The sequence below is a fragment of the Cellulomonas gelida genome (genome assembly GCF_006538725.1).
In the GTDB taxonomy this organism is placed as follows: domain Bacteria; phylum Actinomycetota; class Actinomycetes; order Actinomycetales; family Cellulomonadaceae; genus Cellulomonas; species Cellulomonas gelida.
The window spans coordinates 1-40,952 of record NZ_BJLQ01000031.1 but is presented as its reverse complement, the minus strand read 5'-3'; the positions used below and the strand labels follow the sequence as shown (position 1 = coordinate 40,952).

Annotated in this window: 40 protein-coding genes and 1 pseudogene; 25 read left to right on the top strand and 16 right to left on the bottom strand. The window is 75.0% G+C overall.

The window, feature by feature from the left end:
* Together CGE01nite_RS17020 and CGE01nite_RS12880 are read left to right on the top strand one after the other, a co-directional pair.
* Window positions 1-313: hypothetical protein (locus CGE01nite_RS17020; protein ID WP_255318513.1), on the top strand; the 313-nt coding region annotated here is incomplete at its 5' end.
* Entirely contained in the window at window positions 292-1,230 is a 939-nt protein-coding gene (locus CGE01nite_RS12880) for an energy-coupling factor ABC transporter permease (protein ID WP_048343284.1), read from the top strand. The genes CGE01nite_RS17020 and CGE01nite_RS12880, both read left to right, overlap by 22 nt.
* 28 nt (window positions 1,231-1,258) lie before the next feature.
* On the opposite strand, the gene CGE01nite_RS12875 is transcribed toward CGE01nite_RS12880, so the two are convergent.
* The 5 genes and pseudogenes from CGE01nite_RS12875 to CGE01nite_RS12855 form a co-directional block, all read right to left on the bottom strand.
* On the bottom strand, window positions 1,259-2,209 hold the full coding sequence (locus CGE01nite_RS12875) for an L-lactate dehydrogenase (protein WP_048343285.1): 951 nt from the start codon (window positions 2,207-2,209) through the stop codon (window positions 1,259-1,261).
* A gap of 127 nt (window positions 2,210-2,336) precedes the next feature.
* Window positions 2,337-2,597, bottom strand: a pseudogene (locus CGE01nite_RS12870) (DUF4031 domain-containing protein); the annotation flags it as partial.
* Window positions 2,594-3,430, bottom strand: coding sequence for an HD domain-containing protein (locus tag CGE01nite_RS12865; RefSeq protein WP_229747279.1), 837 nt, complete (start codon window positions 3,428-3,430; stop codon window positions 2,594-2,596). The gene CGE01nite_RS12865 and the pseudogene CGE01nite_RS12870, both read right to left, overlap by 4 nt.
* A gap of 78 nt (window positions 3,431-3,508) precedes the next feature.
* Complete coding sequence (locus tag CGE01nite_RS12860; protein WP_141371309.1) at window positions 3,509-5,305, bottom strand: sensor histidine kinase; 1,797 nt, start codon at window positions 5,303-5,305, stop codon at window positions 3,509-3,511.
* Window positions 5,302-6,030, bottom strand: coding sequence for a response regulator transcription factor (locus CGE01nite_RS12855; protein ID WP_141371308.1), 729 nt, complete (start codon window positions 6,028-6,030; stop codon window positions 5,302-5,304). The genes CGE01nite_RS12860 and CGE01nite_RS12855 overlap by 4 nt, the downstream gene beginning before the upstream one ends.
* A gap of 127 nt (window positions 6,031-6,157) precedes the next feature.
* Here CGE01nite_RS12855 and CGE01nite_RS12850 point away from each other — a divergent pair, with 127 nt between their 5' ends.
* Both CGE01nite_RS12850 and CGE01nite_RS12845 read left to right on the top strand, forming a co-directional pair.
* Window positions 6,158-6,895, top strand: a complete 738-nt coding sequence (locus CGE01nite_RS12850) for a type 1 glutamine amidotransferase (protein WP_229747278.1) — start codon at window positions 6,158-6,160, stop codon at window positions 6,893-6,895.
* Between the two features lie 7 nt (window positions 6,896-6,902).
* Window positions 6,903-7,208 (top strand): hypothetical protein, encoded by a 306-nt coding sequence (locus CGE01nite_RS12845; RefSeq protein WP_141371306.1) that lies wholly within the window; start codon window positions 6,903-6,905, stop codon window positions 7,206-7,208.
* A gap of 43 nt (window positions 7,209-7,251) precedes the next feature.
* On the opposite strand, the gene CGE01nite_RS12840 is transcribed toward CGE01nite_RS12845, so the two are convergent.
* The 3 genes from CGE01nite_RS12840 to CGE01nite_RS12830 all read right to left on the bottom strand — a co-directional run bounded on the left by CGE01nite_RS12840 (window position 7,252) and on the right by CGE01nite_RS12830 (window position 13,023).
* Window positions 7,252-8,457 carry an APC family permease gene (locus CGE01nite_RS12840; protein ID WP_141371312.1) on the bottom strand — a complete coding sequence of 402 codons (1,206 nt, stop codon included), beginning with the start codon at window positions 8,455-8,457 and terminating at the stop codon, window positions 7,252-7,254.
* 361 nt (window positions 8,458-8,818) lie between these two features.
* Window positions 8,819-10,459: a DNA repair helicase XPB gene (locus tag CGE01nite_RS12835; RefSeq protein WP_141371305.1), complete on the bottom strand. Its 1,641-nt coding sequence runs from the start codon at window positions 10,457-10,459 to the stop codon at window positions 8,819-8,821.
* Complete coding sequence (locus CGE01nite_RS12830; protein WP_141371304.1) at window positions 10,456-13,023, bottom strand: helicase-associated domain-containing protein; 2,568 nt, start codon at window positions 13,021-13,023, stop codon at window positions 10,456-10,458. The genes CGE01nite_RS12835 and CGE01nite_RS12830 overlap by 4 nt, the downstream gene beginning before the upstream one ends.
* Before the next feature lie 145 nt (window positions 13,024-13,168).
* Between CGE01nite_RS12830 and CGE01nite_RS12825 the strand changes: the two genes are divergently transcribed.
* Window positions 13,169-14,395 (top strand): M20 metallopeptidase family protein, encoded by a 1,227-nt coding sequence (locus tag CGE01nite_RS12825; protein ID WP_229747277.1) that lies wholly within the window; start codon window positions 13,169-13,171, stop codon window positions 14,393-14,395.
* Between the two features lie 162 nt (window positions 14,396-14,557).
* Here CGE01nite_RS12825 and CGE01nite_RS12820 read toward each other — a convergent pair whose 3' ends face one another.
* Window positions 14,558-14,839: a hypothetical protein gene (locus CGE01nite_RS12820; RefSeq protein WP_141371303.1), complete on the bottom strand. Its 282-nt coding sequence runs from the start codon at window positions 14,837-14,839 to the stop codon at window positions 14,558-14,560.
* A gap of 545 nt (window positions 14,840-15,384) precedes the next feature.
* Here CGE01nite_RS12820 and CGE01nite_RS12815 point away from each other — a divergent pair.
* From CGE01nite_RS12815 to CGE01nite_RS12800, 3 genes are read left to right on the top strand one after another with little or no spacing between them, the layout of a single operon-like run.
* A complete protein-coding gene (locus CGE01nite_RS12815; protein ID WP_048341693.1) occupies window positions 15,385-15,768 on the top strand; it encodes a cold-shock protein in 384 nt (127 codons plus the stop codon).
* A 2-nt stretch (window positions 15,769-15,770) separates the two neighbouring features.
* Entirely contained in the window at window positions 15,771-16,877 is a 1,107-nt protein-coding gene (locus CGE01nite_RS12810; RefSeq protein ID WP_229747276.1) for a DUF3027 domain-containing protein, read from the top strand.
* On the top strand, window positions 16,874-20,227 hold the full coding sequence (locus tag CGE01nite_RS12800) for a sacsin N-terminal ATP-binding-like domain-containing protein (protein ID WP_174773459.1): 3,354 nt from the start codon (window positions 16,874-16,876) through the stop codon (window positions 20,225-20,227). Before CGE01nite_RS12810 ends, CGE01nite_RS12800 begins: the two co-directional genes overlap by 4 nt.
* Here CGE01nite_RS12800 and CGE01nite_RS12795 read toward each other — a convergent pair.
* The 7 genes from CGE01nite_RS12795 to flgN form a co-directional block, all read right to left on the bottom strand.
* Window positions 20,196-20,765 carry an arsenate reductase/protein-tyrosine-phosphatase family protein gene (locus CGE01nite_RS12795; RefSeq protein ID WP_229747275.1) on the bottom strand — a complete coding sequence of 190 codons (570 nt, stop codon included), beginning with the start codon at window positions 20,763-20,765 and terminating at the stop codon, window positions 20,196-20,198. The two genes, CGE01nite_RS12800 and CGE01nite_RS12795, sit on opposite strands and share 32 nt — an antisense overlap.
* 31 nt (window positions 20,766-20,796) lie before the next feature.
* Window positions 20,797-21,006, bottom strand: coding sequence for a DUF2530 domain-containing protein (locus tag CGE01nite_RS12790; RefSeq protein WP_048341695.1), 210 nt, complete (start codon window positions 21,004-21,006; stop codon window positions 20,797-20,799).
* A gap of 9 nt (window positions 21,007-21,015) precedes the next feature.
* The gene (locus CGE01nite_RS12785; RefSeq protein WP_048341696.1) at window positions 21,016-22,203 is read right to left on the bottom strand and encodes an EAL and HDOD domain-containing protein; all 1,188 of its coding nucleotides are present in this window, start codon (window positions 22,201-22,203) and stop codon (window positions 21,016-21,018) included.
* A gap of 115 nt (window positions 22,204-22,318) precedes the next feature.
* Window positions 22,319-22,702: a flagellar assembly protein FliW gene (locus CGE01nite_RS12780; RefSeq protein WP_048341697.1), complete on the bottom strand. Its 384-nt coding sequence runs from the start codon at window positions 22,700-22,702 to the stop codon at window positions 22,319-22,321.
* Entirely contained in the window at window positions 22,699-23,577 is an 879-nt protein-coding gene (gene flgL / locus CGE01nite_RS12775) for a flagellar hook-associated protein FlgL (protein WP_048341698.1), read from the bottom strand. The genes CGE01nite_RS12780 and flgL overlap by 4 nt, the downstream gene beginning before the upstream one ends.
* Window positions 23,578-23,587: 10 nt before the next feature.
* On the bottom strand, window positions 23,588-25,021 hold the full coding sequence (flgK, locus tag CGE01nite_RS12770) for a flagellar hook-associated protein FlgK (protein ID WP_141371301.1): 1,434 nt from the start codon (window positions 25,019-25,021) through the stop codon (window positions 23,588-23,590).
* A gap of 48 nt (window positions 25,022-25,069) precedes the next feature.
* The gene (gene flgN, locus CGE01nite_RS12765; protein WP_048341700.1) at window positions 25,070-25,549 is read right to left on the bottom strand and encodes a flagellar export chaperone FlgN; all 480 of its coding nucleotides are present in this window, start codon (window positions 25,547-25,549) and stop codon (window positions 25,070-25,072) included.
* A gap of 414 nt (window positions 25,550-25,963) precedes the next feature.
* Between flgN and CGE01nite_RS12760 the strand changes: the two genes are divergently transcribed.
* The 17 genes from CGE01nite_RS12760 (at window position 25,964) to CGE01nite_RS12680 (ending at window position 40,545) form a co-directional block, all read left to right on the top strand.
* Window positions 25,964-26,830, top strand: coding sequence for a sigma-70 family RNA polymerase sigma factor (locus CGE01nite_RS12760; RefSeq protein WP_048341701.1), 867 nt, complete (start codon window positions 25,964-25,966; stop codon window positions 26,828-26,830).
* Between the two features lie 120 nt (window positions 26,831-26,950).
* A complete protein-coding gene (locus tag CGE01nite_RS12755) occupies window positions 26,951-28,072 on the top strand; it encodes a flagellin N-terminal helical domain-containing protein (protein WP_141371299.1) in 1,122 nt (373 codons plus the stop codon).
* Window positions 28,073-28,221: 149 nt separating this feature from the next.
* Window positions 28,222-29,604: a flagellar filament capping protein FliD gene (gene fliD, locus CGE01nite_RS12750; RefSeq protein WP_141371298.1), complete on the top strand. Its 1,383-nt coding sequence runs from the start codon at window positions 28,222-28,224 to the stop codon at window positions 29,602-29,604.
* 13 nt (window positions 29,605-29,617) lie between these two features.
* A complete protein-coding gene (gene fliS / locus CGE01nite_RS12745) occupies window positions 29,618-30,046 on the top strand; it encodes a flagellar export chaperone FliS (protein ID WP_048341704.1) in 429 nt (142 codons plus the stop codon).
* A 1-nt stretch (window position 30,047) separates the two neighbouring features.
* On the top strand, window positions 30,048-30,407 hold the full coding sequence (locus CGE01nite_RS12740; RefSeq protein ID WP_141371297.1) for a hypothetical protein: 360 nt from the start codon (window positions 30,048-30,050) through the stop codon (window positions 30,405-30,407).
* Window positions 30,408-30,552: 145 nt separating this feature from the next.
* On the top strand, window positions 30,553-30,900 hold the full coding sequence (gene flgB, locus CGE01nite_RS12735; RefSeq protein WP_229747274.1) for a flagellar basal body rod protein FlgB: 348 nt from the start codon (window positions 30,553-30,555) through the stop codon (window positions 30,898-30,900).
* Window positions 30,900-31,298, top strand: a complete 399-nt coding sequence (locus tag CGE01nite_RS12730) for a flagellar basal body rod protein FlgC (RefSeq protein WP_048341707.1) — start codon at window positions 30,900-30,902, stop codon at window positions 31,296-31,298. Before flgB ends, CGE01nite_RS12730 begins: the two co-directional genes overlap by 1 nt.
* Window positions 31,298-31,621, top strand: coding sequence for a flagellar hook-basal body complex protein FliE (fliE, locus tag CGE01nite_RS12725; RefSeq protein WP_048341708.1), 324 nt, complete (start codon window positions 31,298-31,300; stop codon window positions 31,619-31,621). Before CGE01nite_RS12730 ends, fliE begins: the two co-directional genes overlap by 1 nt.
* Entirely contained in the window at window positions 31,621-33,222 is a 1,602-nt protein-coding gene (fliF, locus tag CGE01nite_RS12720) for a flagellar basal-body MS-ring/collar protein FliF (protein ID WP_048341709.1), read from the top strand. Before fliE ends, fliF begins: the two co-directional genes overlap by 1 nt.
* Window positions 33,222-34,226 carry a flagellar motor switch protein FliG gene (gene fliG, locus CGE01nite_RS12715; protein WP_048341713.1) on the top strand — a complete coding sequence of 335 codons (1,005 nt, stop codon included), beginning with the start codon at window positions 33,222-33,224 and terminating at the stop codon, window positions 34,224-34,226. The genes fliF and fliG overlap by 1 nt, the downstream gene beginning before the upstream one ends.
* A complete protein-coding gene (locus tag CGE01nite_RS12710; RefSeq protein WP_141371295.1) occupies window positions 34,219-34,866 on the top strand; it encodes a FliH/SctL family protein in 648 nt (215 codons plus the stop codon). The genes fliG and CGE01nite_RS12710 overlap by 8 nt, the downstream gene beginning before the upstream one ends.
* A complete protein-coding gene (locus CGE01nite_RS12705) occupies window positions 34,863-36,188 on the top strand; it encodes a FliI/YscN family ATPase (protein ID WP_141371294.1) in 1,326 nt (441 codons plus the stop codon). Before CGE01nite_RS12710 ends, CGE01nite_RS12705 begins: the two co-directional genes overlap by 4 nt.
* Entirely contained in the window at window positions 36,185-36,631 is a 447-nt protein-coding gene (locus CGE01nite_RS12700) for a flagellar export protein FliJ (RefSeq protein ID WP_141371293.1), read from the top strand. The genes CGE01nite_RS12705 and CGE01nite_RS12700 overlap by 4 nt, the downstream gene beginning before the upstream one ends.
* The gene (locus tag CGE01nite_RS12695) at window positions 36,628-37,512 is read left to right on the top strand and encodes a C40 family peptidase (RefSeq protein ID WP_141371292.1); all 885 of its coding nucleotides are present in this window, start codon (window positions 36,628-36,630) and stop codon (window positions 37,510-37,512) included. The genes CGE01nite_RS12700 and CGE01nite_RS12695 overlap by 4 nt, the downstream gene beginning before the upstream one ends.
* Window positions 37,509-38,825, top strand: a complete 1,317-nt coding sequence (locus CGE01nite_RS12690) for a flagellar hook-length control protein FliK (protein WP_141371291.1) — start codon at window positions 37,509-37,511, stop codon at window positions 38,823-38,825. Before CGE01nite_RS12695 ends, CGE01nite_RS12690 begins: the two co-directional genes overlap by 4 nt.
* 24 nt (window positions 38,826-38,849) lie before the next feature.
* The gene (locus CGE01nite_RS12685; protein WP_141371290.1) at window positions 38,850-39,290 is read left to right on the top strand and encodes a flagellar hook assembly protein FlgD; all 441 of its coding nucleotides are present in this window, start codon (window positions 38,850-38,852) and stop codon (window positions 39,288-39,290) included.
* A 76-nt stretch (window positions 39,291-39,366) separates the two neighbouring features.
* Window positions 39,367-40,545, top strand: coding sequence for a flagellar hook protein FlgE (locus CGE01nite_RS12680; RefSeq protein WP_141371289.1), 1,179 nt, complete (start codon window positions 39,367-39,369; stop codon window positions 40,543-40,545).
* Window positions 40,546-40,952 lie beyond the last annotated feature (407 nt).

The window sequence follows — 40,952 nt, the reverse complement described above, 5'->3', positions numbered from 1 at the left end:
GGGCGCCCGCCCGCCCCGAGCCGACGAACGAGCCGACGGACGGCACCACGGGTGGGACGGCGCGGGGCCTGACGAGCGGCGCGGCGTCGTCGTGCTCGACCTGCACGGACCCGGTGCCCTCGCCCGCGCGGTCGGCGCCGCCGCCCACGTCGCCGACGTCGGACCGCTCGTCGGCCGCTGGCGGACCGCCCTGCGCGCCGACGCCGCGGCACCCGAGGGCACCGGCGCCCCCACCGCACCCACCGCCGACGCACCGCCCGGCACCACCGGTATCGACGACAGGAGCACGCCATGCATGTCCCCGACCACGTGATGGACCCCGGCACGAGCCTCGCGACGGCCGTCGTCGCGGGCGCCGCGCTCACCTACGCCGTGCGTCGCGCGCGCGCCGAGGCGACCCGTGAGCGCGTCGCGCTGACCGCGGTCGCGTCCGGCTTCGTCTTCGCCGCGCAGATGGTCAACTACCCGGTCGCGCCCGGCACGAGCGGGCACCTCGTCGGCGCCGCGCTGGCCGCGGCGCTCGTCGGGCCGTGGCTCGGGGCGCTCGCGGTGACCGCGGTGCTCGTGGTGCAGGCCGTGCTCTTCGCCGACGGCGGCGTCACCGCGCTCGGCGTGAACGTGCTGCTCATGGTGGGTGTCGGGACGCTCGTCGGGTGGTCGGTGCAGCGACTCGTCGCGCGGCTCGCGACACGCGTGCCCGACGTCGGACGCGTCGCCCTGGCCGCCGCGGGCGGCGCGCTGGCGTCGGTCCCGGCCGCCGCGCTCGCGTTCGTCGCGCTGTACGCGGTGGGTGGTACGGCCGACGTCGGGCTCGGCGCGGTCTCGGCCGCGATGCTCCCCGTGCACGCGGCGATCGGGCTCGGCGAGGCGGTGATCAGCGGCGTCGCCGTCGCCGGCGTCGCGGTGCTGGCGCCCGGCGTCACGGCCCTGGACCCACGCCCGGCCAGCCCCGCCGCGACCCGTCGCGGGTCGCTCGCGCTCGGCATCGGCTCCGTCGTGACGGCCGGTGGGCTGTCCGCGCTCGCCGTCAGCGCCCCGGACGGTCTGGAGTGGGCGGCCCAGCGTGTCGGCTTCGACCACACCTTCGGCTCCGTGCTCGCGGAGGTCCCGCTGGCCGACTACGGCGCGGTCACAGGGGTCCCGGGCGGCGTCGCGGGCCTCGCAGGGGTCGCCGCGGTCGCGGTTCTCGTCGTCCTCGGCCTGCGCCGATCCTCGACCGCACCGGCCTGACCGAGCGCCGGCCCGTGGCCGCGGCCGGCTAGAGGCCGAGCGCGTGCTGGGTGGCCAGGAGGGTCTGGGCGGAGTGCTGGAGCTGGTCCTCCTCGTCGGGCGTGGTCGACATGTCTGGGACGTACTGCACGCCGCCCCCACCGACGACGCTCGGCACCGACAGGGCGACACCGTGCAGCCGGTGCAGGCCGTCGTGCACGGTGCTGACCGGCAGGACGGCGTGCTGGTCGCCGAGGATCGCCTCGATGATCCGCGCGCACGCCAGGCCGATCGCGAGGTTGGTCGCGCCCTTGCCCTCGATGATCCGGTAGGCGGCGTCCCGCACGTCCTGCGTGATCGCGTCGAGCTCGGCAGGCGTGAAGCGGTGGCCGTCGGGCGCGACCCAGTCGAGCACGGGCGTCGTGCCGATGCGCGCCTGCGACCACAGCGCGAAGCCGGTGTCGCCGTGCTCGCCCACGATGTCGGCGTGCACGCTGCCGGCGGACACCAGCGCGCGGTCGGCGACGAGGCGGCGCAGGCGCGAGGTGTCGAGCACCGTGCCCGACGAGAAGACGCGCGACGCCGGCAGGCCCGTGATCTGCTGCGCGGCGACCGTGAGCACGTCGCACGGGTTGGTGACGATGCAGTAGACCGCGTTCGGCGCGTGCTCGAGCAGGACCGGGAGCAGGCCCTCGAGCAGCCGCACGTTGGTGCCCGCGAGGTCGAGCCGGGTCTGCCCGGGCCGCTGCTTGGCGCCCGCGGTGAGGACGACGAGGTGCGAGTCCGCGACCACCTCCGGGTCCGACCCGCCGACGACGCTGCCGCCCGTGAACCAGGTGCCGTGCGCGAGGTCGAGCACCTCGGCCTCGACCTTCGGCCGGTCGATGTCGTACAGGGCCACGGTGTGCGCCGACCCGCGGATCAGCGCGGCGTACGCGATGCTCACGCCGACGCTCCCCGCGCCGACGACCGTCAACCGGGAGTTCTCGATCCTGGCCACGCGATCACGCTAGCCCCGCACCCGCGAGCGGGCAGGGCGAGGGGCGACCGCCGGCGAAGGGGGCGGGTCGGGCGGGGGCGCGTGGGGCTACGGCATCGACGGGCGTCGTCGGTCTGCGGTCGGGTCAGTGGCGGTCGCGCGCCGGGATGCGCAGCCCGCTCGCGCGCAGCCGGCGGATGAGCTCGCGCGTCCCCACCGGTACGGCACCGGCCGCGACGAGCTCGTCGTACCGCTCCCGGGGCACGTCGTAGTGGTCGCGGTCGAACGCGCGGGGCGGCACGCCCGCCCCCGCGGCGAACGCGTGCAGCTCGGCGAGCGACGCGTCACTGACCAGGTGCCCCCACGTGGTCCCGTGGCGTGGCCACAGCGGCGGGTCGAGGAGGATCACGGCGTCGCCGCGGGACCCTCGCCGACGAACGGCCCCTCGCCGGAGTGCCTGGTCGCACCGGGGGTCGCGTCCGACTGCTGACCCGACTGCCGCGCCGCCTCGCGCTCGAGCTCGACGCGCTCGTCGTGCACCGCGCGCGCGGCCTCGAACGCCGCCTGCTCCTTCTCGAGCCGCTGCAGCTCCGCCTCGACGTTCTGCCGCGCGGGCTCCTCCCACGCCTGGGCGAGCGGCGAGGAGAACAGCGACGGGCGCGCCAGGAGCTTGCGCAGGATCCGGGCGCGCGCACGGACGTAGTCCTCGGCGGGCAGGTGCGCGTACTCGGCGCGCACGTCGTGCAGGTACGCCTTGTAGCGCTGCGGCTCGGTCGCCAGGACCGCGAGGTCCGCGTCGCACAGCACGGCGCAGTCGACGTCGAGCGAGTTCGGCGAGTGCCGGACGAGCGCGACGACGAGGTCGTGCACGCGCCGCGCGTGCGCCTCCGGGACGCCGAGCCCGACGAGCTCGTCGTAGGCGACGCGGGCGCTCGCGGCCTCGTCCTCGCCGCCCTTGTTCGCGTAGGCCTTGCGGTCCGCGGAGTCGAACACCGCGCCGTGGTACCAGGCGGCGAGCCGTACGAGGTCGGGCTCGTGGCTCTCGGAGTCGAGCTCGTCGACCCGGACCAGCACGTCGACCAGGTGCTTGACGTTGTGGAACTCGCGGCCCGGGGAGGACCAGCGCTCCAGGAGCCTGTCGCCCGCGGCACGGATCTGCTCGGGTGCCGCGGTGGCTCCGGCACCGACGACATTGCGGACGAACGCCGGGACGAGCCAGGCAGGCGCTTCGTGGACGCCCATGGACCACCCTCACGACGACGACTGGGAACGGGTCAGCATAGCCCCGCGCGCGGCGTCGAACGGGGCGGCTTCGTCCCGCTACCGCCCGATGTGCGCCCCCGTCGGCGGGGCGCCCGGCGCGTCGCCCGGCGCGTCGCCCGGTGAGTCGCCTGGTGAGTCGTCCGTCGCGGCGCGCTGCGGGTCGGGTGACTCGTGCGTGGAACCGCCCGGTCCCGGCCGCGGTCGTGCCGCCGGGATCTCGACGCGCACGGTCGTGCCGCCACCGGGCGTCGCCGACAGGCGCACGTGGCCGTCGTGCGCGTCGACGATGGCCGCCACGATCGCCATCCCGAGACCCGCGCCGCCCGAGGACCGGCCCCGTGAGGCGTCGACCCGGTAGAACCGCTCGAACACGCGCGCGGCGTGCTCGGGGTCGATGCCCGGGCCGTGGTCGCGCACCTCGATGACGCCCACCGGTCCGCCGGGAGCCCCGTCCCGGGCGTCGGCGTGCGCCAGTCCCACGGCGATCTCGACGGGCGACCCCGCCGGCGTGTGCTGCGCGACGTTCCCGACGAGGTTCGCGACGACCTGCCGCAGCCGCGCCTCGTCGCCGTCGATCGTCGTCGGGCCCGTGACCCCGCCCGGCGTGAGCGGCACGATGCGCGTGCTGCGCGACGGGTCGAGCGCGTGCAGGTCGCTCACCGCGTCGGCTGCGACGACCGTGAGGTCTACCTGCGTGCGCCGCATCGGGCGCTGCTCGTCGAGCCGGGCGAGCGACAGGAGGTCCTCGACGAGCCGGCCCATGCGCGTCGCGGACGACTCGATGCGCCCGAACGTGTCGTCGACCTGGTCCTTCGTCGTCAGCGCACCCATGCGGTACAGCTCGCCGTACCCGCGGATCGCGGCCAACGGCGTGCGCAGCTCGTGCGACGCGTCGGCGACGAACCGGCGCATGCGCGCCTCGGAGGCCGTGCGCACGGCGAACGCCTCCTCGATCTGCGCGAGCATGCCGTTGAGCGCCGCACCGAGCCGCCCGACCTCGGTCGAGACCGGCGCGGGCGGCACGCGCTGCGAGAAGTCGCCTGCCGCGAACGCCGCCGCGGTCTGCTCGATCTGCGTCAGCGGCCGCAGCGAGCGTCGGACGGCCCACCAGCCGACGAGCGCGCCCGCGAGCAGGATCACCGCGCCGGAGGTGACCAGCACGAGCGCCATGAGCTGGATGGTGTCGTCGATGTCGGCGAGCGGGAGGGCGACCATCAGGGCGACCGGCTCGTTGGTGAACGTGTTGGTCGCGGGCAGCGCGACCACGCGCCAGTCGGAGCCCCGGTCGGACGTGACCGTGAACGGCTCGCCGCCCCGCTCCTCGGCCTCGTCGTACGTCATGCGCGGCAGCGAGGGCGTGCCGCGCTTCGCCAGGACGCTCGCGCGCGGCGAGAACAGCGTGTGCACCACGCCCGTCTCGACCGCCGCGCCGTAGTAGTCCGTCGGCGGTCCCTGCGACTCCCACGGCTCGTCCTGCGTGCGGTACGTCGTGACCAGCTGGACGCCCTCGGTCGCGAGCTTGTCGTCGACCTGGTCCACGAGCGTGCGCTGCACGAGCCACGTCGCGGTCACGCCCGCCAGGACGAGCCCGACGAGCAGCAGCACCGTGGAGATGCCGAGCAGCCGCCCGACGAGCGGCACCCCGCTCCACCAGCGCACGGCCTCGCCGACGACGCCGGGCTCGGCCCCGTCGGTCGCGCGCCCGGCCGCGGAGCCGCCAGGCTCGCTCGTCGGTGCGTGCTCGCTCGTCGGCGCGGGTTCGTTCGTCGGTGCCCGCTCGTCGGTCGGGGTCGGCGCGGTCGCCGGACGCCGGGCCGGGGGCGGCGGGACGGGACCGGGGTCGCGGACCGTCACGACGCCGTGCGCAGGAGGTAGCCGACCCCGCGCTTGGTGTGGATGAGCGGCGGGAGCTTCTCGCCGTCCGGGCCGGTCAACGAGTCGACCTTGCGGCGCAGGTAGGAGATGTACGACTCGACGATGTTCGCGTCGCCGCCCCAGTCGTACTGCCACACGTGGTCGAGGATCTGCGTCTTGGACAGCACCCGGCCCGCGTTGAGCATGAGGTAGCGCAGGAGCTTGAACTCGGTGGGGGACAGGTCGATCTCCTGCCCCGCGCGGCGCACCTCGTGCGAGTCGTCGTCGAGCTCGAGGTCGGCGTAGCGCAGCACGTTGGCCTGGTCGTCGTCGCCGGGGCCCGTGCGCCGCAGGATCGCCCGGATCCGCGCGACGACCTCCTCGAGGCTGAACGGCTTGGTCACGTAGTCGTCGCCGCCGACGGTCAGCCCCTGCACCTTGTCGGACGTGTCGTCCCGCGCGGTGAGGAACAGCACGGGCATGTGCTGGCCCTTCTCGCGCAGGCGCCGCGTGACGGTGAACCCGTCCATGTCGGGGAGCATCACGTCGAGCACCAGGAGGTCCGGCTCGAGGTCGCGCGCCATGCGCAGCGCTGCGCCGCCGTCGGCCGCGGCATGCACCTCGAAGCCCGCGAAGCGCAGGCTCGTGGCCAGCAGCTCCCGGATGTTCGGCTCGTCGTCCACGACGAGCAGACGGGCCTCGGCGTCGACCGCATGCGTGCTCATGGTGCCGATCCTGCCCCCGAACCCTGGGTGCTGCCTGGGAACCCGCTGAAGGTTCGGGAGGGTGTCGGGCGCGCCTGTGAGCAGCGGGTTTCGGACGAGCGTCCGGCAGCCGGTACCGTCGGCGGACGTGACTCGAGTGACCGTGGTACAGAGCTCGGCCGATGTGCCCCTGGACCGGTTCGCCGGCTGGTGGAGCGAGGCGGAGCTGACGATCGTGCGCGCCGACCTCGGCGAGGCCGTCCCGGAGCTGCGCGAGGTGGGCGACGGGCTCGTCGTCCTGGGCGGGCACATGAACGCCTACGACGACGAGGCGGCCCCGTGGCTGCCCGCGCTGCGCACGCTGCTCGCGCAGGCCGCGGCGGCCGGCATCCCGACGCTCGGCGTGTGCCTGGGCGCGCAGCTGCTCGCGGTCGCGACCGGCGGGCACGTGCAGGTCGCGGCGCCCCCGGGGCCCGAGGCGGGCCTCGTCGACCTGTGGTGGCGCCCCGAGGCGGCGTCCGACGCGCTCGTCGGGCCGCTCGTCGCCGGGCTGCCGGGTGCGGGAGACCGCAAGGTCAGCGCGCAGCCGACCCTGCACTCCGACGCGGTCGTCGACCTGCCGCCGGGCGCGGTGTGGCTCGCGTCGTCGAACCAGTACCCGTACCAGGCGTTCCGCGTCGGGTCGGCGTGGGGCCTGCAGTTCCACCCCGAGGCCTCGGCGACGACGCTGCGCGACTGGGCGACCTGGGACGGGACGGTCGACACCGAGGCGATCCTCGCCGCCTACGCGGCCCGCGAGGACGAGCTCGTCGCGACCGGTGCCGTGCTGGCCTGCGCGTTCCTCGACGTCGTGCGCGAGGCCGCCGAGGCGAGCGTCTCGGCCTGAGGTCGGCGTGCCCTCGTACCGGGTCCGCGCGAACGTCGGCCTGCTGCGGCCCGGCACGTCGGCGCCCGACCTGCTGCCCGACGCGGTGGCGTTCGCGCGCACGCTCGTGACCGTCGAGGCCTGCGACGTCGAGGTCGTGCGGGGGCGCGCGCGGGTGACCGTGCGCTACCAGGCCGACGACGACCCGTCCGCGCGGCGGGCCGGGTGGGCGATCCTGCACCGCCTCGACGAGCTCGCGGAGATCGACGGCCGCCAGCTCACGCGCCGCTTCGGCAACCGCTGGTACCCGGTCCGCCCGGACCGCGCTCCCTGACGCGGGGGCCGCTGAACCCGCTGCTCCGACGCGGGCCCGGGCGTCAGCCCGCGTGCTCGGTCTGCCGTGCGCGCCGTAGCGCGACCGCGCGCCCGACCACGCCCACGGCGAGTACGACGAGGCCGCCCGTCACGGCCGTGCCCGGGAGGTTCAGGGCGAGCGTCGCGCAGCCGACCGCGCCGAGCACCTGCACGCCGCGCGGCCAGCGCCGCTCGTGCGACGGCTGACGCCACGCGGCGAGGTTCGCGACGAGGTAGTACGTGAGCACGCCGAACGACGAGAAACCGATCGCCGCCCGGACGTCCGCGACCAGCACGAGCGCCACGACGAGCGCGCCGAGCACGAGCTGGGCGCGCGCGGGCACGCCGTGCCGCTCGTCGACGGCCGCGAGCGGGCGCGGCAGGTCGCCCTCGCGGGCCATCGCCATCGCGGTGCGGCCCAGGCCCGCGACCAGCGCCAGCAGCGCGCCGAGCGACGCCGCGGCGGCGGCCAGGCCGACGACGGGTCGCGCCCAGTCCCACCCCGCGGCGGCCACGACGTCCGCCAAGGGAGCCGTCGAGTCCGCGGCACCCTGCGCGCCGAGCGTCGCGAGCACCGCGAGAGCGACCAGCGCGTAGACCGCGACCGCGATCGCCCACGCGGTCGTCACGGCCCGGGGGATCGTGCGCGCGGGGTCGCGGACCTCCTCGCCGAGCGTCGCGACGCGCGCGTACCCCGCGAACGCGAAGAACAGCAGCCCGGCCGACTCGAGCACGCCGCGCACGCTCGTCGTCCCCGTCGTCCCCGTCGTCCCCGTCGTCAGCGGCGGCCACGACGACGCGGAGGCCCCCGCGCTCACGACCACCGCGAGCCCGACGAGCACGAGCCCGAGCAGCGCGGCGGCGACCGTCGCGGTCCGCGTGATCCCGCGGTTCGCGACCAGGACGAGCACGACGACCGCCGCGACCGCGACCGGCCGCCGCCACGCCTGCGGGGCCAGGTACGCCGCGAATGTCATCGCCATGGCCGCGCAGCTCGCGGTCTTGCCGACGACGAATCCCCACCCGGCCGCGAAGCCCCACCAGGGCCCGAGGCGGGCGCGGCCGAACGCGTACGCGCCGCCGGCCACGGGCAGCGCCGCGGCGAGCTGGGCCGTCGACGTCGCGTTGGCCCACGCGACGACGGCCGCGACGAGCAATCCGACGAGCAGGGCCACCCCGGCCGCGCGCGCGGCGGGCGCCCACACCGCGAACACGCCAGCTCCGAGCATCGCGGCCAGCCCGACGACCACCGCCCCCCGCACCCCGAGCACGCGTCGCACCCGGCCAGCGTCCCACGCCGACCCGACCGCTCCCCGCCCCCCACACGACCCCCGGGTGAACACCCGCCCCACATCCCCGCGACCCAGCCCCCGCTCCGGCTCCGCAGCGCCCAAGCCGGAGCGGGCGCTGGGTCGCGGGTGGGGCAGGGCGCGAGGCCGGGGTTGCTCCGGGTTGGCGGGGCTCAGGCCGGAGTAGGCGCTGGGTCGTGGGTGGGTGGGTGCGCGAGGCCCGGGTTGCTCCGGGTTGGCGGGGCTCAGGCCGGAGTAGGCGCTGGGTCGCGGGTGGGTCGGTGCGCGGGGCCGGGGGGTGTCAGGCGACGCCCAGGTCCTCGGCGTCCTTGATCGTGTACGCGTAGCCCTGCTCGGCGAGGAAGCGCTGGCGGTGGGCGGCGAAGTCCTGGTCGACGGTGTCGCGCGCGACGACGGTGTAGAAGTGCGCCGTCCGCCCGCTGGCCTTGGGGCGCATGATGCGGCCGAGCCGCTGCGCCTCCTCCTGGCGCGAGCCGAACGAGCCCGACACCTGGATCGCGACCGACGCCTCGGGCAGGTCGATCGAGAAGTTCGCGACCTTCGACACGACGAGCTTGGAGATCTCCCCGGTGCGGAACGCGTCGAACAGGCGCTGACGCTCCCGCACGGTCGTCTCGCCCGTGATGAGGTCCGCGCCGATGTGCTCGGCGAGCTCGTGCAGCTGGTCCAGGTACTGCCCGATGACGAGCGTCGGCTCGCCCTCGTGCTGCCCGACGAGCTGCTCGACCACGCGGTTCTTGCCCGACGCGGTCGCGGCGAGCCGGTACTTCTCCTCCGGCTCGGCCGTCGCGTACGCCATGCGGTCGGCGTCGGGCAGGGTCAAGCGCACCTCGATGCACTCGGCGGGCGCGATGTACCCCTGCGCCTCGATGTCCTTCCAGGGCGCGTCGAACCGCTTGGGCCCGATGAGCGAGAACACCTCGTCCTCGCGTCCGTCCTCGCGCACGAGCGTCGCCGTCAGGCCGAGGCGGCGGCGCGCCTGCAGGTCCGCGGTCATGCGGAAGATCGGCGCGGGCAGCAGGTGCACCTCGTCGTACAGGACCAGGCCCCAGTCGCGTGCGTCGAGCAGCTCGAGGTGCGAGTAGACGCCCTTCCGCTTGGTCGTGAGCACCTGGTACGTCGCGATCGTGACCGGCCGGATCTCCTTGCGGGCACCCGAGTACTCGCCGATCTCGTCCTCGGTCAGCGACGTGCGGCGCACCAGCTCGTCGCGCCACTGCCGTGCCGAGACGGTGTTGGTGACCAGGATCAGCGTCGTCGTGGAGGACTTGGCCATGGCGCCCGCGCCGACGATCGTCTTGCCCGCACCGCAGGGCAGCACGACCACGCCCGACCCGCCGTGCCAGAACCCCTCGACGGCCTGCTGCTGGTAGGGCCGCATGGCCCAGCCGTCCTCTTCGAGCGCGATCGCGTGCGCCTCGCCGTCCACGTACCCGGCGAGGTCCTCCGCGGGCCAGCCGAGCTTGAGCAGCACCTGCTTGAGGTGGCCGCGCTCGGACGGGTGGACGATCACGTCGGTCGCGTCGATGCGCGCGCCCAGCAGGCCCGCGGTGCGCTTGGACTTCATGACCTCGGCGAGCACCGCCGGGTCGAGCGCGTGCAGCACGAGGCCGTGCACGGGGTCCTGGACGAGCTGCAGCCGCCCGTAACGGGCCATGGTCTCGGCCACGTCGACCAGCAGCGCGTGCGGCACCGGGTAGCGGCTGTACTCGAGCAGCACGTCGACGACCTGCTCGGCGTCGTGCCCCGCGGCGCGCGCGTTCCACAGCCCGAGCGGCGTGAGCCGGTAGGTGTGCACGTGCTCCGGCGCGCGCTCGAGCTCCGCGAACGGGGCGATCGCGCGACGGCACGCGTCCGCCTGGTCGTGGTCGATCTCGAGCAGCAGCGTCTTGTCGCTCTGCACGATGAGCGGTCCGCTCACATGTCCTCCTGGTCCGTGCCCGCGAGGTCGTCGGCGCGCTCGACCGTGCCGATCCGGTGGACGGCGACGGTCAGCTCCGACTCGCGAACGGGGTCGGCGGCCCGCAGCCGGCCGCCCTCCACGCGCAGGGGGCGCAGCAGGCGGCGTTCGGGACGCCCCGTGGGTCCGACGAGCTCGACCCACACGTTCGCGCGCTCGGCGGCGGCCTCGCGCAGGAGTGCCAACGCATCGACGGGGTCGGCTGTTCCGGCAGGGGCTGACGAGCGCGGCGCGCGCGTGTCGTGCGTCGTCGGGCCGGTGCGGAGGTTCGAGTCGTCGGGCGTCCCCGCGTCACTGACCGTGGAGCCGCTGCTCGCGGCGTCGCTCGTCGTGCTGCTCGTCGTGCCGGCGGGTCCGGCGCCCGGGACCGACGCGCCGGTCGCCGGGGTCGTGCCCGCGTCCGACGTGCCGCGCTCGTCCGACGAGCGCAGCCGGCGCACGAGCGCGAGCGTGTCGACGGTGCGCGACGCGACGGGCGTGAACGCGCGCCGCGAGCCGCGACGCCGCGCTCGTCGGACCGTGCGCTCGAGGTGCAGCACCTGACCGTCGGGCGTCTCGGCGACCGGCGCGAGGCCGTGCGCGCGCAGCGCTTCGACCACCTCGTGCGTGGAGGCCTGCGCGGCCAGCACCGTCGGCGCGAGCTGCAGCAGGCCCAGGTCCGCCAGGCGCGGGTCGTCCGCGAGGCCCGCGAGCAGCGCCGGGTCGTCCGCTCGCAGGTACGACGAGGCGGCGCCCGCGCGCAGGCGTCCGTGGCGGCGCGCGGCGTCCCGCACCAGGTACTCCAGGCCCTGCGGCACCGAGCCGCGCGCGAACGCGGCGAGCCGGTCCAGGAGCTCGTCGGCCGTGAGCCCGTCGTCGAGCGCGCGGCGCACCGAGTCGGGCGTGAACCGCACGGTGATCGCGCCTCCGCGCGACTCGACCGCCGCGGCACGCTCGATCAGCGCCTCGAGCGCGGGCGACGGGCGTCCGGGCACGATGCCCGTCAGGTCGCCCTGCAGCAGCAGGTCGCCGACCTCGGGCGCGAGCCCGGTCGCGAACGCCTCCGCGGCCGAGGCGGCATCGGGAGCGCCCGGTGCGGTTCCGGGAGCGCCCGGACCGGCATCGGGAGCGCCCGGTGTGGACCCAGGGGCGGAGCCCGGCGCGGGCGGCAGCAGGGCCCGGCCCGCCTCGCTCAGCGCGCCCGCGCCGAGGACGCCCACGCGGGCCGCCTCGGTCAGCACCGACTGCACGGCCGCGAGCGGCGGCACCGAGCGCGGGGTCGCCCAGCCGAGCGCGTCGAGCACGTCCTGCGCGCTCGGCGCCGTGCCCGGCACGCGGGCGAGCACGCGCAGCACCGCGGCGCGCAGGCGCGGCGCCCACGGGCGCGACAGCTCGGGGTCGAGCGCGGCGATCAAGTTCCCGCGCTCGTCGCGCGAGCCGACGAGCCAGGGCGTGCGGGCGGTGACGAGCCACGCCGAGGCCAACGCGACCCAGCGTGCGGGTAGGTCGAGCGCCGTCCAGGCGTCGACGTCGGCCGTCGGGACGAACGCCGCGGGCTCGTCGTCGTCCTGCGCGAGCAGCCCCGCCGCGAACGCGAGCTCGACGACGAACGCGGCCTCACCCTCCTCGACCTCGAGCAGCTGCGCGGCGCGCCGCAGCTCGCGCACCGCCAGGCCGCCGGACCGCAGTACCCCGGGCGGTTCGTGCTCCCACTCGCGCAGCAGGCGTGCGACGAGCCGCACGCACCGCTCGCCCGCGCTCGCGGACTCCGCGGCGACCGTCTCGGGACGCCGGCTCGGGGCGTCCGAGAGGTCCGGCGGCGTCGCGACCGCGCGGTGCGTGCGCCAGCCGCGCAGCTCGAGGGCGACTGACGCGGGCAGCAGCACGTGCCGGCCGCTGCCGCGCACCAGCAGCCCGCGCGCGACGAGCAGCGCGACCGCGTCGCCGGCGGTCGTGCCCGGCGCGGGGGCCAGACCGACCGGCGGACCCCAGGCGAGCGCGTCGAGCACCGCGCGCGCGGGTGCGCCGAGCGGTTCGTCGTCGTCCGGGAGCGCGCTCGTGAGGCTGGTGGTCGGACTCGTCGGGGTGCCCGCCGGGCCGCTGCGCGCGGCGGGGCCGCTGACCTCGACCGCGAGACCCGCAGGGTGCGCGTCGAGCAGGTCCGCCAGGCCGGGGGCCACGCGCAGCACCGCGTCGGCGCTCAGGCTCTCGGTCCGCTCGTCGTCCGGGCCCTGGTCGGCGTACAGCAGCGCGAGCGTCAGGGCGTCGTCGACCGCGCGTGCGACCTCGGCATCGCGCCGGCCCGCGATCGCGTCCTGCAGCGCGGCGCTCGTCGCACCGTCGAGCACGACCGCGGCCTCGAGCACCTGCAGGACGACGGCGTCCACGGACGCGAGCGCGCGCTCCAGGCTCGCGCGACCCGTGGCGCGCACCGCGAGCGACGTGAGGTTCCCCGGCGACGGCGAGGCCAGGTCCGGGCGGCGTGCGAGCAGCGCACCGAGGCGCTCGTCGGACGACGACCGCAAGAACCCGGTGAACGTGGACATCCGCTCCACGATACGTGGCCTCGCGGGGGCGGGGGTCCCGGGCGCGGGCCGTGGCCCCGACGCGCGGGCTCGTCAGCCGGCGGCGCCGGCCGCGGGAGCGGCGCGCGGACGACGACGCCCGCGGCCGATAGCGTCAGGGCAGGACGTGTCGGACGTGGAGGGTGACGTGGGCGAGCTGACGGGGCTGTACGACGAGGCGCGGGCGCTGCTGCCGGAGCTGGCGGCGCTGCGGCACGAGCTGCACAAGGTGCCCGAGCTCGCGCTCGACCTGCCCAAGACGCAGGCCCTCGTGCTCGAGGCGCTGTCCGGCCTGGGCCTGGAGGTCACGGTCGGCGCAGAGCTGAGCTCGGTGGTCGCGGTGCTGCGCGGCGCCCGGCCCGGCCCCGCGGTGCTGCTGCGCGGCGACATGGACGCGCTGCCCGTGACCGAGGAGACCGGCGAGCCGTTCACGTCCGAGCACCCCGGCCTGATGCACGCGTGCGGCCACGACATGCACGTCGCCGGGCTCGTCGGCGCAGCCCGCCTGCTCGCCGCGCGGCGCGAGGAGATCGCCGGCGCGGTCGTGTTCATGTTCCAGCCCGGCGAGGAGGGCGACGGTGGCGCGGAGATCATGATCCGCGAGGGCGTGCTCGACGCCGCCGGTGAGCGTGTGGTCGGCGCCTACGGCGTGCACGTGTCGTCGGGCCTGCTGCCCGGCGGGGTCGTCGGCGGTCGACCGGGGACGCTCATGGCCGCGCCCGACTCCGTCACCGTCACGGTGCGAGGTGCCGGCGGGCACGGTTCCGCACCGCACCGCGCGCTCGACCCGGTGCCGGTCGCCGCGGAGATCGTGCTGGCGCTGCAGGCGATGGTCACGCGGCGGTTCGACGTGTTCGACCCGATCGTCGTGACGGTCGGGTCCATCCACGCGGGCACCGCGAACAACATCATCCCGGCCACCGCGACGCTCGAGATCACCGTCCGCACGTTCTCGGAGGCGACCTGGCTCGCCGCGCCCGAGCGGCTGCGCGAGGTGTGCGAGCACGTCGCCGCGGCGCACGGACTGACCGCCGACGTCGACTACCAGCGCGGCTACCCGGTCACCCGCAACGACCCGGCCGAGCTCGAGCGCACCGCACGGCTCACGCGCGAGCTGCTCGGCGACGACGCGTGGTTCGAGATGCCGCAACCGCTCGCGGGCGGCGAGGACTTCTCCTACGTGCTGCAGGAGGTGCCCGGCGCGTTCGCGTTCGTCAGCGCGCTGACGCCCGGCGCGGACCCCGCGACCGCGCCGTACAACCACTCGCCGTACGCCCGGTTCGACGACTCCGCGCTCGCCACGAGCGCCTCGCTCCTGGCCGCGCTCGCGCTGGACCGCCTCGCCGAGGGCTGACCGGGACGGCATGCTCCCCGCTCGTCATCGCACCTCATTCGTCAGGTGACGGTAGGTGCCGACGACCGCCGGCACGGCCAGCCAGATCAGCGCCGACGTGACGACGGCCGCCGCCGGTGTCGACGCGGGCGCTCCCGTCACGATCGACGACCATCCCGGCGTTCACCTCGTCACCATCACCACGACGGCCGCGGCTGCCCCGAGCAGCGCCACCGCGCCCCAACGGGCTGAGCGCTCGCGCAGCGCTGCGACGAGACCGCTCACCAGCGCCAGGAGCGCGACGACTCGCACCGCCTGGCTCGCGCCGTTCGTCCGTCCGAGGGGTACCGCGACGGCCGCGGCCACCCCGAGCAGCACCCACCCCGCGCCCGCGAGGGCACGCGAGTACCCCTCGGTGTCCTCTGGCGCTTCCTGCGTGTCCTGTTCTCGGTTCAGCTGGCTCACTGCTCCTCAACTCGTGCGGTACGGAGGGCCGAGGCGCCGGCCCTTGCTCGTACGCCCGGTACGTCCGCCTCGAGCACCGCGGGGCCGATCCCGTTCGGTCCGACCGTCCCCGGGCTCGTCGGACCGGGGTGCGAGGGTGCGCTCACCGCGGCTGAACCGGTCGCTGTTGCCGCAGCGCAGCCGGTCCGCTGCGGGGGCGCGATGGGTGCGTCCCCGCAGCCGGGACGGCCGCCGCCGGTGGTGTTCCCGCGACTCCCTGCCCTGGCGAGGAACCTTGGCCATAACGGGTGTTGTGCGTCAACCGTCACAAGACGGACCTGTGGACAGCCGTGTCCCTCTGGGCCGGGTCGCTCGCCGCGTCCCAGTCGCTCGGGCGGAAGGCGCCCGTGAACGACGCCGGCGCTCCCGGCGCGTCCGTGTACCTGTCCTCATGGCGGCTCGCCGTCAGCGGACCACGAGCGGCGTGCGCCGCTGTTCGCGCGAAGGGACGTGCCCGGCCCGGTAGCCTTGCTCCGACGTAGCTCTTCTCACGACAGGGGTCCGCCGTGCCTACCGGCAAGGTCAAGTGGTTCGACACCGAGCGCGGGTTCGGGTTCATCGCCGCCGACGACGGCGGCGAGGTGTTCCTGCACGCCTCGGCGCTGCCCGCGGGCGTCACGGCCCCCAAGCCCGGCGCCAAGGTGGACTTCGGCGTGGCCGACGGCAAGCGCGGACCGCAGGCGCTGTCCGTCAAGCTGCTCGACCCGATCCCGTCGGTCGCCAAGGCGCAGCGCCGCAAGCCCGACGAGATGGTCGTGCTCGTCGAGGACCTGATCAAGGTCCTGGACCGGGTCGGCGGCGACCTGCGCCGCGGCCGCTACCCCGACGCCGCGCGAGGCAAGGCCTACGCGGCCGCGCTGCGCGCCGTCGCCGACGAGCTCGAGGGCTGATCATGGCCACTGCCACCCGCATCAAGGACGCCGTGCTGGGCTCGGCCGTCGACCTCGCCCGTGAGGTCGCGATCGAGATCGCGGTCGACCCGTCCGACGTGGGTGAGCACCTCGGCGTCGTCGTCGAGGGTGAGCGCCTGGTCTCGCACCGGTTCGCGTGCCTGTCCCGCGGCTACCGCGGCTGGGAGTGGACCGTCACCGTCGCGCGCGTGCCGCGCGGCCGCACCGCGACGGTCTGCGAGGCCGAGCTCCTGCCCGGCCCCGACGCGATCCTCGGCCAGGCGTGGGTGCCGTGGTCGGAGCGGCTGCGCCCCGGCGACATCGGCCCGGGCGACGTGCTCCCGTTCCGCGCGGACGACCCGCGCCTCGAGCCGGGCTGGACGCGCACGGGCGACCCCGAGCTCGACGAGGTCGCGATCGACGAGCTCGCCCTCGCCCGCGTGCGCGTGCTCGCGCCCCAGGGACGTGACGAGGCCGCCGAGCGCTGGTACCGGGGGTCGCGCGGCCCGACGAGCCCCGGCTCGCTGGCCTCCGCGGGTGCCTGCTGGTCGTGCGGGTTCCTGGTGCCGCTGCAGGGTGCGCTCGGCACCGTCTTCGGCGTGTGCGCGAACGAGTGGTCGCCCGACGACGGTCGCGTCGTCTCCCTCGACCACGGCTGCGGCGCGCACTCCGAGACGGACGTCGACCCCGCCCCGAGCGACTGGCCCAAGCCCGACCCGCTCATCGACGAGCTCCGCGTCGAGCTGGTCGACCTGGCTCCTGCGGCCGACGAGCCCGCTGCGGTGGAGCCCACCTCCGACGAGGCTGCGTCCGACGAGGTCGCCGTGGTCGAAGAGCTCGCCGTGGTCGAGCCCACCCCCGACGAGGCCGCCGGGGTCGAGTCCGGCTTCAGCGAGCTCGCGCTCGCCGGGTCCCCGACCGACGAGCCTGCGGTCGTCGAGCCCGCGGCCGATGAGGCCCCGCTCGACGAGGCCCCGCTCGACGAGGTCGTGGTCGACGAGGTCGTGGTCGACCAGGGCGTCGCGGTCGGGCTCGACGACGTGAGCGATGCCAGTGGTGCCGACGCCGAGCCCGGCGACGAGTCCGGCTCGCCCGACGCGGAGCAGTGACGCAGGACCAGTTCGGCACCGCCGCCCTTCGCGCGGCGGCCCTGACCGCCTGGCGGTCGTCTCCCGCGCGGCTGCGTGAGGACGCGAACGTCGAGGAGGACCACGCGCGCGGCTACTACCGCGACCGCGTGGTCGTCGAGCTCGCGCAGAACGCCGCCGACGCGGCCGTGCGGGCCGGCGTGCCCGGCCGGCTCCTGCTGCGGCTGGCCCGCACCGACGAGGGCACGACGCTCGTCGCCGCGAACACGGGCGCTCCGCTCGACGACGCGGGCGTCGCGGCGCTGTCCTCGATGCGCGCCTCGGCGAAGCGCGACCACGGTGGCCCGGGCGTGGTCGGCCGGTACGGCGTCGGGTTCGCGGCGGTGCGCGCGGTGTCCGACGAGATCAGCGTGGTCTCCGCGACCGGCGCGGTCCGGTTCTCGCTGGCCGACACGGCGCAGGAGCTCGCGGACGTGGCGGAGCGTGTCCCGGCGCTCGCGCAGGAGGTCGTGCGACGCGACGGGTCGTTGCCCGCGCTGCGGCTGCCGTTCGCCGCCGAGGGTCGTCCTCCGGAGGGTTTCGACACCGCGGTCGTGCTGGTGCTGCGCGACGAGGTCGCCGCCGACGAGGTGCGCAGCCTGCTGCACGCGGTCGACGACGCGCTCCTGCTCGCGCTGCCCGGGCTGACCGAGGTCGTCGTGGAGGACGAGACGTCCGACGGCGGGCCGCGCCGCGTCGCGGACGTGGCCTCGCGCTGGTTCGTCGCGACGTCCGCGGGTGACGTGCCGCGTGACCTGCTGACCGACCGCCCGGTCGAGGAGCGCGAGGCGACGCGTTGGCGCGTCACCTGGGCCCTGCCGCGGCGCACGGTCGAGCCGGGCGGCCGCGCGCCGGACCCGTTCTCCGACGAGGCGGCGGGTGTGCCCGCGCGCGCTCGCGTCGTCCACGCCCCGACCCCCACCGACGAGCCCCTCGACCTGCCCGCGCTGCTCGTCGCGACGCTCCCGCTGGACCCTACGCGACGCCGCGTCGCTGCGGGACGGCTGACCGACGCGCTGCTGCGGCACGCGGCCGACGCCTACGCGACCCTCGCCGAGCAGCTCGCGAGCGCGGGCCACGACCCGCTGACGCTCGTGCCCACGACGCTGCCGACGGGCACGCTCGACGCCGCGCTCCGCCCCCTGCTCGTCGACCGCCTGGCCGCGGCCCCGATCCTCACCCCAGCCACCACCCCGCCCGCGACCCAGCCCTTGCTCAGGTCTGCGGCCGGTGTGGCCGGAGTATCCGCTGGGTCGGTGGGGGAGGACGGGGCGAGCCAGGGGTTGCTCCGGTCTGCGGCCGGTGTGGCCGGAGCGTCCGCTGGGTCGGTGGGGGACGGGTTGGTGTCCGGCGGGGCGGCGCCGGACCGGTTTGTGGTGCCGCGGCGGGCCGTGGCGGTGGCCGGTGGCGGCGGTGCCGAGGCGTTGGCGGTGCTCGGGCGGCAGGTGGGGGCGCTCGTCGTCGTGCCGCCCGGACGGGACGCGCACGCGCGGCTGCTCGGGGTCGACGTACGACCGCTCGCCGAGCTCGTGGAGGAGCTCGCGGCCCCGGCCGACGACGAGGGATGGCCCGCGCTCTACGGCGCGCTCGAGTCGCTCGCGGCGGCAGACCCCGCGGGCCTCGAGTCGCTCGCCAACCTCCCGGTCCCGCTCGCGGACGGTCGCGTGGTCCGGGGCGCACGCGGCACGGTGGTGCTCGACGACGCGCTCGCGGGGCTCGTCCGGCCCGTCGTCGGGACGCTGGCACGCTGGGGCGTGCGCGTGGTCGACCCCGTCGCGGCGCACCCCCTGCTCGAGCGGCTCGGTGCGCGGGCCCCGGACGTGGTCGGGCTGCTGCGTCTCGCGCCGGTGCGCGAGGCCGTGCTGGCGTGGGACGAGGACGACGAGCCCGACGAGCCGGACCTCACGACGACCGTCCTCACGCTCGTCGCCGCGCACCTGCCGCCGCGCGACCCGGCGCGCTGGTCGGCGACGACGGAAGCCGCCCACGCGCTGCCCGGCGACGTCCGCGAGTGGTTGGCGCTGCTGCCCGTGGGCGCGGCGACCGGGGAGCGGGCACCCGCAGACGGTCTGGTGCTGCCCGGCTCACCCGCGCACCGCCTGCTCGACGAGCGGGTGCTCACCGCGGTGTCCGCCGAGGAGGTGGACCGCTGGGGCGCGGCGACGCTCGTCGCGGCCGGCGTCCGCGAGGTGCTCGTCACCGTCACGGTGCCGGACGTGGTCACCGAGGAGGAGCAGGACGAGGACGCGCCCGGGGCGTTGACCGCGCAGGCGCTCGACGGCTGGGCCGAGTACGTCGAGCACCTGGCCGACGAGCTCGGCGCCGGCGCGTACCTGGGGGACCTGACCGCGGTCGCCGACCTGGACGCCGTGGCGAACGAGGCGTGGCCGCAGGTCCTCGAGCTCGTCGCGGGCGAGCCCGCGCTGCGCAGGGCGCTGCTCGAGGAGGTCCGCAGCGACCGGGGTGCGGTCGCGGAGTCGTACACGGCGTGGTGGTTGCGCGAGCGCTCGCCGCTGGGGCTCGGCGCACCGTTCGCCGTCGCCGACGACGGACCGCTGCGCGCGCTGCTGCCCGCCGCGCCGCGCGACGTCGCCCACCTCGACGTCCAGGTGCTGCGGGCGCTGGGCGGCGTCGCCGAGCCGCACGACCTGACGCCGCACGCCTGGACCGACCTGCTGGACTCCTGGCCGACGTCGACCGTGCTGGACGTCCGCGCGGCGACCGCGGTGTGGCGCCACGCGGCGCCGTCGCAGGCGCCCGAGCGGGTGCCGGCGCTCGTCGGACCGGGCCGGGTGATCGTGGTGCCCGCGCACGACGCCGCGGTCGCGCCGTGCCCGATGTGGTGGCAGCGTACGGACGTCGCAGCGCTGGTCCCCGCGCACGGCCACGACGAGGCGTTGCGCCTGTCGCGCGAGCTCGACCTGCCGCGCGTCTCCGAGCTGGCCCCGGGGGTGGTGACGCGCGAGGACGGCGTCGACGCGCCCGTGCCGCCGCAGGTGCACGACGTGCTGCCGGGGGCGCCGAGGCTCTGGTGCGAGCACGAGGACCTGCGCGTGGACCACGTGCAGGTCGAGTGGTGGGTCGACGAGGTCGCGGGTGAGCCGCGCCTGCACGCGACGACGCTCGCGGGCCTCGCGGCGGCGCTCGCGCAGTGGAGCGGGCGGTGGGGGTTGCGTCACCTGCTCGAGCTCGCGCTCGCCGACCCCGAGCGTGCGGGAGAGCTCGCGCTCGACGCGGCGTTCGAGCAGCCGCCCGGGACGGGTGACGCGGCAGAGCCCGCGGCCCAGCCCGCGACCGAGGTCAGCCGACCGACGTCGTCGGCCGGCGCGTGAGCACGTCGACGAGCTGCCGGGTCGGGCCGTCGAGCTCGTCGAACGAGCGGCGGTAGAGCGACGCAGGTCCGCCGTTCGGGTCGACGACGTCGTCGTCGCCGGGACCGAGCGCTGCGCGCTGCGCCGCGGCCAGGGGCAGCAGCGCGACGAGCCGCTCACCGGCTGTACCCGCGGGCAGGCGCTGCGGGTCGACGGCACTCGAGAGCCGCGCGAGCTCGCGCAGCGTGAAGGTGCGGCGCACGGCGGCGGGCTCGAGCTCGACGACCGCGGTGCGGTGCTCGCGGGTCAGCGCCAGGATGAGCGATGCCTCGCGCACCAGGGCGGAGGTGAGCTGGCGGGCCACGAACCCGTCCGCGCGCGCCCCTGCGGCCTCGACCAGCTCGGCCATCGGTGGGGACATCGGGTGGCCGCGCATGGCCCAGGTGCCCGCGGACGACACCTCGACGTCCGTGCCCGCGAGCCCGGTCGCCAGGAGCCGCTCGACCGCGGGGGACCGGCAGATGTTCCCGGTGCAGACCACCAGCACGCGCGTCGCCATGGCGGACATCATGCCCGTTGCGGTGAGGTGGTCAGCGGTGCCGGACGGCCCAGAGGTAACCGAGGCCGCCGAGCGCGAGGCCCGTGGCGCACACCGCGACGGGCAGCCAGCCGGTCGTGCCCGTGCCGGCCAGCACGAGGCACACGACGAGGGCGAGCGCCCACAGCGCGCTGCCGACGACGGTCACGCGGGCGAGGTCCACCTGGACCGGGGGAGCGAGGGGGCGGGGCTCGGCGGGCACCCCCGCAGCCTACGGCCGGTGGGCGAGCGGGGCCGCCATGTGCGAGGCCGAGGCGAGGGCCTCGGGCATCGCCTCGAGGTAGACGCGCGCGACGTGTGCCGGGTCGAAGCCGGCGGCCAGGATCGCGTCGTCGTCGTCCGCCTCGTGCGCGAGCGCCGCCTGCAGCGCCGGGCCGTACGGTCCGCCCTCACCCTGCAGCGCCGCCGCGACGTCGGGCGAGACCCCCGACCGGTCGACGACGGACTCGACGGAGATCTTGAGCGCCGCGCTCACCGCGGACAGCAGCCCGACGGTGTAGCCGACCTCGTTGCCGCTGAGCCGCCACACGGCGAGCCCGCGCGTGATGACGGTCCAGAGCACGTCCACGGACGCCGGATCGCTGCCGAGGACCACCGACGAGACCAGCGCGGCGAGCCGGTGCGGGCCGAGCAGGCTCACCGCGTGCGAGACGGAGTCGACGTGGTGCCGCAGACCGGTCGCCGAGGCGTTCACCGTCCGCAGCACGCGCATGGTGAGCTCGGGGTCGACGCCGACGGCGCGCACGATCTCCTGGTGGTCCGGCATCTCCTGCGAGAGGACACGCACGAGCTGCAGGTGCTGGGCCTCGCCCGCGGACACCGTGCGGCCCGTGCCGGGTGCCTGACGGCGCACGAGGGGCGCCTGGACGAGCTCCAGCTCGAGCTCGCGCGCGAGCCGGGCGAGCTCGGGGGTGTCGGCGTGCACGCCGATGACCCACACGCCCGCCTCCTTGAGCTGGGCGACGCGCGCCTGCAGGTTCTCGGTCAGGCGGCGCAGGTCGACCTTCGCCATGTCCACGAGCGGCAGCAGGGCGCGCTCGGCCAGGGTCCCGGTGAAGGACCCGAGCGCGACACCGAAGCCCAGCTCGCGCATCGCGACGAGTGCCTGCTCGGCGTACTCCTCGTGCACCCACGGGGCAGGCACCTCGACGACGAGGCTGCGCGGCGCGGTGGGGATGGTGACCTCTCCGCGGAGCATGGGCCCGGTGGCCCGCAGCACGACGGCGTTGTCACCGACGACCTGGCCGAGGTCGACGCGGTCGTAGGCGTCGCTGACCATGCGATCCTCGGCGGCGAGCGTCACGAGGGGACCCGAGTCGTCGACGCGGGCGTGCACGGCGTAACCGAACAGGGACCCGTCCGGATGGAGGAGGGCCTGGCGCTGGACGACGGCGGGCATCGAGGCTCCTGAGGCTGCAGGGTGTGGTTCTGACCAGACCATCGGCCCGCGTCGTGCGGGACTGAGGGTTTCGTCGGAACCGGCCTCGTGGCCGGTGCGGGGAGAGCGGCCGGGCTCAGCCCAGCGGTGCGCGCAGCGGCCAGTCGCCGTCGAGGACGAGCTGCGCGGCGGCCCCGGTCGCGACGTCCACGACGATCGGCGCGAGCAGGTTCGCGGTCGCGGGCTCGTCGTCGGTGGGCGGGTGCACGACGACCAGCGCTCGCCGCTCGCCGGACCCGGGCAGCTCCGGCTCGTAGCCGGGCAGGTACGCGTCGGGGTCGACGACGTACAGGCGCGTGGGCGGGCCGTCGAGCGACCGGAGCGTGAACAGGCCCGCCGCGTCGGCCACGGGCTCGAGCACGTACGACGAGCGTCCGGGCAGGCCGGGCAGCTCGTCGGCGACCCGGAGCGTGGTCGGCAGCGTGGCGCCGCCGACCTGCACCGTCGCGGGCGCGCTCATCGCAGGAAGTCCAGCAGCGTGGGCTGGAGCACCTTGGCCGCGGCCCCGAGGGCGCCCTTGTAGGCGACCTCCTGGGACTGCAGGTCGAGGATGATCGTGGCGAGGTCGACGTCCTCGATGTCCGCCAGACGCGACTTCGTCTCGACCTCCTGCGCCGCGAGCGTCTGCTGCGTCGTGAGCACGTTCTTGTGCCGGGCGCCGACGCTCGCGAGCTCGGAGAGCATCGCGTCGAGGCGCGTGTCGATCGCGCCGATCTCGCCGGTCGGGTCCTGACCGGCGCGCAGCGTCGTCACGATCCGGTCGACGAGCGCGAACACCGAGGCGTTGCCCGAGCCGTACACGGCCTGGCCGTCGCCGTCGACGCGCACGGTCGTCGTGCTGCTGACGCGCCGCTCGACCGAGGCGCCCGTGCCGGTCCACGCGTAGGAGGCGTCGAAGGCGACGCCGGTGTCCGACGTGCCGGCGAACACGGACCGGCCGACGTACGTGGTGTTGGCGTTCGAGAGCATCGTGTCGCGCAGCGACTCGATCTCGTCGGCGAGCGCGTTGAGCGAGGACGGGCCGAGCGCGCCGTTGCCACCCTGGATGGTCAGGTCGCGCACCTTGCGCAGCGCGGCCGTCGACGACGTGATCGCGGTGTCGACCGTCTGCAGCCACGAGCCCGCGTCGCCCGCGTTGCGCGCGTACTGGGAGCTGACCCGCTGCTCCGAGCGCAACCGGAGCATGTCGGAGGCCGCGGCGGGGTCGTCGGACGGGACGTTGACCTTCTTGCCGCTCGACATCTGGTTCTGCAGGTCGGCCATCTTGCCGAGGTTGAGCTGCAGGTTGGCGAGCGTCGAGCGCTGCACCGTCTGGTGGGTGACGCGCGAGATCATGGCTGGCTCCTCATCGTCCGACGACGCCGGTGCGGTTGATCAGTGTGTCGAGCATCTCGTCGATCGCGGTCAGGACGCGAGCCGCACCCTCGTACGCGCGCTGGAACGCGAGCATGTTCACCGACTCCTCGTCGGTGTCCACACTGGCCTGCGCGAGCTGCTGCTGCACGGCGGTCGAGCGCGCCGCCTCGGCGACCTTCGCGCGCGAGCCCGCGCCGGCCGCACGCACGCCGAGGTCCACGACGACGGTGCTCCACTCGCTGTCCGGCCCGGTGGCGGACGTGCCGAGCGAGCCGATCACGTCCGCGATCGAGCCGTCGAGCGCTCCCGCGCCGGCCGCGGCGACTGCGATGTGGGTGGGGTCGTCGAGCGCGACGCTGAGGCCGAGGGCTGCGGGCAGCCCGGGGGTGAACGTGAAGAAGTCTCCGCCCGGGGTGCCGTCCGCGCGCACGGCGGTCGAGTGCAGGCCGTTGACCTGGGTCGCGATCGAGGTCGCGACCGCGTCGAGCCGCGCCGCGGTCTCGGCGAGCGGGCCGCCCGCACCCGTGCCGTCGGCCGGTGCGAGCACGGAGAGCTGACCGGCGACCCGGCCGCCGGTCAGGGCGACGGCCTGCGTCGGACGCTCGCTCCACACGACCGAGACCGACTGCCCCGGGGTCGCGGTGACCTGGTCGAACGCCGTGGCGCCGGCGATGCTCAGGGTGCTGACCCGCGTGCCACGGACCAGCGCGTTGCCGCCGACCATGACGTCGAGGCTGCCGTCGGGGCGCACGTCGGCGACCGCGCCGACCAGCGACGAGAGCTGGTTGACCAGCAGGTCCCGCTCGTCGGCGAGCTCGTGCGCGGTGGCACCCGAGGCTGTGATCGCGGCGATCCGGCCGTTGAGGTCCGCGATGCTCGCCGCGGCGCCGTTCACCTGGTCGACGAGCGCGACCGTGGTCTGCCGGGCCTGCACCCACTGCGTCCGCACGTCGGAGTAGAGCGTCCCGATGCGCTGCGCGACCGCGCGCGAGGACTCCAGCAGCACCGCGCGGCTCGAGGACTTGTCGGGGTAGTTGCCGACCTCCTGCCAGGCCGCCCACATGTCGGAGAGCTGGGTCGACAGCCCGGTCTCGCTGGGCTCGCCGAGCGAGCTCTCGAGCGTCGAGTACGCCTCGGCGCGCGCCGTCAGGTACGACGACGACGACGTCGCGACCCGCAGCTTGGCGTCGAGGAACACGTCGGCGAGGCGGTCGACGCTGGAGATGCGCGTGCCCTGGCCCGCGCCGTTGTTGGTGGAGAACAGGGACGGCACCTGCACCCCCGACACCGACGAGAACGTCGCGCGCTGGCGCGTGTAGCCCACGGTGTTGGCGTTCGCGACGTTCTGGCCGGCGACGTCAAGCGCCTGCCGCTGCGCGATCAGCGAGCTCAGCGCGGTGCCGAGCCCGGAGAAGGTGCTCACGGTCGGTGTCCTCCTGTCCGCCGTCGTCGGCGGGTCGGTGAGTGGGGGTCAGAGGGTGCGGTCGACGAGCAGCGCGTCGGCCCGGCGGCTCGTGCTCTGGCCGGTGCCGTCGTACGTGGCCACGTCGTGCATCGAGGCGAGGGTCTCCTGCGTCGCGCGGTGCGACATCGCGAGCAGCTCGCGGTTGCCGTCGGCGAGCTGGGAGATCTCGGTGGTGAGGGTCGCGAACGCGGCGCGGTGCTGGCGCAGCAGGTCGTCCCACGGCGCGGGTGCGGCGTCGGCCAGCTGCGCGAGGCTCGCGCCGTCGGGCAGGCCCAGCGCGGCGCACGCCGCCGACGCCTCGACCGAGCGGCCGAGCTCGGCGTCGCGGATCTGGTCCAGGACGGCCTCGACCTCACGCGTCGCGTGCGGCAGCCACCGCGTGCGTCCGCTCGTCAGGAGCAGCTGCTCCTCCTCGAGCTTGAACAGCAGCAGCTCGAGCAGCGAGCGCTCGTGCCACAACACCTCCGACAGGGCGTCGATGGTCATCTCACCTCCTTGGTGGACCGCGCCGCCCAGCAACCGGTCGGTGTGTCCTCGCCCGCACCCATCGGCAGGGACGGGCTGGTGCTGAACGTCTCGCGGTGGTCGTTTCGATTGTCTCGTGGGGAAGTGTCGCGATCGGGCGTGCGGCGCGCGATTGCTGCCCGGGTCAACAGGCTTCTGACCTGGACGGTCGTCCACCTGGGCGGCAGGTGAGGGCTCTTCGCTGTGATGTGCATCACACCGGCGTGTCGTGGGTGCTGCCACCCAGGTGAGTCCACACATCGGACACTGCGCAGGTCGGAGGCTGTATGCGCGCGACCCGTTTTCCGAATTGTTCCATCGTCGATGGGAGCGTTAACAAACGGGTCGCAGGATTGGACCTTCAAGGTCCGGTCCGCGGGCGCCGAACAGCATTTCGTGACCCAGCAGAACGATGTCGACGCCCTCGTCGTCTCGAACCTCCCGCTCGTCGGATACGCCGTGTCCGAGATGCTCCGGCGCGTGCCGCCGACCGTCTCGCGCGACGATCTCGCGTCGGCCGGGAGCCTCGCGCTCGTGCTCGCCGCGCGGTCGTACGACGCGACCACGGGCGTGCCGTTCGCGCGGTACGCGTCGCTGCGGATCCGCGGCGCGCTCGTCGACGAGCTGCGCTCGATGGACTGGGCCAGTCGAGGCGCACGGGCCCGGGTCCGTGAGCTCACCGACACCACCGAGCGGCTCACCGCAGCGTTCGGCCGGCCGCCGACCCGCGAGGAGCTCGCGTCCGCGCTGGGCACCCGGGTCGAGGCGGTCGACGAGGCGCGCAGCGACGCCGCCCGTCGCGTCCTGTCCATCGACGCGACCGACGGTCCCGGCATCGCCGACACGATCGCGGACGCGGGTCGCACGCCCGAGCAGGTCGTGCTCGCGAACGAGCGGCTGCGCTGGCTGCGCTCGGCGGTCGACACGCTGCCCGACCGCCTGCAGGCGGTGGTGCGCGGGATCTTCCTCGAGGACCGCTCCGTCGCGGAGCTGGCCGACGAGCTCGGCGTGACCCAGTCGCGCATCAGCCAGCTGCGCACCGAGGCGCTGGGCCTCCTGCGCGACGGGCTCAACACGCACCTCGACCCCGACCTCGTCTCGACGCCCGATCGGCCCGAGGGTGTCGCCGAGCGTCGTCGTCAGGCGTACTTCGCCTCGATCGCCTCGCGCAGCGCGCAGTACGCCGCTGCCGAGCGCCTCTCCTACGTGCCGAGCCCGGCGTCGTCGCCCTCGGAGGCGGCCCGCTTCGCCGGCTCTGCCTGACCCGCAGGACCGGCGCAGAAACTCGTCGCGAGAAATCCTCACCCGGGCCCCTCGGGAGCCGATCGGGAAGGTGTGCCCACGGAAGGGCTGACCTGACCCGACTCAAGGAGGAAGATCACGATGGGTCTCTCGATCAACAACAACATCGCGGCGATGAACTCGTACCGCAACCTCTCCACCACGCAGAACGACCTGAGCAAGTCCCTCGAGAAGCTCTCGAGCGGTCTGCGCATCAACCGCGCCGCTGACGACGCTGCCGGCCTCGCGATCTCGGAGGGCCTGCGGGCTCAGATCGGTGGCACCAAGCAGGCCGTCCGCAACGCTCAGGACGGCATCTCGGTCGTCCAGACCGCTGAGGGCGCTCTGACCGAGACCCACTCGATCCTCCAGCGCATGCGCACCCTGGGTGTGCAGGCCGCCAACGACGGTGGTCTGTCGACCACCGCCAAGGGCAACATCCAGGACGAGATCGACCAGCTCAAGACCGAGCTGACCCGGATCGCGGACACCACGAAGTTCAACGGCAAGACGCTGCTGGACGGCACCTACAACGGTTCCTTCCAGGTCGGCGCCAACACGGCGTCCGCCGACAAGATCGCCGTGGACCTCACCGCCGCGTCGATGAGCACCGCGGGCCTCGGCCTGTCGGCGATCGACGTCACGGGTGACGCGACGCAGTACCGCGGCACGGTCGACCTGTTCGGCGCGGCGCCGACGGCCACCGACGTCGTCATCAACGGCAACGCCTACGCGGTCGACCTGACCGGGTGGGCTGCCGGTGGCACCGCGGCGGACGCCGAGGCCAACCAGAAGCTCCTGAACTCGGCGCTCTCGACGGCGCTCGCGGGCACGAACTTCGCGGCCGAGGCGGACTCGTTCGGCACGATCAAGCTCTCGGGCCCCGTCACGACCGCCGGTGCGGTCTTCGACGCGGCCGCGACCTCGGTCACGGTTGCCGGTGGTGGCGCCAAGGACGCGATCGACAAGATCGACACCGCGATCAACACCGTGTCGCAGACGCGTTCGCAGCTCGGTGCGGTCCAGAACCGTTTCGACCACACCATCAACAACCTCAACGTCGCGGTGGAGAACCTGTCCGCGTCGGAGAGCCGGATCCGCGACACCGACATGGCGCAGGAGATGGTGGCGTTCACGCGCTCGCAGATCCTGTCGCAGGCGGGCACCGCGATGCTGGCCCAGGCCAAGTCGCTCCCGCAGAGCGTCCTGCAGCTCCTGCAGTGACGTCTCCGGTCGTCTGACCGGACCCCAGCTCGGGTGCACGGCCGGCACCCCCATCGCCGGCCGTGCACCCGAACACTCGTTCCCCGTACGACACGAGCTCTCCGCAGGACCCCCGTCCTGCGGAGGACCCCAGCAGCGCAGGAGCAGCCATGCCGACGATCGACGGCCTCGTCAGCGGTCTCGACACGACCGCCCTGATCGACAGCCTGATCACGCTGCAGGCCGGCCCGCAGTCGCTGCTGAAGAACAAGCAGTCCACCGCGAGCTCGCTCGTCACCGCGCTGCAGTCGCTCAACACCAAGGTCGCCTCGCTCGCCGAGCACGCCGCCAAGGCGTCGAAGGCCCAGTCCTGGAACGCGGTCACGGCCTCCGCGAGCGGGTCCGGCGTCACCGCCGCCGCCAAGGAGGGCGCCCAGGCGGGCACGCTCACGCTGCGCGTCGGCGCGGTCGCGGCCTCGCAGTCGTCGCTGCTGACGCTCCCCGCGGCGGCCGATTACGGCACCGCGACCCCCACGTTCACGATCACGCGCAACGGCGAGACGACGAGCGTCACGGCCCTGAGCACGTCGGTGGCCGACGTCGTCGAGGCCTTCAACTCCTCCGGCTCGGGCGTGCGTGCGACCGCGATCAAGGTCCCCGAGCTCGATGGCGACGGCAACCCGACCGGCGGCACCACCTACCGCGTGCAGCTCACCGGCACGGACACGGGCGCCGCGAACGCGTTCACCGTGACGCGTTCCGCGACCGACGGCACCGCACCGGTGGCGCTCGAGCAGATCCGCGCCGCCGCGGACGCCTCCGTCACGCTCTTCGCGGGCACGTCCGCCCAGCAGACGCTCACCTCGGCGAGCAACACGTTCGAGGGCCTCATGTCGGGCATCGACGTGACGGTCAGCGCCGTGACCGCGGCCGACGCGCCCGACGTGACGCTCACGGTCGCGTCCGACAAGACCGCGCTGCGGGCGCTGGCGTCCGGGCTCGTCTCCAACCTCGGCGCGATCCTCGGCGACATCACCTCGCGCACCGCGTCGACGACCTCGACCGCGTCCGACGGCGGCTCGGTCGTCAAGGGCGGACTGTTCTCGGGCGACTCCACGATCCGCTTCCTGCAGCAGAACCTCCTGGCGCAGGCGTCCGCGCCCGTCAACGGCGTCTCGCCGTCCGACGTCGGCATCGTGATCGGCAAGGACGGCACGTTCTCGTTCGACCAGGAGAAGTTCGACGCCGCGCTCGCGGCCGACCCCTCGCGGGTCCAGTCGATCGTCAGCACGGTCGCCGAGCGCCTCGCGGGCACCGCGAAGTCGGCCTCGGACTCCAGCACCGGCAGCCTGACGCTGTCGATCCAGTCGCAGCAGGCGCTCGTCAAGGACCTCGGCGAGCGGATCACCGACTGGGACGACCGCCTCGCGATGCGTCGCACGTCGCTCGAGCGCGTGTACGCGGCGCTCGAGACGTCGATGGCGAACCTGCAGTCCCAGTCGAGCTACCTGACCAGCCAGATCAACGCGCTGACGTCGTCCAAGTCGAGCTGACCCCGGAGAAGCCATGTACTCAGCACGCGCGAGCTACGTCACCGCTGCGGTCGAGACCGCCGCACCCGCCAAGCTCGTCACCATGCTGTTCGACCGCCTGCTGCTCGACGTCGACCGCGCGAGCGCTGCGTTCGAACGAGGCGAGACGCTCGAGGGCCGCACGCTGGTGCAGCACGCCCAGGACATCGTCGCCGAGCTCATGGCGAGCCTCGACGTCGCGGCGTGGGAGGGCGGTCCCGCCCTGATGTCGGTCTACGCCTTCCTGTACTCCTCGCTCGTCGACGCCGCGCTCACGAGCGACGTCGCGACGCTCGCGTCGTGCCGTGAGCTCATCGCGTCCCTCACCGCGACGTGGCACGAGGCCGCCGAGCTCGCAGTCGCCGGCACGGCTCCCGCGGCGGCTGCGACGCCCGCCGGCGCCGGTCTGCTCGGGATCGGCTGACATGAGCGCGCCCGGCCTCCGGCCGGCACCACCCGCCGACGAGGCGACCTGGCAGCACCGCTGGGAGGAGGCGCTCGCCTCGTTCGAGATCGACCTCGTCGCGGCCGAGGAGCTGCTGCGCGTCGCGCACCTGCCCGGCGTCGCCGAGGTCGCCGAGCTCTCGTCGTGGCACCCGCCCGCCGACCTCGGGCCCCTGCCCGCGCCGCTGCTCGCGCGCGCCCAGGCGGTCCTCGAGCGCCAGATCGAGGTGGCCGGGCTCATCGCCCAGGCCGCGGCCTCGTCGCGCCGCCAGATGGCGACGACGCGAGCCCTGCGCGCGCGCCCCGAGGCCGTCCCCGTGTACCTCGACGCGCAGGGCTGACCTCGGCCGAACGGGTGAGAGCAGATCCCGACCGCTCGAACTGCTCACGAACCGCCTCGAGGCTCCGATGGGCCACTGTGAGCACGGACAGCTCACCCAGCAGGCCACGGATGGCCGCCCCGCCGTCGCGGATGAGGCGAAACCTGTGGGCCTTCTCGACTCTGTGAGCTACAACGCGGTCACCACCGCGCTCGACGCTCTCGCGCTGCGCCAGCGCGCCATCGCCGACAACGTCGCGAACATCCAGACGCCGGGCTACCACGCCCAGGTCGTCGAGTTCGAGGACGCGCTCGCGCGTGCGGTGGGCCGCGGCTCGGGCGTCGCCGACGCCACGGTGCGCCGCTCGCTCGCCCCCACCCAGCTCAACGGCAACAACGTCAACCTCGACGAGCAGACGACGCTGAACGTCGAGACCAACCTGCGCTACCAGCTCGCGACGCAGGCCGTCGGCGGCCAGTACTCGTCCGTCCGCGCAGCGATGAGGACCTCCTGATGAGCATCTTCGGCGCGATCGGCATCGCGCAGTCCGGCCTGACCGTGCACCGCACGTGGCTGGACGCCGTGTCCGACAACCTCGCGAACGTCTCGACCGTGACCTCGACCGACGAGGCCGCGTTCCGCGCGCGGTACGTCGTGGCGCAGGAGACCCCCGGCGCCGAGGGCGGCGCGCGGGTGGTCGGCGCGGCGTTCGGCTCGGCGGAGGGCCGGATCGTGTTCGAGCCCGGGCACCCGCTGGCCGACGAGAACGGCTACGTGCGCTACCCCGACATCGACATGGCGAGCCAGATGGCTCAGCTCGTGATGGCGCAGCGCGGCTACCAGGCGAACGCCGCCGTGGTCGACCGCGCCAAGGAGACCTACACCGCCGCACTCCAGATCGGACGCTCCTGATGCCCACCCCCGTCGCGCCGATCGGCGCGTTCATGCCGACGGCCGTCACGGCCGTCGCCCCGTCCACCGCCGCGGGCGGGCTGGACGCCGCAGCTGCCGCGTCGGGAGCGCAGTTCGGCTCCGTGCTCAGCTCGGTCGACTCGCTGCAGGCGATGCAGTCGAAGACCGCCGGCCTCGCGGTCGCGGCCGTCACGGGTGACCTCGAGAACGTGCACGACTACACGATCGCGGCGGCCGAGTCGTCGCTCGCGCTCGAGCTGACCGCGGCCGTGCGCAACAAGGCCGTGGACGCGTTCAACGAGATCATGCGGATGCAGGCCTGATGCCCGCGCAGATGCAGGCCGCCCTGGGCAAGCTCACGGGTGCGGTCAAGGAGTTCTCGCTCGCGCAGCGCACGCTCGCCGTGATCGGCGTCGCGGTGCTGGTCCTGGGCGCGGTCGCGCTCACCTCGTGGCTCGGCAAGCCCGCCATGAGCCCGCTGTTCACGAGCCTGTCCGGCGCGGACGCCGCGGCGGTCGTCGACGAGCTCGACGCGCAGGGCGTGCCGTACGAGCTCGCCGACGGCGGCGCGTCCGTCCTCGTGCCCGCGTCGCAGATCTACACCCAGCGCATCCGGCTCGCCGCGGCGGGCATCCCGGAGAACTCCGACGGCGCCGGTTACTCGCTGCTCGACGACATGCCGATGACGTCGAGCGAGTTCCAGCAGGAGAAGACCTACCAGCGCGCGCTCGAGGGCGAGCTCGCCCGCACGATCGGCGCGATGGACGGCGTCGACAGCGCCACCGTGCGGCTCGCGATGCCCGAGGAGAGCGTCTTCACGGCGACGGTCGGGGAGCCGACCGCGTCGGTCTTCGTCCGGACGCGCGCCGGCAAGTCGCTGACGAACGACCAGGTCGAGGCCATCACCCACCTCGTGGCCGCCGGCATCCCCGACATGGTGCCGAACGACGTCGCGCTCGTCGACGCGTCCGGGCAGGTCCTGTCCGCGGTCGGCTCGGGCACCACCGGTCGCTCGGGCGGCGAGGCCAGCGACTTCGAGGAGCGCGTGCGCGCCTCGGTCCAGGCCCTGCTCGACCGCGTCGTCGGCGCGGGCAACTCCGCCGTGACCGTCACCGCGACGCTCAACTTCGACGAGAGCCAGCGGACCACGGAGACGTTCGGCTCGACGCCGGAGACGCCGCCGCTCGCGTCGTCGACGACGACCGAGGAGTACACCGGCACCGGCACCACGCCCACGGGTGTGCTCGGCCCGGGCGAGGACGGCGTCAACCCGGTGACGACCCAGGAAGGTGGGACGTACAGCTCGACGAGCGAGGACCTCACCAACGCGGTCAACAAGACGACCGAGACGGTCGTCGCAGCACCGGGCTCGGTCGAGCGCCAGTCCGTGGCCGTCGTCGTCGACTCGGCCGCAGCCGCGCGCCTGGACCTCACCGAGCTGCAGGCGACCATCGCCGCCGCGGCCGGCATCGACACCGAGCGGGGCGACACGCTCGCGCTGCAGTCGGCGGCGTTCGACACGAGCGCGGCCGAGGCCGCCCAGGTCGCGATCGAGAAGGCCGACGCCGCGGCCAAGGCCGAGGCGCAGAACACGCTGCTGCGGCAGGCCGGGACCGCCGCGCTCGTCGTGGTCCTGCTCATCGTCGCGGTCATCGTGCTCGCCCGTCGTTCCCGCCGGGCGCGCCGTGAGGCCGTCGACCTCGGCATGCTGCCCATGCTCGACACCCCGGGCGGCGGCGCGGCCGCGGAGCTCGAGGGCCTCGACATCGACAACCTGCCGGTGCTGCCGCCCACGCCGCTGCCGACCACCCCCGACCCGATCGCCGTCAAGCGCGCCGAGATCTCGGCGTTGGCCGACGAGCAGCCGGAAGAGGTCGCGGACCTCCTGCGCTCGTGGCTCGCGACGCCCAGCGGACGGCGCTGATGAGCGTGCAGCTGAGCGGCCCGCAGAAGGCCGCCATGGTGCTCGTCCAGCTCGGTCGTGAGCGCGCGTCGCGCGTCATGGCGAGCATGGAGGCCTCGGAGATCGAGGAGCTGAGCGCGCAGATCCTGCGGCTCGACCGGGTCGACCAGGACCTCGCGGACGCGGTGCTCGAGGAGTTCTACGACGCCTCGGTCGCCGGTCCGGGGCTCAACGGCGGCATGGCGCTCGCGCAGCAGCTCCTCGAGGCCTCGCTCGGCGTCGAGGCGGCCGCGGCCGTCATGGAACGCCTGCAGGTGCACCTGGCGGGGCAGCCGTTCGAGTTCCTCCAGCAGGCCGACGCGCGCCAGGTCATCTCGCTGCTGTCCGCCGAGCACCCGCAGGCGATCGCGCTCGTGCTCGCGCACCTGCGGCCCGACCACGCGTCGGCGATCCTCGCGGGGCTCGAGCCGACGCTGCAGGGCGAGGTCGCGCACCGGATCGCGCTCATGGAGCGCGCGTCGCCGGACGTCGTGCAGGTCGTCGCGGAGCAGCTGCAGCGCAAGGCGTCGGCCGTCCTGACGCCGCGCGAGCTCGCGGCCGTCGGCGGCGTGCAGCCGCTCGTCGAGATCATCAACCGCGCCGACCCGACCACGGAGAAGGCGATCCTCGAGGGCCTCGCCGAGCGTGACGAGGAGCTCGCGGAGGAGGTCCGCGGCCGGATGTTCGTCTTCAACGACGTCGTCCTGCTCGAGGACCGTGCGATGCAGATGGTGCTGCGCCAGGTGGAGAACTCCGACCTGTCGCTCGCGCTCAAGGGCGTGTCCGACGAGGTCCGCGACACCGTGCTGCGCAACCTGTCCGAACGGGCGCGCGAGAACCTCGTCGAGGAGATCGAGCTGCTCGGCCCCGTCCGCCTGTCGCAGGTGGAGGAGGCGCGCTCGACGATCGTGCAGTCCATCCGCCGCCTCGAGGAGAGCGGGCAGATCGTCATCCGCCGCGACGGCGAGGACGAGTACGTTGCCTGACGCCCTCACGCTGCAGCCGCTGACGTCGACCGCTCTCGACGCGCAGGTGCACTCCGCCGCGCGCGCCGAGGGGTTCGCGGCCGGGTACGCCGCAGGCGCACGACGCGCGGCGGTCGACGCGGCCGCCGCGGCCGAGCGGGTCGCCGCCGCGTCCGCCGCGGCTGCGGTGGAGCAGCAGGAGGCGGCCGCGCGGGCGCTGGCGACGCTGGCCGCCGCGGCGCAGGCCGTGCGCGCGCTGACCGCACCCGTGCTCGCCGAGTCCACCGCGACGGTGCACGCGGCCGCGCTCGAGCTCGCCGAGGCCGTCCTGGGCGTCGAGCTGGCCGACGACGAGCGTTCGGCACGGGCCGCGCTGGCCCGTGTGCTCGCGGACGAGCCCGGTCCTGGCCCCGTGATGGTGCGGCTGCACCCGTCGGACCTCGCGACGCTGCAGCACCTGGACGCCGTCCCCGAGGCCCTGCGCCTCGAGGCGGACCCGACGCTGCATCGCGGTGACGCGCTCGCGCACCACGCCGACGGTCACCTGGACGCGCGCATCGGCGCCGCTCTCGACCGTGCGCGCGACGAGCTCGCCCGGGTCACCGACCCCACGGGCGGCACGGGACGCGCACCCGGCCGGGCTCCGGGGGCGGGCGCATGACCGCGCTCGCCACGCGCCGCGTCCTGACCCCCGAGGTCGTCGCAGCGGCCCGTCCGCAACCGGTCGGCGTGCTGCGCACCGTCGTCGGGCTCACGCTCGAGGTCGTCGGGACGCGCAGCGCGGTCGGTGACCTCGTGCGCGTCGGCGAGGGCCCCGACAGCGTGCTCGCCGAGGTCGTCGCGACCACCGGCGGGATCGCGCGCTGCCTGCCGCTCGGCGCGACGCACGGCCTGCGCGTGGGCACCGCGGTGCGCCCGGCCGGCGCGCTGCGCGTCCCCGTCGGCTCGGGGCTGCTCGGCCGCGTGCTCGACGGGCTGGGTCGCCCGATCGACGGTCGCGGACCGCTGCGGGCGCAGGCGTGGGTCCCGGTCGACGGCTCCGCGCCGCACCCGCTCGAGCGCACGCGCGTCGACACCCCGCTGGACCTGGGCGTGCGCGTCCTGGACACGCTCGTCACCGCGGGCCGCGGTCAGCGGCTCGGCCTGTTCGCGGGCTCGGGCGTCGGCAAGTCGAGCCTGCTGTCGATGATCGCGCGCGGCACCGAGGCCGAGGTCTCCGTGATCGCGCTCGTCGGCGAGCGCGGCCGTGAGGTGCGCGAGTTCCTCGAGGACGACCTGGGCGCCGAGGGACTCGCGCGGTCCGTCGTCGTCGTCGCGACGTCCGACGAGCCGCCCATGGTGCGCATGCGCTCCGCGTTCGTCGCGACCCGCATCGCCGAGCACCTGCGCGACGAGGGCCGCCACGCGGTCCTGATGATGGACTCCCTGACGCGCGTCGCGATGGCGCAGCGCGAGATCGGGCTGTCGGTCGGCGAGCCGCCCGCGACGCGCGGCTACCCGCCGAGCACCTTCTCGCTGCTCGCCCAGCTCCTCGAGCGCGCCGGGACCGGCGCGCGCGGCTCGGTCACGGGTCTGTACACGGTCCTCGTGGACGGTGACGACCACAACGAGCCCATCGCGGACGCCGCGCGCTCGATCCTCGACGGGCACGTCGTGCTCGACCGCCGCCTCGCGGTCGCCGGGCACTTCCCGAGCGTCGACGCGCTCGGCTCGATCAGCCGCGTCGCCTCGCGCGTGACGTCCGACGAGCAGCGGGCGCTCGCGCAGAGCCTGCGGTCGGTCATGGCCGCCCGCCGCGCCGCGCAGGACCTGCTCGACGTCGGCGCGTACGTCGCCGGCTCCAACCCGCTCGTCGACGCCGCCGTCACGCATGGCGCGCAGATCGACGCGTTCCTGCGGCAGGGCATGGCCGAGGCCGCGCCCGCCGACAGCTCCTGGGCACAGCTCGCCGCTCTCGTGCACACCTTGGGAGACCCCTCATGAGCCGACCGTTCCCCCTGGGTGGCCTGCTGCGCGTGCGCGAGCGCGCGGAGGAGCGTGCCGCCGCCGAGCTCGCCGCGGCCCGCCGCGAGGCCGAGGCCGTGCGGCTGCGCCAGCAGAGCGCGCGCGAGGCGTTGGCGGACTCCGTGCTCCCCGAGGGCGCGGACCGGCTCGCGTGGATCGCGGCCGTGGCGAGCCGCTCGTCGCTCGCCCTGCTGCTGCAGGAGGCCGAGCACGACGTGCACGTCGCGGAGCAGTACGTCTCCGAGCAGGCGCAGCACTGGTCGTCTGCGCGCCGTGACGTGCGGGCGATCGACCGCCTCGCGCAGCGGCACGACGAGGCCGAGCGTGCGCTCGAGGCGCACACCGAGCAGGTCGTGCTCGACGAGGTCGCGTCGCGGCGCGCCGCGGCCGAGACCGTCCGGACGCCGGGAGGTGGCGCATGACCGGGATCGCCGCGGTGCAGGCGCGGATCGCCGAGCTCGAGCAGCTGGTCGCCCCGCGGCCCGCGACCTCGTCGGTCGCGCCGTCGACCGTCGACTTCGCCGCCGCGCTCGCCGCGGCGGGACTGACCCCGTCCCCGACGTCGCTGCCCGCGGCGCCCGCGGACCCCGGCGGTGTGACCGCCGACATCGCGCCCGGCTCGGGCGTGAGCGCGCAGGACCTCATCGAGGCGGCCACGAAGTACACCGGCACGCCGTACGTGTGGGGCGGCGAGACGCTCTCCGAGGGCGGGCTGGACTGCTCGGGGCTCGTGCTGCGCGCCCTGAGCGACCTCGGCATCGGCCGGGGGATCCCGCGCGTGGCCCGCGACCAGCAGGGGCTCGGCACGAAGGTGGCCTCGCTCGACGAGGCGCTGCCGGGCGACCTGCTCGTGTTCGGCGGCGGCACGCACATCGCGATCTACGTCGGCGACGGCAAGATGCTCGACGCCCCGAAGCCGGGCGGCACGGTCGGCGTCCGCGACGTGTGGGCCGAGCCGACGAACATCCGCCGGATCTTGCCGCAGGAGTCCGCCACGGCGGCTGCCGCGGTCTCGGCCGGCGCGGGGGCCGTGCCCTCCGGCAGTGGGCTCGCGTCGCTCGCCGGGCTGCTGGGTGGGTCCTCGGCCGACTCGACCGCGGCGACGCAGGCGGCCTGGCAGGTGCTGCTGGGCGCCGTCGGCACGTCCGCGCCCGCGAACCCCGCCTCGGCCGGCGCGCTGCTCGGCGCCGGTTCGCCCCTGGCCTCGACCGGGACCTCGTTCGCCGCCGGCACGTCCTTCTCCGCCGGTGCGGGGCTCGCCCCCGCCTCCCTGATCGCCGCTCTGACTGGTGGTGCCGCATGACGACCGTGACCGCAGCCTCCGCCCCGCCCGCCGCGGCGGTCCCCTCCGCGCGCGGCGCACGCCCCACCGGGAGCGACCGGGACTTCGCCCGCGCGCTCGAGGGCGCCGACCGTGCGCTCGAGCGGCCGAGCGACGCCGCCTCCCCCGTGGACCCGTCGCTCGAGCGGGACCTCGCGCAGGGGACGGACCCCGCCGACGAGACCGCGGCCGACCGTGCGGACAGCGCGCCGACGACCCCGGCGAGCTCGGCCCCGACGACCCCGACGACGACCGTCGACGGCTCCGCGTGGAGCGTGGCCGCGCTCGCCGCCACGACCGCGACCAGCGAGGCGGAGACGGTCGCTGCGGACGCCACGGCGACCGACCAGGCCGACGCCGCGCTCGCCCCGGCGGCGCGCCCGACCACGACCCCCGCCGAGCAGCCGAACAGGGCCGCGACGCCCGGGCAGGCGTCCGGGCAGACAGCCGGGCAGCCGGCCGGGCAGGTGGCCGGCGGCGACGCACCGACCGCGCCCGCCGAGCAGGCCACCGACCAGCGCACCGCGGCGACCGCGCGCGCCGGCACCGAGCGCCCGAGCGCACCCGCGGGCGCGCTCCGCGACGCCCCGGCCGCCGACGCGTCGGGCGCCCCTGCGCCGGGGTCCGCAGAGCGCGCGACCGGCCCGGCGACGGGTCAGCCGACCGGCCCGGCGGCCACAGCGGCGCAGGCGTCGGCCCCCGCGGCCTCGTCGGCCCCGACAACGGCGACCCCGGTCGCCGTGCCGGCAGCAGTCACACCCTCGGCCGCAGGCGTCGCCGACGCCCCGGCGCCCGTCCCGGCGGCTCCCGCACCCTCGTCCTCGCCCGCGACGCAGGCGGTGCCGCTCGCCGAGCAGCTCGGCGCACGGCTCGCGACCCTCGGCGGGCTGCACCGCGGCACGCACGTGCTGTCGGTGCCCGTCGACCCGGTGCACCTCGGGCCGGTGCGGATCGTCGCGCACATCGGCGCCGACTCGGTGCGCGTCGAGCTCGTCGGCGCGGGGGAGGCCTCGCGGCAGGCGCTGCAGGCCGCGCTCGGCGACCTGCGCCGCGACCTCGCCGCGGCCGGCGTCCAGGTGGACGTCGGCGCGGAGGGCCGCCGCGGCGGCTCCGGCACGGCGCCCGAGACGTCGTCCGGCTCGCCGGGCGGCGCCGGCGGGTCGCAGGACGGGCCCGACGAGCGCACGCGCCGAGCCGGCGACGCGCGAGCGACGCCCGCGACCTCGTCGGACCGGCAGCCCTCGCAGCCGGACGCGACCTCCACCCGCAGCCGCCACCTCGACCTCGTCGTCTGACGACCAGCACGGACAGGACCACGCATGAGCATCGACACCTCGTACGCCACGGGCGCGACCGGCGCCACGGCCTCGACGACCGCCACCACGCCGAGCGGCACGCTCGACCAGCAGGCGTTCCTCAACCTGCTCGTCGCGCAGCTGCGCAACCAGGACCCGTCCTCGCCGATGGACTCCTCGCAGCTCATGGCGCAGACCACCCAGCTCGCGACGATGGAGCAGCTCACCACGCTCACCGACACGTCGCGCGAGGCGTTCGCGCTGCAGATGCGCGTCGCCGCCGCCTCGCTCGTCGGGCAGACCGTCTCGTGGGCCGACGCCGAGGGCGTCAAGCACTCGGGTGTGGTCGACGCCGTCGACTACGCGGGCTCGGTGCCCGTGGTCACGGTCGGCGACGAGAAGATCCCGCTCGACCAGGTCGCCACCGTCACGCGCACGGCCTCGTCCACCGACGACGAGTCCTGACCCGGCCCCCGCGCCGCACCCGCCTCCTCACCTCACCACCCGCGCCGTCCGGCGCGGCCCTCGAAGGGAAACCGCCATGCTCCGCTCCCTCTTCGCCGGCATCAGCGGCCTGCGCAGCCACCAGACGATGCTCGACGTCACCGGCAACAACATCGCCAACGTCAACACGACGGGCTTCAAGTCGTCGCAGGTCGTGTTCCAGGACACCCTGAGCCAGCTCCTGACGGGTGCGGGCGGCGCGCAGGACGGCGTGGGTGGCACCAACCCCGCGCAGATCGGCCTCGGTGTGCGCGTCGCGGGGGTGACCACGAACTTCACGCAGGGCGCGTCGCAGATGACGGGCCGCAGCACCGACATGATGATCCAGGGCGACGGCTTCTTCGTGGTCCGCAAGGGTGCCGAGACGTACTACACGCGTGCCGGCTCGTTCGACTTCGACGCGACCGGCCAGATGGTGCTCCCCGGTGAGGGCGCGCTCGTGCAGGGCTGGATGGCCGTCAACGGCGTCATCGACACCAACGGGCCCGTGACGGACCTGAGCGTGCCCGCCGGGACCGTGATGCCCGCCGTGGCGTCCACGAGCGCGACCTACAAGGGCAACCTGGACGCCGCCGCGCCCGACGGCACCGTGCTGCACCGGACCATCGACGTCTACGACGCGACCGGCTCCGCCCGCACGCTGACGCTCACCTTCACGAAGTCGGCCGCCGGCTGGGCCGTCGAGGGCTCCGACGGTGCCGCGACGGTCGCGTCGACCGCGATGACGTTCGACGCAGCGGGCGCCCTGACGTCCCCGACGACGATGACCGTGGGCGGCGTGGCCGTGGACCTGTCCACCCTCACGGGGTTCGCGGGGCTCGACACGGTCAAGGCCGACTCGCAGAACGGTCAGGGCGCGGGCACCCTGCAGTCGTTCACGCTCGGCGCCGACGGCACGATCATGGGCTCGTTCTCCAACGGCATGAAGCAGGCGATCGGCCGCATCGCGCTGTCGGCGTTCACCAACCCCGCGGGCCTCGAGAAGGCCGGCGGCTCGCTGTTCCGCACGACCGTGAACTCCGGCGAGCCGGCGATCGGCACGGCCGGCACGGGTGCGCGTGGCTCGCTCGCGGGTGGTGCGCTCGAGATGTCGAACGTCGACCTGTCCTCGGAGTTCACCAGCCTGATCGTCGCGCAGCGCGGCTTCCAGGCGAACTCGCGCGTCATCACGACGTCCGACGAGGTCCTGCAGGAGCTCGTCAACCTCAAGCGCTGACCGCCCGGGACGCACGCACCCGGGCACGTCCCGGCGGCCTCGCCGAGCACACCGCGCACCGCGCCCCACGCCCACCCGGGACGTGGGGCGCGGTGTTTGCCGGGTTCGTGGCGGTCCCGGGGCGTGGGAATGCGTGGGAATGGACCGCGTTCCGCCAAATCCCCACGAGGCCCGGTGGCGAGCCGCTACGGTCCCGTGTGAGCGCTCACATGGAGGCTCACCGCGACCGTGCGGCACGACGACGTGCTCCGGCGCGGACTTTCTCGATGAGGAGAAGGCATGCTGAACAGGTCACGTCGTACCCGCGGGATCGCTGCCACGATCGCCGTGCTCGCCCTCGGTCTCACCGCGTGCAGCACGGGCTCGGACGGCAAAGCGACCTCGACCAGCACCGCCGGCGGCGGCCA

What these genes read in the sequence shown, in the direction of transcription:
- CGE01nite_RS12855 (WP_141371308.1), bottom strand. Translation starts at nt 6,030, where the DNA reads ATGAGCACGCATGCGGTCGACGCCGAGGCCCGTCTGCTCGTCGTGGAC.
- fliG (WP_048341713.1), top strand. Translation starts at nt 33,222, where the DNA reads ATGAGCGTGCAGCTGAGCGGCCCGCAGAAGGCCGCCATGGTGCTCGTC.
- CGE01nite_RS12695 (WP_141371292.1), top strand. Translation starts at nt 36,628, where the DNA reads ATGACCGGGATCGCCGCGGTGCAGGCGCGGATCGCCGAGCTCGAGCAG.
- flgL (WP_048341698.1), bottom strand. Translation starts at nt 23,577, where the DNA reads ATGATCTCGCGCGTCACCCACCAGACGGTGCAGCGCTCGACGCTCGCC.
- CGE01nite_RS12880 (WP_048343284.1), top strand. Translation starts at nt 292, where the DNA reads ATGCATGTCCCCGACCACGTGATGGACCCCGGCACGAGCCTCGCGACG.
- CGE01nite_RS12780 (WP_048341697.1), bottom strand. Translation starts at nt 22,702, where the DNA reads ATGAGCGCGCCCGCGACGGTGCAGGTCGGCGGCGCCACGCTGCCGACC.
- CGE01nite_RS12690 (WP_141371291.1), top strand. Translation starts at nt 37,509, where the DNA reads ATGACGACCGTGACCGCAGCCTCCGCCCCGCCCGCCGCGGCGGTCCCC.
- fliE (WP_048341708.1), top strand. Translation starts at nt 31,298, where the DNA reads ATGCCCACCCCCGTCGCGCCGATCGGCGCGTTCATGCCGACGGCCGTC.
- CGE01nite_RS12840 (WP_141371312.1), bottom strand. Translation starts at nt 8,457, where the DNA reads ATGCTCGGAGCTGGCGTGTTCGCGGTGTGGGCGCCCGCCGCGCGCGCG.
- fliF (WP_048341709.1), top strand. Translation starts at nt 31,621, where the DNA reads ATGCCCGCGCAGATGCAGGCCGCCCTGGGCAAGCTCACGGGTGCGGTC.
- CGE01nite_RS12830 (WP_141371304.1), bottom strand. Translation starts at nt 13,023, where the DNA reads ATGTCCACGTTCACCGGGTTCTTGCGGTCGTCGTCCGACGAGCGCCTC.
- CGE01nite_RS12730 (WP_048341707.1), top strand. Translation starts at nt 30,900, where the DNA reads ATGAGCATCTTCGGCGCGATCGGCATCGCGCAGTCCGGCCTGACCGTG.
- CGE01nite_RS12755 (WP_141371299.1), top strand. Translation starts at nt 26,951, where the DNA reads ATGGGTCTCTCGATCAACAACAACATCGCGGCGATGAACTCGTACCGC.
- CGE01nite_RS12705 (WP_141371294.1), top strand. Translation starts at nt 34,863, where the DNA reads ATGACCGCGCTCGCCACGCGCCGCGTCCTGACCCCCGAGGTCGTCGCA.
- CGE01nite_RS12865 (WP_229747279.1), bottom strand. Translation starts at nt 3,430, where the DNA reads ATGGGCGTCCACGAAGCGCCTGCCTGGCTCGTCCCGGCGTTCGTCCGC.
- CGE01nite_RS12785 (WP_048341696.1), bottom strand. Translation starts at nt 22,203, where the DNA reads ATGCCCGCCGTCGTCCAGCGCCAGGCCCTCCTCCATCCGGACGGGTCC.
- CGE01nite_RS12810 (WP_229747276.1), top strand. Translation starts at nt 15,771, where the DNA reads ATGGCCACTGCCACCCGCATCAAGGACGCCGTGCTGGGCTCGGCCGTC.
- CGE01nite_RS12680 (WP_141371289.1), top strand. Translation starts at nt 39,367, where the DNA reads ATGCTCCGCTCCCTCTTCGCCGGCATCAGCGGCCTGCGCAGCCACCAG.
- CGE01nite_RS12795 (WP_229747275.1), bottom strand. Translation starts at nt 20,765, where the DNA reads ATGGCGACGCGCGTGCTGGTGGTCTGCACCGGGAACATCTGCCGGTCC.
- fliD (WP_141371298.1), top strand. Translation starts at nt 28,222, where the DNA reads ATGCCGACGATCGACGGCCTCGTCAGCGGTCTCGACACGACCGCCCTG.
- CGE01nite_RS12685 (WP_141371290.1), top strand. Translation starts at nt 38,850, where the DNA reads ATGAGCATCGACACCTCGTACGCCACGGGCGCGACCGGCGCCACGGCC.
- flgN (WP_048341700.1), bottom strand. Translation starts at nt 25,549, where the DNA reads ATGACCATCGACGCCCTGTCGGAGGTGTTGTGGCACGAGCGCTCGCTG.
- fliS (WP_048341704.1), top strand. Translation starts at nt 29,618, where the DNA reads ATGTACTCAGCACGCGCGAGCTACGTCACCGCTGCGGTCGAGACCGCC.
- CGE01nite_RS12740 (WP_141371297.1), top strand. Translation starts at nt 30,048, where the DNA reads ATGAGCGCGCCCGGCCTCCGGCCGGCACCACCCGCCGACGAGGCGACC.
- CGE01nite_RS12700 (WP_141371293.1), top strand. Translation starts at nt 36,185, where the DNA reads ATGAGCCGACCGTTCCCCCTGGGTGGCCTGCTGCGCGTGCGCGAGCGC.